At 54.9% G+C, this 56,526-nt stretch carries 57 protein-coding genes and 3 tRNA genes (1 of these 60 running past the window's edge); 33 read left to right on the top strand and 27 right to left on the bottom strand.

What is annotated here, in order from left to right; translation table 11 throughout:
* Positions 1-166: 166 nt before the first annotated feature.
* Genes yjfF through ytfQ form a run of 4 tightly spaced genes read right to left on the bottom strand, consistent with a single transcriptional unit; the run spans position 167 to position 4,692 of the window.
* On the bottom strand, positions 167-1,153 hold the full coding sequence (yjfF, locus tag IB226_RS04105; protein ID WP_101764518.1) for a galactofuranose ABC transporter, permease protein YjfF: 987 nt from the start codon (positions 1,151-1,153) through the stop codon (positions 167-169).
* On the bottom strand, positions 1,150-2,166 hold the full coding sequence (gene ytfT / locus IB226_RS04100; protein ID WP_101764519.1) for a galactofuranose ABC transporter, ATP-binding protein YtfT: 1,017 nt from the start codon (positions 2,164-2,166) through the stop codon (positions 1,150-1,152). Before ytfT ends, yjfF begins: the two co-directional genes overlap by 4 nt.
* Positions 2,159-3,679 (bottom strand): sugar ABC transporter ATP-binding protein, encoded by a 1,521-nt coding sequence (locus tag IB226_RS04095; RefSeq protein WP_192233681.1) that lies wholly within the window; start codon positions 3,677-3,679, stop codon positions 2,159-2,161. The genes ytfT and IB226_RS04095 overlap by 8 nt, the downstream gene beginning before the upstream one ends.
* 56 nt (positions 3,680-3,735) lie before the next feature.
* Positions 3,736-4,692 (bottom strand): galactofuranose ABC transporter, galactofuranose-binding protein YtfQ, encoded by a 957-nt coding sequence (gene ytfQ, locus IB226_RS04090; RefSeq protein ID WP_008110249.1) that lies wholly within the window; start codon positions 4,690-4,692, stop codon positions 3,736-3,738.
* A gap of 674 nt (positions 4,693-5,366) precedes the next feature.
* Between ytfQ and ydgT the strand changes: the two genes are divergently transcribed.
* The 9 genes from ydgT (at position 5,367) to nth (ending at position 12,636) form a co-directional block, all read left to right on the top strand.
* Entirely contained in the window at positions 5,367-5,582 is a 216-nt protein-coding gene (gene ydgT / locus IB226_RS04085; RefSeq protein WP_167391211.1) for a transcription modulator YdgT, read from the top strand.
* A 110-nt stretch (positions 5,583-5,692) separates the two neighbouring features.
* Entirely contained in the window at positions 5,693-6,136 is a 444-nt protein-coding gene (locus tag IB226_RS04080) for a DUF2569 domain-containing protein (RefSeq protein ID WP_101764523.1), read from the top strand.
* Positions 6,137-6,259: 123 nt separating this feature from the next.
* Positions 6,260-6,841 carry an electron transport complex subunit RsxA gene (gene rsxA / locus IB226_RS04075; protein WP_101764524.1) on the top strand — a complete coding sequence of 194 codons (582 nt, stop codon included), beginning with the start codon at positions 6,260-6,262 and terminating at the stop codon, positions 6,839-6,841.
* Positions 6,841-7,419 (top strand): electron transport complex subunit RsxB, encoded by a 579-nt coding sequence (gene rsxB, locus IB226_RS04070; protein WP_110866053.1) that lies wholly within the window; start codon positions 6,841-6,843, stop codon positions 7,417-7,419. The genes rsxA and rsxB overlap by 1 nt, the downstream gene beginning before the upstream one ends.
* A complete protein-coding gene (gene rsxC, locus IB226_RS04065) occupies positions 7,412-9,613 on the top strand; it encodes an electron transport complex subunit RsxC (RefSeq protein ID WP_192233679.1) in 2,202 nt (733 codons plus the stop codon). The genes rsxB and rsxC overlap by 8 nt, the downstream gene beginning before the upstream one ends.
* Positions 9,614-10,672 (top strand): electron transport complex subunit RsxD, encoded by a 1,059-nt coding sequence (gene rsxD / locus IB226_RS04060; protein ID WP_110866051.1) that lies wholly within the window; start codon positions 9,614-9,616, stop codon positions 10,670-10,672.
* A 2-nt stretch (positions 10,673-10,674) separates the two neighbouring features.
* Complete coding sequence (gene rsxG, locus IB226_RS04055) at positions 10,675-11,310, top strand: electron transport complex subunit RsxG (protein WP_101764528.1); 636 nt, start codon at positions 10,675-10,677, stop codon at positions 11,308-11,310.
* A complete protein-coding gene (locus IB226_RS04050) occupies positions 11,303-12,004 on the top strand; it encodes an electron transport complex subunit E (protein ID WP_008110261.1) in 702 nt (233 codons plus the stop codon). The genes rsxG and IB226_RS04050 overlap by 8 nt, the downstream gene beginning before the upstream one ends.
* Positions 12,001-12,636, top strand: a complete 636-nt coding sequence (gene nth / locus IB226_RS04045) for an endonuclease III (protein WP_192233677.1) — start codon at positions 12,001-12,003, stop codon at positions 12,634-12,636. Before IB226_RS04050 ends, nth begins: the two co-directional genes overlap by 4 nt.
* Before the next feature lie 142 nt (positions 12,637-12,778).
* On the opposite strand, the gene IB226_RS04040 is transcribed toward nth, so the two are convergent.
* Positions 12,779-13,468, bottom strand: a complete 690-nt coding sequence (locus IB226_RS04040; protein WP_192233675.1) for a CTP synthase — start codon at positions 13,466-13,468, stop codon at positions 12,779-12,781.
* Between the two features lie 653 nt (positions 13,469-14,121).
* Here IB226_RS04040 and dtpA point away from each other — a divergent pair.
* The 3 genes from dtpA to gstA all read left to right on the top strand — a co-directional run bounded on the left by dtpA (position 14,122) and on the right by gstA (position 17,361).
* Positions 14,122-15,627: a dipeptide/tripeptide permease DtpA gene (dtpA, locus tag IB226_RS04035; protein ID WP_192233673.1), complete on the top strand. Its 1,506-nt coding sequence runs from the start codon at positions 14,122-14,124 to the stop codon at positions 15,625-15,627.
* Positions 15,628-15,774: 147 nt separating this feature from the next.
* Positions 15,775-16,656, top strand: a complete 882-nt coding sequence (locus tag IB226_RS04030) for a LysR family transcriptional regulator (protein ID WP_110866047.1) — start codon at positions 15,775-15,777, stop codon at positions 16,654-16,656.
* Positions 16,657-16,755: 99 nt separating this feature from the next.
* Positions 16,756-17,361: a glutathione transferase GstA gene (gstA, locus tag IB226_RS04025; RefSeq protein ID WP_192234504.1), complete on the top strand. Its 606-nt coding sequence runs from the start codon at positions 16,756-16,758 to the stop codon at positions 17,359-17,361.
* 113 nt (positions 17,362-17,474) lie between these two features.
* Here gstA and pdxY read toward each other — a convergent pair whose 3' ends face one another.
* The 5 genes from pdxY to anmK all read right to left on the bottom strand — a co-directional run bounded on the left by pdxY (position 17,475) and on the right by anmK (position 21,943).
* A complete protein-coding gene (gene pdxY, locus IB226_RS04020) occupies positions 17,475-18,335 on the bottom strand; it encodes a pyridoxal kinase PdxY (protein WP_192233671.1) in 861 nt (286 codons plus the stop codon).
* Positions 18,336-18,391: 56 nt separating this feature from the next.
* On the bottom strand, positions 18,392-19,666 hold the full coding sequence (gene tyrS / locus IB226_RS04015; RefSeq protein ID WP_008110275.1) for a tyrosine--tRNA ligase: 1,275 nt from the start codon (positions 19,664-19,666) through the stop codon (positions 18,392-18,394).
* Positions 19,667-19,805: 139 nt separating this feature from the next.
* The gene (gene pdxH / locus IB226_RS04010; protein ID WP_101764536.1) at positions 19,806-20,462 is read right to left on the bottom strand and encodes a pyridoxamine 5'-phosphate oxidase; all 657 of its coding nucleotides are present in this window, start codon (positions 20,460-20,462) and stop codon (positions 19,806-19,808) included.
* Between the two features lie 20 nt (positions 20,463-20,482).
* The gene (locus tag IB226_RS04005) at positions 20,483-20,812 is read right to left on the bottom strand and encodes an MliC family protein (RefSeq protein WP_110866045.1); all 330 of its coding nucleotides are present in this window, start codon (positions 20,810-20,812) and stop codon (positions 20,483-20,485) included.
* A gap of 9 nt (positions 20,813-20,821) precedes the next feature.
* Positions 20,822-21,943: an anhydro-N-acetylmuramic acid kinase gene (gene anmK / locus IB226_RS04000; RefSeq protein ID WP_192233669.1), complete on the bottom strand. Its 1,122-nt coding sequence runs from the start codon at positions 21,941-21,943 to the stop codon at positions 20,822-20,824.
* Positions 21,944-22,218: 275 nt separating this feature from the next.
* On the opposite strand from anmK, the gene slyB reads away from it, so the two are divergent.
* Entirely contained in the window at positions 22,219-22,686 is a 468-nt protein-coding gene (gene slyB / locus IB226_RS03995; RefSeq protein ID WP_008110282.1) for an outer membrane lipoprotein SlyB, read from the top strand.
* Positions 22,687-22,726: 40 nt separating this feature from the next.
* Here the strand turns inward: slyB and slyA are convergent, their stop codons facing one another.
* Positions 22,727-23,164, bottom strand: coding sequence for a transcriptional regulator SlyA (gene slyA, locus IB226_RS03990; RefSeq protein WP_007892783.1), 438 nt, complete (start codon positions 23,162-23,164; stop codon positions 22,727-22,729).
* A 151-nt stretch (positions 23,165-23,315) separates the two neighbouring features.
* Here slyA and IB226_RS03985 point away from each other — a divergent pair, with 151 nt between their 5' ends.
* From IB226_RS03985 to IB226_RS03975, 3 genes are read left to right on the top strand one after another with little or no spacing between them, the layout of a single operon-like run.
* Positions 23,316-23,552 carry a DUF1656 domain-containing protein gene (locus IB226_RS03985; RefSeq protein WP_008110284.1) on the top strand — a complete coding sequence of 79 codons (237 nt, stop codon included), beginning with the start codon at positions 23,316-23,318 and terminating at the stop codon, positions 23,550-23,552.
* Between the two features lie 6 nt (positions 23,553-23,558).
* On the top strand, positions 23,559-24,416 hold the full coding sequence (locus tag IB226_RS03980) for an HlyD family secretion protein (RefSeq protein ID WP_192233667.1): 858 nt from the start codon (positions 23,559-23,561) through the stop codon (positions 24,414-24,416).
* 7 nt (positions 24,417-24,423) lie between these two features.
* Positions 24,424-26,424: an FUSC family protein gene (locus IB226_RS03975; protein WP_192233665.1), complete on the top strand. Its 2,001-nt coding sequence runs from the start codon at positions 24,424-24,426 to the stop codon at positions 26,422-26,424.
* Here the strand turns inward: IB226_RS03975 and IB226_RS03970 are convergent, their stop codons facing one another.
* From IB226_RS03970 to IB226_RS03955, 4 genes are all read right to left on the bottom strand, one after another.
* Positions 26,425-26,892 (bottom strand): hypothetical protein, encoded by a 468-nt coding sequence (locus IB226_RS03970; RefSeq protein ID WP_101764541.1) that lies wholly within the window; start codon positions 26,890-26,892, stop codon positions 26,425-26,427.
* Between the two features lie 130 nt (positions 26,893-27,022).
* The gene (sodC, locus tag IB226_RS03965) at positions 27,023-27,541 is read right to left on the bottom strand and encodes a superoxide dismutase family protein (RefSeq protein WP_192233662.1); all 519 of its coding nucleotides are present in this window, start codon (positions 27,539-27,541) and stop codon (positions 27,023-27,025) included.
* A gap of 80 nt (positions 27,542-27,621) precedes the next feature.
* On the bottom strand, positions 27,622-28,518 hold the full coding sequence (locus IB226_RS03960) for an aldo/keto reductase family oxidoreductase (protein ID WP_192233660.1): 897 nt from the start codon (positions 28,516-28,518) through the stop codon (positions 27,622-27,624).
* Positions 28,519-28,589: 71 nt separating this feature from the next.
* Positions 28,590-28,829, bottom strand: coding sequence for a DUF1289 domain-containing protein (locus IB226_RS03955; protein WP_008110296.1), 240 nt, complete (start codon positions 28,827-28,829; stop codon positions 28,590-28,592).
* A gap of 228 nt (positions 28,830-29,057) precedes the next feature.
* Between IB226_RS03955 and eptA the strand changes: the two genes are divergently transcribed.
* From eptA to rnt, 5 genes are all read left to right on the top strand, one after another.
* Positions 29,058-30,695 (top strand): phosphoethanolamine transferase EptA, encoded by a 1,638-nt coding sequence (gene eptA, locus IB226_RS03950; RefSeq protein WP_192233658.1) that lies wholly within the window; start codon positions 29,058-29,060, stop codon positions 30,693-30,695.
* Between the two features lie 39 nt (positions 30,696-30,734).
* Entirely contained in the window at positions 30,735-31,331 is a 597-nt protein-coding gene (locus IB226_RS03945) for a TetR/AcrR family transcriptional regulator (protein WP_101764545.1), read from the top strand.
* 50 nt (positions 31,332-31,381) lie between these two features.
* Positions 31,382-32,479: an alkene reductase gene (locus IB226_RS03940; protein WP_192233656.1), complete on the top strand. Its 1,098-nt coding sequence runs from the start codon at positions 31,382-31,384 to the stop codon at positions 32,477-32,479.
* Positions 32,480-32,580: 101 nt separating this feature from the next.
* Positions 32,581-32,988, top strand: a complete 408-nt coding sequence (gene gloA / locus IB226_RS03935; RefSeq protein WP_007892766.1) for a lactoylglutathione lyase — start codon at positions 32,581-32,583, stop codon at positions 32,986-32,988.
* A gap of 107 nt (positions 32,989-33,095) precedes the next feature.
* A complete protein-coding gene (gene rnt / locus IB226_RS03930) occupies positions 33,096-33,764 on the top strand; it encodes a ribonuclease T (RefSeq protein WP_110866034.1) in 669 nt (222 codons plus the stop codon).
* A gap of 35 nt (positions 33,765-33,799) precedes the next feature.
* Here rnt and IB226_RS03925 read toward each other — a convergent pair whose 3' ends face one another.
* A complete protein-coding gene (locus IB226_RS03925) occupies positions 33,800-34,135 on the bottom strand; it encodes a Grx4 family monothiol glutaredoxin (protein WP_192234503.1) in 336 nt (111 codons plus the stop codon).
* A 364-nt stretch (positions 34,136-34,499) separates the two neighbouring features.
* Between IB226_RS03925 and IB226_RS03920 the strand changes: the two genes are divergently transcribed.
* On the top strand, positions 34,500-35,291 hold the full coding sequence (locus IB226_RS03920) for a C40 family peptidase (protein ID WP_101764548.1): 792 nt from the start codon (positions 34,500-34,502) through the stop codon (positions 35,289-35,291).
* A gap of 55 nt (positions 35,292-35,346) precedes the next feature.
* On the opposite strand, the gene IB226_RS03915 is transcribed toward IB226_RS03920, so the two are convergent.
* Complete coding sequence (locus tag IB226_RS03915) at positions 35,347-35,436, bottom strand: YnhF family membrane protein (RefSeq protein WP_007892756.1); 90 nt, start codon at positions 35,434-35,436, stop codon at positions 35,347-35,349.
* 274 nt (positions 35,437-35,710) lie between these two features.
* Between IB226_RS03915 and purR the strand changes: the two genes are divergently transcribed.
* Positions 35,711-36,736 (top strand): HTH-type transcriptional repressor PurR, encoded by a 1,026-nt coding sequence (purR, locus tag IB226_RS03910; RefSeq protein ID WP_101764549.1) that lies wholly within the window; start codon positions 35,711-35,713, stop codon positions 36,734-36,736.
* Here purR and punR read toward each other — a convergent pair.
* A complete protein-coding gene (gene punR / locus IB226_RS03905) occupies positions 36,733-37,644 on the bottom strand; it encodes a DNA-binding transcriptional activator PunR (RefSeq protein WP_192233654.1) in 912 nt (303 codons plus the stop codon). The genes purR and punR overlap by 4 nt on opposite strands.
* A 110-nt stretch (positions 37,645-37,754) precedes the next feature.
* Between punR and punC the strand changes: the two genes are divergently transcribed.
* A complete protein-coding gene (punC, locus tag IB226_RS03900) occupies positions 37,755-38,957 on the top strand; it encodes a purine nucleoside transporter PunC (protein ID WP_192233652.1) in 1,203 nt (400 codons plus the stop codon).
* Between the two features lie 302 nt (positions 38,958-39,259).
* Positions 39,260-40,408: a cyclopropane fatty acyl phospholipid synthase gene (cfa, locus tag IB226_RS03895; protein ID WP_110866031.1), complete on the top strand. Its 1,149-nt coding sequence runs from the start codon at positions 39,260-39,262 to the stop codon at positions 40,406-40,408.
* 51 nt (positions 40,409-40,459) lie between these two features.
* On the opposite strand, the gene IB226_RS03890 is transcribed toward cfa, so the two are convergent.
* Positions 40,460-41,104, bottom strand: a complete 645-nt coding sequence (locus tag IB226_RS03890; protein WP_101764552.1) for a riboflavin synthase subunit alpha — start codon at positions 41,102-41,104, stop codon at positions 40,460-40,462.
* Between the two features lie 197 nt (positions 41,105-41,301).
* Between IB226_RS03890 and IB226_RS03885 the strand changes: the two genes are divergently transcribed.
* The 6 genes from IB226_RS03885 to IB226_RS03860 all read left to right on the top strand — a co-directional run bounded on the left by IB226_RS03885 (position 41,302) and on the right by IB226_RS03860 (position 45,359).
* Complete coding sequence (locus IB226_RS03885) at positions 41,302-42,675, top strand: MATE family efflux transporter (protein ID WP_110866029.1); 1,374 nt, start codon at positions 41,302-41,304, stop codon at positions 42,673-42,675.
* Between the two features lie 134 nt (positions 42,676-42,809).
* A tRNA-Val gene (locus IB226_RS03880) sits at positions 42,810-42,886 on the top strand.
* Between the two features lie 3 nt (positions 42,887-42,889).
* Positions 42,890-42,966: transfer RNA gene (locus IB226_RS03875), tRNA-Val, on the top strand.
* Positions 42,967-42,986: 20 nt separating this feature from the next.
* Positions 42,987-43,063 (top strand) — tRNA-Val (locus IB226_RS03870).
* Between the two features lie 342 nt (positions 43,064-43,405).
* Complete coding sequence (gene pykF, locus IB226_RS03865) at positions 43,406-44,818, top strand: pyruvate kinase PykF (RefSeq protein WP_110866028.1); 1,413 nt, start codon at positions 43,406-43,408, stop codon at positions 44,816-44,818.
* 304 nt (positions 44,819-45,122) lie between these two features.
* A complete protein-coding gene (locus IB226_RS03860) occupies positions 45,123-45,359 on the top strand; it encodes a major outer membrane lipoprotein (RefSeq protein WP_007892735.1) in 237 nt (78 codons plus the stop codon).
* A gap of 75 nt (positions 45,360-45,434) precedes the next feature.
* On the opposite strand, the gene IB226_RS03855 is transcribed toward IB226_RS03860, so the two are convergent.
* The 7 genes from IB226_RS03855 to sufA form a co-directional block, all read right to left on the bottom strand.
* Positions 45,435-46,421, bottom strand: coding sequence for a L,D-transpeptidase family protein (locus IB226_RS03855; protein WP_101764555.1), 987 nt, complete (start codon positions 46,419-46,421; stop codon positions 45,435-45,437).
* Positions 46,422-46,482: 61 nt separating this feature from the next.
* Complete coding sequence (gene sufE / locus IB226_RS03850) at positions 46,483-46,899, bottom strand: cysteine desulfuration protein SufE (protein ID WP_101764556.1); 417 nt, start codon at positions 46,897-46,899, stop codon at positions 46,483-46,485.
* Positions 46,900-46,919: 20 nt separating this feature from the next.
* Positions 46,920-48,143 (bottom strand): cysteine desulfurase SufS, encoded by a 1,224-nt coding sequence (sufS, locus tag IB226_RS03845; protein ID WP_192233650.1) that lies wholly within the window; start codon positions 48,141-48,143, stop codon positions 46,920-46,922.
* Entirely contained in the window at positions 48,140-49,417 is a 1,278-nt protein-coding gene (gene sufD, locus IB226_RS03840) for a Fe-S cluster assembly protein SufD (protein ID WP_192233648.1), read from the bottom strand. The genes sufS and sufD overlap by 4 nt, the downstream gene beginning before the upstream one ends.
* Positions 49,392-50,138: a Fe-S cluster assembly ATPase SufC gene (gene sufC, locus IB226_RS03835; protein ID WP_008102973.1), complete on the bottom strand. Its 747-nt coding sequence runs from the start codon at positions 50,136-50,138 to the stop codon at positions 49,392-49,394. The genes sufD and sufC overlap by 26 nt, the downstream gene beginning before the upstream one ends.
* Positions 50,139-50,172: 34 nt before the next feature.
* Positions 50,173-51,666 carry a Fe-S cluster assembly protein SufB gene (gene sufB, locus IB226_RS03830; protein WP_101764559.1) on the bottom strand — a complete coding sequence of 498 codons (1,494 nt, stop codon included), beginning with the start codon at positions 51,664-51,666 and terminating at the stop codon, positions 50,173-50,175.
* A 7-nt stretch (positions 51,667-51,673) separates the two neighbouring features.
* Positions 51,674-52,048, bottom strand: coding sequence for a Fe-S cluster assembly scaffold SufA (sufA, locus tag IB226_RS03825; protein ID WP_007892717.1), 375 nt, complete (start codon positions 52,046-52,048; stop codon positions 51,674-51,676).
* 389 nt (positions 52,049-52,437) lie between these two features.
* On the opposite strand from sufA, the gene IB226_RS03820 reads away from it, so the two are divergent.
* Complete coding sequence (locus IB226_RS03820) at positions 52,438-52,842, top strand: hypothetical protein (protein ID WP_101764560.1); 405 nt, start codon at positions 52,438-52,440, stop codon at positions 52,840-52,842.
* 30 nt (positions 52,843-52,872) lie between these two features.
* Here the strand turns inward: IB226_RS03820 and IB226_RS03815 are convergent, their stop codons facing one another.
* Complete coding sequence (locus IB226_RS03815) at positions 52,873-55,926, bottom strand: FAD-binding and (Fe-S)-binding domain-containing protein (RefSeq protein ID WP_192233646.1); 3,054 nt, start codon at positions 55,924-55,926, stop codon at positions 52,873-52,875.
* Between the two features lie 205 nt (positions 55,927-56,131).
* Here IB226_RS03815 and ydiK point away from each other — a divergent pair, with 205 nt between their 5' ends.
* A protein-coding gene (gene ydiK, locus IB226_RS03810) for an AI-2E family transporter YdiK (protein WP_101764562.1) crosses the window boundary here: on the top strand, positions 56,132-56,526 show its beginning. 718 nt of this gene lie beyond the right edge of the window; only the first 395 of its 1,113 coding nucleotides appear in the window; it begins with the start codon at positions 56,132-56,134; its stop codon lies off the right edge, out of view.

Here is a 56,526-nt window from a genome sequence, read left to right as displayed (position 1 = left end):
CGGCTCCCTCTCCCGCGGCGGGAGAAGGAGCCTTTTTATAAACGCTGTCACTCCGAACTCAACGTATGCTTTTGCTTCAGGAAAGAGTGCTGCTTATCGCTGCACCGTCGGCTCCCTCTCCCGCGCGCGGGAGAGGGTTGGGGTGAGGGAAAGGCGGGTGAAGAAGTTAGGAGGTCAAACGCTTAACAGGTGCGTTCTGCTGGCGATCCCACATCACGGTGAGCAGGCGTTGCAGCGCGATAAATGCAAACAGCAGAATGCCGATGGCGATCTTGGTCCACCATGAACTCAAGGTGCCGTCGAAGTTAATCCACGTCTGAATCAATCCCTGAATCAACACGCCGAACAGCGTGCCCAACACCGTGCCCACGCCGCCAGACAACAAGGTGCCGCCAATCACCACCGAGGCAATCGCGTCCAGTTCCACACCCAATCCCGCTAGCGCATAGCCTGCCGAGGTATAAATGGAGAACACAATGCCCGCTAATGTCGCCAGCGTGGTCGACAACATATAAATCCTGATGGTGGTCGCGCGCGTTGACACGCCCATCAGCTGCGCCGAAGTCAGGCTGCCGCCAATCGCATACACCTGATTACCAAAGCGCGTACGGTGCGCCAGAATAATCCCGCCGAGTACCACCACCAGCATAATCAGCGCCAGCAAACTCAGGCGTCCGCCGCCAGGGATCTTCCACGCCAGACTCGACAGCGTGGTATAGAGCGGATGATCGATAGGAATCGAATTCTCCGACACCAGATAGCTGCAGCCGCGCAGGAAAAACATCCCCGCCAGCGTAATGATAAACGCCGGGATTTTCAGCGCATCGATCAGCCAGCCCATCATCGCGCCAAACAGCGCGCCCATCGCCAGCACCAGCGCAAACGCCAGAAGCGGATCGAGATGATAATCACCAATCACCCGTGCCAGGAACACGCCGCTAAAGGCAATCACCGCGCCCACCGACAGATCAATCCCGCCGGACAAAATCACGAACGTCATCCCCACGGCGATAATGCCGAGGAAAGCGTTATCGGTGAGGATATTGCAGATCACGCGCGTTGAAGCGAAGCCGGGAAATTGGCTCAGGCAAAACAGATAACCCGCCACAAACACCAGCAGCGTGATCATCAAGGGCAGATGACGTTTCATCATTTCGGGCGTCTCCGTTTCAACATGGCAATAAAGCGTGGCGACTGCAGCAGCAATACGCACATCACCACCACCGCTTTCACCACCTGATTGAGTTCAGGCTGGAAGCCGGACAGCAAAATACCGGTATTCATCGACTGAATAATCAACGCGCCAATCAGTGACAGCACCAGATTGAAGCGCCCGCCCATCAGCGAAGCACCGCCAATCACCACCGCCAGAATGGCATCCAGCTCCAGCCACAAACCGGCATTATTAGCATCGGCACCGCGAATATCCGCAGCGACGATCATGCCCGCCACCGCCGCGCACATGCCGCTAATCACATAGGTCGACATCACCACCAGCCAGCCATTCACACCGGCATTGCGCGCCGCGCGCAGGTTGATACCGACCGCTTCGATAAACAGTCCGAGCGCGGTTTTGCGCGTCAGCAGCCACACCACGAGCGCCACCAGCAGCGTAATCCATACCGGCACCGGCAGCAGCCACAGCGAACCGCTACCAAACCACGCCAGGCTATCGCTGTTGAAGGTAACGATTTGGCCCTGTGTAATCAGCTGCGCCACGCCGCGTCCCGCCACCATCAAAATCAAAGTGGCGACAAACGGCTGAATTTTTAGTAGCGCCACCAAAATGCCATTCCATAAACCGCAGGCCAGGCCGGTACCAAGCGTCGCCAGAATGATGAACGGCAAACTATGCCCCGCCACCGTCAAGGTCGCCGCCGTTGCGCCGGCAATCGCCATCACCGCGCCCACCGACAGATCGATGCCGCCGGTGGCAATCACCAGCGTCATGCCAATCGCCAGCAGCGCCACCGGCGCGGCGCGATTGAGGATATCAATCGGGCTGCCGAACAAACGGCCATCCTGAATGTGAATGGCAAAAAAGTTATTCGCCACCAGGCTATCCACCAGCAGCACCAGAATCAGCGCCACAATCTGCGGCATGCCAGGCGGCAGCTTCGGCTTACGCCGTTCGGGTTTGTCATGTGTCATAGGGGATTCAAGCATGTTGTGCTCCTCCATCGGCGATGGCGTTGACGATCGCGGCCACCGACAGCTGCTCCAGCGGGATTTCGGCCACCTGCTTCAAATCGCGCATGATCAACACGCGATCGGCATAGCCCACCAGTTCTTCGAGTTCAGAGGAGATAACCAGTAGCGCCAATCCGTCGGCGCACAGGGTTTCAATTAAGCGAATGATTTCGGCGTGCGCACCGACATCGATGCCGCGCGTTGGCTCGTCGAGGATCAGAAATTGCGGTTTGGTCACCAGCCAGCGCGACAGCAGCACCTTCTGCTGATTGCCGCCGGACAACAGCTCAACCGGCTGTTCGGCATGCGGCGTGCGAATGCCGAGACTCTTGATAAAGCGCTCGGCGATCTCCTGCTGCTCACGACGCTTGATCGGTCGCAGCCAGCCGCGCTGCGCCTGCAGCGCCAGAATGATATTTTCGCGCACCGATGCGCCACCAATGATGCCGTCGGTTTTACGATCTTCCGGACAGAAACCCATACCGAGGCGCGAAGCCTTGGCGGGCGTGCGGATGTTCTGCACTTTGCCCTTGATGGTCGCGGTGCCGCGATCGGCCCGGCGAATGCCAAACAGCACTTCGGCGGTTTCGGTACGGCCTGAACCGAGCAGTCCGGCCAGTCCCACCACTTCACCCGGACGTACCTGCAGGTTGAACGGTTCAATGGTGCCCTTCTTGCCGTAATTTTCAAACGACACCACCGGCTGATTGCTGCGCAGCGTGCTGCCCTGACGCTGCAAAGCGGTTTCCAGCAGCTCGCGTCCCAGCATCAGCTTGATCAGTTCAATCTGCGGCAGTGTGGCGGTATCGCGCGTGGCAATAAACTGGCCGTTACGCAGCACGGTGATGCGATCGGTAATGCGGTAAACCTGGTCGAGAAAATGGGTAACAAAAATCAGGCTCATCCCTTTGGCTTTTAGCTGCGCCATCAAGGTAAACAGCATTTCGACTTCATTGGCATCGAGGCTGGCGGTCGGTTCATCAAGGATCAGCACCTGCGCGGAGAGATCGACCGCGCGGCAAATCGCAATGATCTGCTGCATCGCCACCGAGTAATGCCCCAGCGGACGCGTTACGTCGAGTACAAAGCCGTAGTTGCGCATCAGCGCATCGGCGTCGCGCACCATGCGCTTGCGATCAATCATGCCGAAGCGACGCGGCTCGCGGCCAATGTACAAATTATCCGCCACCGACATATTCGGCAGCAGATTCACTTCCTGATAAACCGTGCCAATGCCCATCTCCTGTGCATCGGCGGTGTTGTGCGGCGTAATCGCCTTGCCGTTCAGGGTTACCGTGCCGGCATCGCGGGTATACACGCCTGTCAGGACTTTAATCAGCGTGGATTTGCCCGCGCCGTTTTCGCCCAGCAACGCCATGATCTCGCCCTTGCGGATGCTGAACGAGACATTATCCAGCGCCTTCACGCCGGGAAAGCCTTTGCTGACGCCGCTAATGGTCAGCAGTGCGGTTTCATCGGAGGTGCTCATCAGGTTCTACCTCGCCTTACGTCATCAAAAACCGCCCCGAAGGGCGGTTGCGGGGATCAGTAACCCATGCCTTTTTTGGTATCGAGCTGCGCCTGTGCGGAGTCCGGCAGATACAGTTTCGATTCTGTTTTGATGATTTTCGGCGGCATCGTGCCGTCTTTCTTGAATTTCTCCAGCGCGTCGAATGCCGGACCGGCCATATTAGGCGTCAGCTCCACGTTGGCATTGGCTTCACCGGCCAGCATCGCTTTATAGATATCGGGCACGCCATCAATCGAACCGGTCAGGATATCTTTGCCTGGCTTGAGGCCAGCTTCTTTAATCGCCTGAATCGCACCGATCGCCATATCATCGTTATGCGCGTAAACCATGCAGATGTTCTTGCCGTTGTTTTCCGCCTTGATAAAGCTCTCCATTACCTCTTTACCTTTACTGCGGGTAAAGTCACCGGACTGCGAGCGAATCACTTTGATATTGTCGTGGCCGGCGATGGCTTCGGCGAAGCCTTTCTTACGGTCAATCGCCACGCTGGCGCCGACGGTACCTTGCAACTCGACGACGTTACATTTTTTGTCCGCGACCGTTTTCACCAGCCAGTCGCCAATCAACTTGCCTTCCAGCACGTTGTCCGCAGTGACCACCGCCATGTACAGCGATTTGTCTTTCACCACGATGGCGCGATCGAGTAAGAACACCGGGATTTTGGCGTCTTTGGCTTCTTCCAGCACCGGTTCCCATCCCGTTTGCACCACCGGCGCAATGAAAATGGCATCAACGCCCTGCGCGATGAACGAGCGCACCGCTTTGATTTGGTTCTCTTGTTTCTGCTGGCCATCGGCGATTTTCAGCGTGATACCGCGCTTTTGCGCTTCACTTTTTGCCACATTGGTTTCTGCTGAACGCCAGCCAGATTCCGACCCAACCTGTGAGAAGCCCACCGTCATATCAGCAGCCAACACCGACGTACTCAGTGCCGAGCTCACCATGGCGGTCAAGAGTAAACGTTTCCACATAATTTCATTCCTCTGAAGGGAGTGTGTTGTAGGGGTACAAAACGCGAATTAAGCCTGGCTGAAAAGCGCGTAAACAAGCGCGACATACTTCACAAATCAGAGTGAATTAAAGGAGTTACGTGAACAGGCAATGCTTTATAGATCGTGGCATTATGGACAAAATGCCTGCTAATTATTGCGGAGGGCGTTAAATAAATGTAATAAACAGAATCGGTTATGCTTCTCACTTCTGGAAACGATTACAGCGGGCGCGTAAAGAATGGTTATTGTCTGCAGCGACAATCAATTATTGGTTTTGTGACTGCTCGCACAGAATGTGAGTGCCGGTTTCACGGCGTGTGCATTAATTTGCCGACCAGAGCGGAATAAACAGCGGATTCATTCGCAGCACGATCGCAAATACCTATTATAGAGACGGAGAAATAACGGCTTTCCAATCATGCGTTAATAGCGTGAGATTTTCTCACAAGCCCGCTAAATACCGGCCTGAATTTGCCTTAAATCGTACTTTATATGCGCGTTTAAAACGCGTAAAAGGCAAAAAAGTGTCGTTTCATGAGCGAATTAGCGCATGTTGTCTGAATTTTGTATTTTTTTATGAGTCGCGTATGGACTCTCGCCGCGTGCTCCCTATACTTGGGCACTTCCAAGTACTTTATATTTAAATGGCAATCATGACTGCATTAGATTACCTGCTGAAATTCCGCAAAGTGAATAATCTCGATAGTCTGGAAAAACTCTACGACCATCTGAATTATTCGCTGACTGATGATAAAGAGATCATCAATATGTATCGCGCCGCCGACCATCGACGTGCTGAACTGGTCTCTGGCGGACGTCTGTTCGATATGGGCCGCGTGCCGAAAACCGTCTGGCGTTACGTGATCTAATTGATTTATCCCCTCTCTATCTGCGCTCTTGCGTTGTCCAGGTCGGGCGTGCCCCGTTTGGACATGATACGCTCTGCATCGCCCTCTTCTCTGCAAACAGGATCTTGTCGATGACCCAACTGGTGAACCCGCCACGTATTGCTGGCTGGCTACTGCTGCCGCTGGCGTGGCTGATTATGACCATGCTGACCAGTGCGCTGGTGGTGGCAATGTATCTGAGCCCGCTGTTTAAACCCGAATTACGCACGACGCTGTTCTCACACGGCGGCACTTTGCTGACGCAATGGTCGATCTCGCTGCTGACTGCTGCGGTGGTATGGGCGTATAGCATTTGGGTGTGCTGGATTTTCTGTAAACGTTCGCGTCGCTTACCGCGCCATTACATTCTGTGGCTGCTGATGACCATCTTGCTGGCGTTAAAAACCTTTGCCTTCACGCCGGTGGCCGATGGCAAAGCGATTCAGACTTTACTGCTGTCGCTGCTGGCGGCTGCGGTGTTTGTGCCCTATTTCAAACGCTCTCAGCGCGTAAAACAGACGTTTATCCAGCCATAATGACGTGAGTTTCGTCAGCAATTTAATTCTGAGTGCTCTCAATGCTCACACAAACCCGTTGAAGGTTGAGATGCACCTCTCAATTCCGGATAATAGACGCCTTTCGGCTTCCCAGGTTAAAAAATGACCGATTACTTACTTCTCTTTGTTGGCACAGTGCTGGTGAACAACTTTGTGTTGGTCAAATTCCTCGGCCTTTGCCCATTTATGGGCGTGTCAAAAAAACTGGAAACGGCCATTGGCATGGGACTTGCCACCACTTTCGTGATCACGCTGGCGGCGATCTGCGCCTGGCTGGTGAATCACCTGATTCTGGTGCCGCTTGATCTGGTCTATCTGCGCACCCTCGCCTATATCCTGGTGATTGCTGTTGTGGTGCAGTTCACCGAAATGGTGGTGCGTAAAACCAGTCCGTCGCTCTATCGCCTGCTGGGTATCTTCCTGCCGCTGATCACCACCAACTGTGCGGTGCTGGGCGTGCCATTATTGAGCGTTAACCTCAATCACACCTTCCTGCAGGCGGCGCTGTATGGCTTCAGTGCGTCACTCGGCTTCTCGCTGGTGATGGTGCTGTTCGCCGGCATGCGCGAGCGTCTGGTACTGGCGAATGTTCCCGCGCCGTTTAAAGGTAACTCGATTGCGCTGATCACCGCTGGTCTGATGGCGCTGGCCTTTATGGGCTTTACCGGGCTGGTGAAATTCTAATGACCGCGATTTGGATTGCGATTATCGCGCTGGCTGCATTGGGCCTGGTGTTTGGTGCCCTGCTGGGTTACGCCTCACGTCGCTTCGAGGTGGAAGAAGATCCGATTGTTGAGCAGATCGATGAGATTTTGCCGCAGAGCCAGTGTGGTCAGTGCGGCTATCCCGGCTGCCGCCCGTATGCCGATGCGGTGGGTAACAACGGTGAAGCGATCAATAAGTGCGCGCCCGGCGGCGAGCAGACCATGCTCAAGCTGGCCGCGCTGCTCAACGTTGAACCGCAACCGCTCGACGGCGGCGCAGACGTGCTGGAGCCGATACGTACCGTGGCCTGGATCGATGAAGAGAATTGCATCGGCTGCACCAAATGTATTCAGGCTTGCCCGGTGGACGCCATCGTGGGTGCCACGCGCGCCATGCACACCGTGCTGAGCGATGTCTGCACCGGCTGCGATCTCTGCGTTGCGCCTTGCCCGACCGATTGCATTGAGATGCGCCCGGTTGCCACCACCACGGCCAACTGGAAGTGGAATCTCGACACCATTCCTGTACGGGTGATCCCGGTAGAAACCCATGCTTAATTTGTTAAACCTGTTCCGCAAAGAGAAGCTGTGGGATTTTCAGGGCGGCATCCATCCGCCTGAGATGAAAACACAGTCCAACGGTACGCCGCTGAGCCAGTTACCCCTGCCTGAGCGCTTTATCATTCCGTTAAAACAGCATATCGGCCATGAAGGCGAGATTTGCGTGGCGCCCGGCGACAAAGTGCTGCGCGGCCAGCCGCTGACCTTTGGCGGCGGACGCATGCTGCCGGTGCACGCGCCGACGTCCGGCACCATCGAAGAGATTGCGCCACACATGACGGCGCATCCTTCTGGCCTCTCCGAGCTGTGCATTTTCCTGCGTGCCGACGGCGAAGATCGCTGGACCACGCTCGATCCGCAGCCCGATTATCGCGCCCTGTCGCGTGAAGAAGCGGTAAAACGCATTCACAATGCGGGCATCGCCGGATTAGGCGGCGCGGGCTTCCCGACCGCCACCAAACTGCGCGGCGGCCTGCGCGGCGTGAAAACCCTGATCATCAACGCCGCCGAGTGCGAGCCGTACATCACTGCCGATGACCGTTTAATGCGGGATTGTGCTGCCGAAGTGCTGGAAGGCTGCCGCATTCTGGCGTGGGTGTTGCAGGCGGAACGCGTGCTGATCGGCATAGAAGATAACAAACCGGAAGCCATTGCCGCGCTGAAACAGGCATTGGGCGGCGATCGTGAATTACAGATTCGCGTGATTCCGACCAAGTATCCGTCTGGCGGCGCGAAACAGCTGACGCAGATTCTCACCGGCCTCGAAGTGCCACACGGCGGACGTTCCACCGATATCGGTGTGCTGATGCAAAACGTCGGCACCGCGTGGGCGGTAAAACGCGCCATCGTAGACGGCGAACCGATCACCGAACGCGTGGTGACGCTGACCGGCGCAGCGCTGGCGCGCCCGCGCAACGTCTGGGGACGGCTCGGTACGCCGATCAGCCACCTGCTGCAGCATGCCGGTTTTACGCCGGGATCGCGCCAGATGGTGATCATGGGCGGTCCGCTAATGGGCTTTACCCTGCCGTCGCTGAACGTGCCGCTGGTGAAAATCTCCAACTGTATTCTGGCGCCGTCGGCCAGCGAAATGGGCCACGATCAGCAAGAGCAATCCTGTATCCGCTGCAGCGCCTGCGCGGATGCCTGCCCAGCGAAACTGCTGCCGCAGCAGCTGTTCTGGTACAGCCAGGGCGGCGATCACGAAAAAGCACGCGCGCACAATATTGATGACTGCATTGAGTGCGGCGCCTGCGCTTACGTCTGCCCGAGTAACATTCCGCTGGTGCAATATTACCGCCAGGAAAAAGCCGAACTGCGCGCCATCGATCTTGAAGCGAAACGTACCGCCGAAGCGAAAGCGCGTTTCGAAGCGCGTCTGGCACGCCTGGAACGCGAAAAACAGGCGCGTGAAGCGCGTCATGAACAGGCTAAACAGCGCGTGGCGCGTAGCGATCAGGGTGAACTCGACGCCGCCGTGGCACGCGTGAAAGCGCGTCAGGAAAAAACGCCGGAGCAGGATGCTGCGGAACGCGAAGCGCGTCATGCACAAGCCTTAGCGCATCAGGCCGAGAAGCAAGCTGAAACGCAGGCGCTGAGTCGTCAGTCCGGCGATCCGCGTAAAGCGGCGGTGGAAGCGGCAATTGCCCGTGCGAAAGCGAAGAAAGCGGGCGCACCGGCGGCTGACGTCGCGCTTGCCGAGCCGCCAGCTGATGCGCCTGCGGCAGAAGTCGATCCGCGTAAAGCGGCGGTTGAAGCGGCGATTGCGCGTGCGAAAGCGAAAAAAGCTGCCGCTGCGGCAGAACCCGCACCCGCTGAGCCGCCAGCTGTCGCGCCTGCTGCTGAAGTCGATCCGCGCAAGGCCGCCGTTGAAGCGGCGATTGCGCGCGCCAAAGCCAAAAAAGCCGCCGCTTCCGCACAACCCGCTGCACCGGCACCCGCCGAGCCGTCAGCTGATGCACCTGCTGCTGAAGTTGACCCGCGCAAGGCCGCCGTTGAAGCGGCGATTGCGCGCGCCAAAGCGAAGAAAGCCGCCGCCGCTGCCGCGCAGCAGGCTGAAGCCACATCACCTGAAGTGGAGGCTGCTGCCTCTCCTGACTCCGCCGACCCACGCAAAGCGGCGATTGCCGCTGCGGTCGCCCGTGCCAAAGCGCGTAAAGCGCAGCAGCAGCCTTCGACGACTGAGGATTAAATGGCTTTTCGTATTGCAAGTTCTCCCTATACCCACAACCGCCGCAGCACCGGCAATATCATGCTGCTGGTGGTGTTTGCCGCGCTGCCGGGCATGGCCGCACAATGGTATTTCTTTGGCGTCGGTTTCTTAATTCAGGTTTTGCTGGCCACCGCCACCGCGTGGGCCACCGAAGGGGCGATTCTGCGCCTGCGTAAAACGCCGGTGTTGCCGACTTTATCCGATAACTCTGCCCTGCTCACCGCGTTGCTGCTGGGCATCAGCCTGCCGCCGCTCGCGCCGTGGTGGTTGGTGGTGTTAGGTACCATTTTCGCCATCGTCATCGCCAAACAGCTGTACGGCGGTTTGGGGCAAAACCCGTTTAACCCAGCAATGGTCGGTTACGTGGTGCTGCTGATCTCCTTCCCGGTGCAGATGACCAGCTGGCTGCCGCCCGATAGCCTGCAGGCGATCAAACCCGGCCTGCTGGATTCGCTCAGTATGATCTTCACCCACCACACGCTGGCCGGTGAAACCATGCAGCAGCTGCAGCTCGGCGTTGATGGCGTCAGCCAGGCGACACCGCTCGATACCTTTAAAACCGGCCTGCGTGCTGGGCACAGCGCCGAACAGCTGCTTGCGGAGCCGATTTATAGTGGCGTGTTAGCCGGTGTTGGCTGGCAGTGGGTTAACCTCGGTTATCTGCTGGGCGGCGCGCTGCTGCTGGCAAAGAATGCTATCCGCTGGCACATTCCGGTCAGTTTCCTCGTCTCGCTGGCGTTCTGCGCCACGCTGGGCTGGGTGTTCTCGCCGGAGTCGCTTAACTCACCGCTGATTCACCTGTTCTCCGGTGCCACCATGCTCGGCGCGTTCTTTATTGCTACCGATCCGGTGACCGCCTCCACCACCAATCGCGGCCGCCTGGTTTATGGCGCGCTGATTGGTTTGCTGGTGTGGCTGATTCGCAGCTTTGGCGGCTATCCGGACGGCGTCGCCTTCGCGGTATTGCTGGCCAATATTTGTGTGCCGCTGATTGATTACTACACTCAGCCGCGCGTTTACGGCCATCGCAAGGATTGAAGATGATCGAAGCTATTCGTAAAAATGCGGTGACGCTGGCGGCCTTTGCGGTGATCACCACCGGCGTGACGGCGGTGGTTAACTATGTCACCAAGCCGACTGTGGAGCATCAGACAGCGCTACAACAGAAAAATCTGTTAGATCAGGTGGTACCGACCGATCTGTACGACAATCACATCCAGCAAGAGTGTTATCTGGTGACCGATGCGCTGGCGCTGGGCAATGATCGCCCGCACCATCTCTATTTAGCGCGTAAAGGCGATCAGCCGGTGGCCGCCGCGCTTGAGACCACCGCGCCAGACGGCTATTCTGGGGCGATTCAGATGCTGGTCGGTGCCGATTTCCACGGCAAAGTGCTGGGCGTGCGCGTGGTTGAGCACCATGAAACGCCGGGCCTCGGCGATAAAATCGAACTGCGTATTTCAGACTGGATTAACAGCTTCAATGGCAAAGTGATCCACGGCGCGGATGACAAAAATTTTGCGGTGAAAAAAGACGGCGGTGAATTCGACCAATTTACCGGCGCAACCATTACGCCACGCGCGGTGGTCAACGCCACCAAGCGCACCGCGCTGCTGATTGAAACACTGCCAGCGAAGCTTGCTTCGCTGCCTGAATGTGGAGATGCAAATGAGTGAAGCCAAAAATTTACTGGTCGGCGGCCTGTGGAAAAATAACTCCGCGCTGGTGCAGCTGCTCGGTCTCTGTCCGCTGCTGGCGGTGACCTCAACCGCGACCAACGCTCTCGGTTTAGGCCTGGCGACCACGCTGGTGCTGACCATCACCAACAGCGCAATTTCCGCCTCGCGTCGTTGGGTGCCGGCCGAAATCCGTATTCCGATTTACGTGATGATCATCGCTTCAGTGGTGAGCTGCGTGCAGATGCTGATCAACGCCTATGCGTACGGTTTGTATCAGTCGCTCGGCATCTTTATCCCGCTGATCGTCACCAACTGCATTGTGGTGGGTCGCGCCGAAGCGGTCGCCTCAAAGAGCAGCATTCCGCTTTCGGCGCTGGACGGTTTTGCCATCGGCATGGGCGCAACCTGCGCGATGGTGACGCTGGGATCGATTCGTGAACTGATTGGCAGCGGCACGCTGTTCAACGGGGCGGATCAGCTGCTGGGGCCGTGGGCCAAAGCGCTGCGTATTGAAGTGGTGCACTTTGATTCGCCGATGCTGCTGGCGATGCTGCCACCGGGCGCGTTTATCGGCCTTGGCATGCTGCTGGCGGCAAAATACCTGATCGATCAGAAGATGAAACAGCGTGCGGCCACCCGTGCAGCAGCGCCTGAAGCGGAGCCGCAAGGCGCAACCGGGAAAGCGGTGTGAATAAAGAGAAACGCGCGCAGATCCTGACGCGCCTGCGTGATGAGAATCCGCATCCGACCACAGAACTGAACTTCAGCACGCCGTTTGAGTTGTTGATTGCGGTATTACTCTCCGCGCAAGCCACCGACGTCAGCGTCAACAAAGCTACCGCGAAGCTCTATCCGGTGGCGAATACCCCGGCAACGATGCTGGCGCTGGGCGTGGATGGCGTGAAGGAGTACATCAAAACCATCGGCCTGTTTAACAGCAAGGCGGAGAACGTCATCAAGACCTGCCACATTCTGCTGGAACAGCACGGTGGCGAAGTGCCGGAAGATCGTGCGGCGCTGGAAGCGCTGCCGGGCGTCGGGCGTAAAACCGCCAACGTGGTATTGAATACCGCTTTCGGCTGGCCGACCATCGCTGTTGATACCCATATTTTCCGCGTCAGCAATCGCACCCGCTTTGCGCCGGGCAAGAATGTGGAAGAAGTGGAAGATAAGCTGCTGAAAGTGGTGCCGGCGGCGTTTAAAGTCGATTGCCATCACTGGCTGATTCTGCACGGTCGCTATACCTGCGTGGCGCGCAAACCGCGTTGCGGATCCTGTCTGATCGAAGATCTGTGTGAATTCGACGCCAAAACCGAACTCTGAATCGCGGGCTCTGACACATCTGCTGCGTCACGGCAAATGTGCCCTTTTCAACTGCGCGCACTAAAGCTTCATAGCGGGCCCCGGCCAGCGCACTCGCTGCTGGCTTAACTGACACGCATTACGCCATAGACAAGCTGCGTATTTAACCTGCGGCGGCCTGCAACCAGGCGACCACCAGCGGCGACAGCCGGTTTTGTAACGCCGCCCTTTCGGACTGGAACAAGGTGGCGACAAAGAACGGGTGATCGGTCAATTCAATGCCGCGCACGTCGCCTTCCAAATCCCATGACGTGATCTGCAGATTCTGCGTCGCCAGCGCTGCGCTGAACTCGGCGTTGACGCCAAAGTTGCAGTGATAACCCTCATCGCTCTGTAACGCACCGTAAGCCCGAGCAATACGTGAACCCGGCTGGAAGGTCACGCTGCCACGCTGTTCCACCAGCGAACAGGCCAGTGGCGCAATCACCCAGCGACCGCTGGGATCGGTTTCCGCATGCGCCGCATCTTCCCAGCCCAGCACATTGCGCGCGTACTCAACGATGGCGTACTGAAATCCGCCGCACGAGCCCAAAAATGGCTTACCGCTTTCCCGCGCCCAGCGAAGGGTGGCAAACACGCCCGCATCATTGAGATAAGGACTGCCCGGAACCAGCCAAATCGCCTGGTAATCATTGAGGTTGTGCTGATTGAGTTCCGGCGTGGCGATCCAGTCGGCGCTGACGTTGAGTGAAAGGGTTTTTGCAGCGAGTTTTACAGCGGGAGGAATGGCCTGATGCGCAACGGCATTAGCACGGTAATCGCCAATCAGGGCGACACGAATCGACTTCATCATGACTACGTCCTTTCAGGGAAAAAAGGAGGTTACAGCAAAGTTAACCCGCTGTCTAAACGCCTTTAAACGTCGATTTGTGCGGCTTTCGTTTCCACGCATTGCGCTTATGGACGCCTGTTTATCTGCCAAATAAGGTGTCAGACCGCGCTAATCTTCGCCAGATGTCAGCTACGCAAACGTTTTCTTCTTTTACCCTGATAATTAATTCGTGGTTTTGTGCGCAGGATCAACTAATTAGCGTTCTGGAATCTTTTGACTGCTTATTACGCTCACCAATCAAGCTGTTGTGCTTATTATGCGCACACCGGCAATAATAATCTCTGTATAAATTATGGTCTTTAGCGTTATATTCTGATAAAGCCGCCCTGAGCAGTTTATATCAGGAAAATGATCTTCCCGATCTGCATTTCACCTATTTATCCTGATATAATGCCACCCAGCGAGATTTAACACTGATTTATAACTTTGTATAACGGCATTAACCCTACCTATTGCAAGTATTTCAGCGTGCAGAAAATGCTTGCCCTGTTGGACTGATTCAGCCAAATTAGTCGCCGTTTTTCCTTTCTAATAACAATGTTGCGCGGGATTACCCAGCCCGACGCAGACTTAATTCCTGTCGCAAAACAGGCTATGTTAAAACTGAGGTATACGTGTCAACTGCAAACAAACACACTGACGGGGCGCCAAGCCTCAACGCTTTTAAGCAACCGAAAGCGTTTTATCTGATCTTCTCCATCGAGCTGTGGGAACGTTTTGGTTACTACGGCCTGCAAGCCATCATGGCGGTTTACCTGGTTAAACAGCTGGGCATGTCCGAAGCGGACTCCATTACGCTGTTCACCTCGTTTAGCGCGCTGGTGTATGGTTTAGTCGCCATCGGCGGCTGGCTCGGCGATAAAGTGCTGGGTACCAAACGCGTCATCGTGCTCGGCGTAATGGTGCTGGCGCTGGGTTATGCACTGATTGCCTTCTCCGGCCATGACACCTCGATGGTGTATATCGGCATGGCGACTATCGCGGTAGGTAGCGGTTTGTTTAAAGCTAACCCGTCTTCCCTGCTGTCGACCTGCTACGAGAAAGATGACGCGCGCCTCGACGGTGCCTTCACTATGTTCTACATGTCGATCAACATCGGTTCGCTGTTCTCGATGATGCTGACGCCGTGGCTGGCCGCGAAATATGGCTGGGGCGCCGCGTTCTCGCTGTCGGTTGTCGGTCTGGTGATCACGCTGCTGAACTTCCTGTTCTTCCAGCGTGTAGTGAAAAACTACGGATCCAAGCCGGATTTTGCCCCGCTGCAGATGGGTAAACTGCTGATGACGCTGATTGGCGTGGTAGCACTGATTGCGCTGGCGGCCTGGCTGCTGCATCACCAGAGCATCGCACGTATGACGCTGGGCGTCATCGCCGCAGGTATCGTGGTGATCTTCGCTAAAGAAGCCTTGGCGCTGAAGGGGGCAGCACGTCGTAAGATGATCGTGGCCTTCCTGCTGATGGTTGAAGCGATTGTGTTCTTCGTGCTCTACATGCAGATGCCGACCTCACTTAACTTCTTCGCTATCCGCAACGTTGAGCACGCGATTCTCGGCATCACCTTTGAGCCGGAGCAGTTCCAGGCGCTGAACCCGTTCTGGATTATGCTGGCAAGCCCGATTCTGGCCGCGGTGTACAACAAGCTTGGCGATAAAATGCCGATGCCACACAAATTCGCCTTCGGTATGGTGCTGTGTTCAGCGGCCTTCCTGGTGCTGCCGTTTGGTGCCAAATTTGCCAACGAAGCCGGTATCGTCTCAGTGAACTGGCTGATCCTTAGCTATGCGCTGCAGAGCATTGGTGAGCTGATGATTTCCGGTCTGGGCCTGGCAATGGTGGCACAGCTGGTACCACAGCGTTTAATGGGCTTCATCATGGGTTCGTGGTTCCTGACCACCGCGGGTGCAGCAATGATTGCCGGTAAAGTCGCGAACCTGATGGCGGTGCCGAATGATGTGACCGATCCACACACGTCACTGGCGGTCTACAGCCATGTGTTCCAGCAGATTGGTATCGCCACCGGCGTGATCGCCCTGCTGATGTTAATCACCGCGCCACTGCTGAACCGCATGACGCAGGATGATAGTCAAACTGAACTGAAACGCGCCAGCGCCAATCAGTAAGCAGAAAGCCGGGCATGTCCCGGCTTTTTTCTACCGACTATTTCGCCGCCATTCACATTTCCTTTAACGATTTCTGCTACCCACACTTCGCTTTTTGCTCGCTTAACTTCATGATGTCGGCTCACTGTTAATCTGAGTGGAATAAGCATGGACAGGTTTGATGAGCTTGAGGTATTTGTCGCGGTTATCCAGCAAGGCAGTTTGGCCGGTGCCGCACGTTTGTTACAGCGATCGCCACCGGTGATCACGCGCACCCTCAACACCCTTGAAGCCCGCCTCGCCACCACTTTGATTGAACGCACCACGCGCCAGCTGGCACCCACCGAAGCTGGCTGGCAGCTGTTTGAGCAGGCACAGCGCGTGCTGAGCGATTATCAGCGCGCCATCGACAGCGCTCACCACAGCGGCCTGCATGGCTTGCTGCGTTTAACCGCGCCGGTGCAGTTTGGTCGTCGCCACGTCATGCCCCTGGTGAATGCCTTCCTGCAACAGCATGCGGAGATGCAGATTGAAGTGGTGCTCAGCGACAGCTATCAGGACCTGATCGAAAACGGCCTCGATATCGCGCTCCGCATTGGTGCACTGCAGGACTCTTCGATGGTGGCGCGTCAGGTTGGCACTGTGCGTTCAACGCTGGTTGCCAGCCCCGACTATCTGCAACAGGCTGGCACGCCTGTTCATCCCACTGAACTGACTCAACATGCTTTAGTGACGAGCTTGCGCCATACGCGCGAGTGGCGCTTCGCTCACGACCTGCGCGTGCGCATCACGCCGCGTCTGAGGGTTAATGACGTGGAGAGCCAGCTGGAAGCGCTACGCAGCGCACACGGCATCGGACGGCTGCTGTCGTATCAGGTTCTTGACGATATCCACAGCGGGAAACTGCTGCGCTTGCTGCCAGAATGGGAACCCGCGCCGCTTCCGGTGCAGTTAGTGACCCAGCGTGTGAAGAATATGACGCCTAAAGTGCGGCAATTTTGGGATTTTGCGCTCGAAAAGCTGCCGTTACTGCCATGCTTTGCTGAATAAACCTGAACGGTGACCGCAATTCCTGATCGCAGTCACGGGTAAATATCCCTGGCAGACTTATGCTGCTTTGATCACCACAACATTCAAGGAGAAGCCATGATGAAACTCTATTGTAAGCCCGGTGCCTGTTCGCTATCACCGCATATTGTCGCGCTGGAATGCGGGCTCGACTTCACCCAGGTGAACGTGGACCTGCAGAAGAAAGTGACCGAGCAGGGAGAAGATTATTGGCAGATTAACCCGAAAGGACAAGTGCCGGCGCTGCAGTTTGACGATGGCAGCATCCTGACCGAAGGCGTGGCGATTGTACAATATCTGGCGGATCTTAAGCCGGATCGCCACCTGCTGGCACCGACCGGCAGCCTGACGCGCTATCACACGCTGGAGTGGTTGAGTTTTGTCAGCAGCGAACTGCACAAAAGTTTTAGCCCGCTGTTCCGTCCGGATACGCCGGAAGAGTACAAAACCATTGCCCGTGCGCAGCTGGAGAAAAAGTATCAGCAGGTGAATGAGGCGTTGCAGGATAAACAGTGGCTGCTGGGATTACGCTTTACCGTTGCCGATGTGTATCTGTTCGTGGTGACGCGCTGGGCTAAAGCCATCAAGCTGGATTTAGCGGGGCTGGATGCGCTGGAAGCCTGGTTTAATCGGGTTGCAGAGCGCCCAGCGGTGCAAGCGGCATTGAAGGCGGAAGGTTTGGTTTGATCCGGCGCTATTCTTCGTCGGGTCGCTATCAGTGCGTACGCCCCAGATCGTTGGATCGTCATTCATGGTGAGCTGAATGGCAGGTGCGCAGGACTGCGCACCTCACGGGGAATTTACAGCTTTTCAGCGGCGAAATGCTGTGTCGGCTTGGCAATCGCATCCTGCGCGGCCACCAACTGCAATTCGTACTCGCCCATTTCGTGGGTTTTCAGCATCACTTCATAAACCGCCGCGGTGATGTGCTCGAGCGCATCCTGCAGCGACTTGCCTTGCAGCAGATCGACCAGCAGCAGACCGCTGGTGAGATCGCCCACGCCAACCGGCTGACGCACGCCAAAGTCCACCAGCGGACGGCTGATGTGCCAGCACTCATCGGCGGTCACCAGCAGCATCTCAAAACGATCGCTACGACGTCCGGCACGCGCCAGATGTTTCACCAGCACCACTTTCGGGCCTTTGCTAATCAGTTCTCGTGCCGCAACCACCGCTTGCTCGACGTTGGCCACTTCATGGCCGCTGAGCATCTCCAGCTCCAGCAGGTTTGGGGCGATGATGTCACTGGCGGGCAACGCCATTTTACAGTGAAACTCCGCCACGCCCGGCGCCACGATGCAGCCTTTCTCCGGATGGCCCATCACCGGATCGCAGAAGAACCACGCATGCGGATTGGCTTCCTTCACCAGACGCACGATCTCCAGAATCTGTTCGCCCTGCTCCGCCGATCCCAAATAGCCACTTAGCACCGCATCACAGGTTTTCAGGCGGTCAACTGCCGCAATGCCTTTAACGATGTCGGTCAAATGCGTGGCGGGCATTACGGTGCCGGTCCAGTGTCCATATTGGGTGTGATTAGAAAATTGCACGGTATTCAGCGGCCAAACGTTTGCGCCCATGCGGCGCATCGGGAATTCGGCAGCGCTGTTACCGGCGTGTCCGTAAACAACGTGAGATTGAATTGCGAGAATATTTTTCATTTTGCCCTGTACTGCTGTCTTGCCATAAAAAAGGGCCGGAAGCCGGCCCTGAACGCTTACTGCCAGTTAATCAGGCAGTAATGTTTTTTACCGCGACGCAACAACGTGAAACGTCCAAACAGTTTATCGCTGTCGCTGAAACGGTACTCCGCATCTGACTGTTTTTCGCCATTCAGCGATACCGCGTTAGAACCGATCATGGTGCGCGCCTGGCCGCGTGATGGCACCAGCTCAGCCGCCACCAGCGCCTGCTGCAAATCGTCTTCTGCCGTCAGCGTGATGGTTGGCATGCCGTCCTGCGCTAGTTGCTCGAAGTCCGCTTCGGTCATCGCGCTCAGGCTGCCGGAGAACAGGCTCTCGGTGATGCGTTTTGCCGCAGTTAAGCCGCTTTCGCCGTGCACCAGACGCGTCACCTGCTCAGCCAGCACGTATTGCGCGCGTGGCGCTGTGCCGCTGTTTTTGTCTTCTTCTTCCAGCGCATTGATCTCTTCAATGCTCATGAAGGTGAAGAACTTCAGGAAGCGATATACGTCGGCATCCGCAGTGTTGATCCAGAACTGGTAGAACTTGTATGGACTGGTTTTCTTCGCATCCAGCCACACTGCGCCACCTTCGGTTTTACCGAACTTGGTACCGTCAGACTTGGTGATCAGCGGTACGGTCAAGCCCCACGCCTGCTGCTGATGCAGACGACGCGTCAGATCGATACCGGAGGTGATGTTGCCCCACTGATCGGAACCGCCAATCTGTAGCACCACATCGTGACGCTTGTTCAGCTCCGCAAAGTCATAACCCTGCAGCAGGTTGTAGGAGAACTCGGTGTAAGAGATGCCCTGATCTTCGCGGTTCAGACGCTGTTTCACCGCTTCGCGGTTGATCATCTGATTCACTGAGAAGTGCTTACCGATGTCGCGCAGGAAGGTCAGCACGTTCATGCCGCCAAACCAGTCGTAGTTGTTCGCGGCAATCGCGCTGTTGTCGCCGCAATCGAAGCTGAGGAAAGGCGCGACCTGGTTGCGGATCTTATCCACCCACTCGCCAACGGTTTCAGCGGTGTTAAGTTTACGTTCTGCTGCTTTAAAGCTGGGATCGCCAATCAGACCGGTGGCACCACCCACCAGCGCGACCGGCTTGTGTCCGGCATCCTGAAAACGTTTCAGGCAGAGCAGCGGCACCAGATGGCCCAAATGCAAGCTATCAGCGGTAGGATCGAAGCCGCAATAGAGTGCAATTGGCCCTTGCGCCAGTCGCTCTGCTAACGCTTCTTCATCCGTTACCTGGGCGACTAAGCCCCTTTCTTGCAATTGTTGTATCAGGTTACTGCTGGTCATCACTGACTCCAAATTGATCAGACTGCACCTAGGCTGGTACACAGCTTTCCGCTGACGTGCGGAGACGAAAAAAAAGAGGGCTATAGCATAAAGCGCTGACGCCAACTGCGCCAGCGTTGAAAGGGGATAAAACGCAGTTTTACGGGGCTAAACGGTCAATCGACCAGCCATTGTCATTACGCTGGTAGAGGAAGCGATCGTGCAGACGATGTTCGCCGCCCTGCCAGAACTCCACGGTGTGGAATCTGACACGGTAGCCGCCCCAGAAACTCGGCAGCGGCACGTCGCCCTGCTGGAATTTCTGTTTGAGTTCGAGGAACTTGCCTTCCAGCACGCCGCGCGCCGAGATGCGGCTTGATTGCTTCGACACCCATGCGCCAATCTGGCTATCACGCGGGCGGCTGCTGAAGTACTTCAGCACCTCCAGCGGCGACAGTTTTTCCACTTCGCCCAGCACCATCACCTGACGCTCAAGGAAGTGCCATGGAAAGTGCAGCGAAATACGCGGATTCTCTGCCAGCTGCAGCGCCTTGCGGCTGCCGAGATTGGTATAGAACACCATGCCTTGCTCATCGTAATGCTTCAGCAGCACAATGCGCTGATAAGGTTGGCCGCTGCTGTCAACGGTGGCGACCGTCATTGCCGTCGGATCCGGCAACTGCGCGGTGCAGGCCTGCTGCAGCCACTGCTCAAACAGCGCCAAAGGGTTATCGGGCAGATCTTTACGTCGCAGCCCGCCGCGGGTGTATTCACGACGCAGATGGGCAATATGTTGCAAGCTGTCACTGTCGCTCATGCTGTTTCTCTTTCTCACGTTTACTGAACGGAGGTATCCGCGTTCTGCAATTCACAATCATTAATCACGATTTTGTTATTACGTTCAACAAAAGCGCCATTGCCTTTTGACCAGAAGACGTAAGTGCCGTCGCTGTAGCGCGCGCCAGAGGCCGACACCGTTTGTGCCAGCGTCAGGGGCTTACCATCCAGAATAAAGCTCACCTGCTGCTTCGCGTTATCCTGAGTAACCGTCAGCGGCAAAGTGCCGCACTGATAGCGCAGCTGTTGCGGTGCCTCTTCCTGCTTATGCATCATGCCGCAGCCACTTAATAGCGCCACGCTGCTCAGTATCATCATTATGTTTTTCATTTTTACCTCTTAACGACCAAGTCGGGGATTGGCGGGGTAAATTGCGCCCAATACGCTCATGTCCCGCGCGCCCGTTACCGCCGGCAGGTTGCCCGGTAACCCATTTAATGTGCGAAACGCCAGCCACGCAAAGGCCAGCGCTTCCATATCATCACCGCTGATGCCCGCTTCGTCGGTGGTACCGACTTCCGTTCCCGACAGATGCGTGGCCAGCCGCGCCATCAGCAGTGGATTTCGGCTGCCTCCGCCGCAGACCAACAGACGATCGCAACCGTCGTTGAGCTGCACCTGCTGCGCAATGGTTAACGCCGTCAGCTCAGTCAGCGTAGCCTGTACATCCTGTGGTGCCAGCGCCGGGAAACGCTGCAGCTGCTGCTCGATCCAGCTGAGATTGAAATATTCGCGCCCGGTGCTTTTTGGCGGCGGCAGTGCAAACCACGGATCGCTGAGCATCAACTCCAGCAGCGCTGGAACCACCTGTCCGCTGCGCGCCCAGGCGGCATCTTTGTCGTAAGGCAAACCTTTGTTGCGCCAAATCCACGCATCGATCAGCATATTGCCCGGCCCGGTATCAAAACCGCGTACCGGCTGGCCGGGGATCAGCAGTGACAGATTAGCGATGCCGCCGATGTTCAGCACCATGCGGCGCTCAGCGCTGTCCATTAACAGCGCCTGATGGAAAGCCGGCACCAGCGGCGCGCCCTGCCCGCCGAGCGCCATGTCGCGGCGACGAAAATCCCCAATCACCGTGACGCCGGTTGCCGCCGCGATCTGGTTGTTATCGCCAATTTGCAGTGTATTCGGCGCATCACTTTGCGGCTCATGCCACACCGTTTGTCCGTGGCAGCCAATCGCCATAATGTCGCTGGCCTCCAGCGACTGCTGGTGCATCAAGGTTAAAACTGCCTCGGCGAACAGCTTGCCCAGCCGCGTATCCAGCTGCCCGAGCTGCGACAGCGTCAAGGTTTGCCCCTGACAAATGGCCAGCACCTGCTGGCGCAATTCCTGCGGGATGGGATGACAATAGCTGGCCTGCTGCGCCACCATTTGACCATCAATGGCCGCCAGTACCACGTCCACGCCATCAAGGCTGGTGCCGGACATCACGCCAATATAGCGTCCTGATTTCATAGCGGTTCACTCCCTTAACATCGTCTGGCTTAAGCCTGGCAAATTACCGGGTCTAATTCTATGATAAAATTCCGCTTTTCAGCGTCACTGCACAGTGCATTCCAGCTCAGCAATATTTTCGTTGGGTAATTGAATTTTTGTTGAGGGACGATGGTCTATGCTTCGCCCCAGCCGCGTTTTATACGGACTTAGCGTCATTTGCCAGTTTTCTGTCTTATACTCTGTGCAGTACAGGATGAGAAACATGGCGTTTTTTTGCATTAAGGAGCGTTCTGATGATTAAGCGTTTTGTAGCCGTGGCGTTGACCGGCTTAACTCTGGCAGGTTGTGCCAACGACAGCACCCTTTCCGGTGACGTTTACAGCGCCAGCGAAGCTAAACAAGTACAAAGTGTTTCCTATGGCACGCTGGTTTCTGTTCGTCCGGTGAAAATCCAGGGCGGCGATGAAAACAACGTGATTGGCGCAATTGGTGGTGCAGTACTGGGCGGTTTCCTCGGTAACACCATTGGCGGCGGCAGCGGTCGCAGTCTGGCAACCGCTGGCGGTGCGGTACTCGGTGGCGTAGCCGGTCAGGGCGTTCAGGGTGCGGTCAACAAATCTGACGGTGTCGAGCTGGAAATCCGCAAGGATGATGGCAACACCATCATGGTGGTGCAGAAGCAAGCTGCCACCCGTTACTCGGTTGGCCAGCGCGTCGTGATGGCGTCAAACGGCAGCCAGGTTACCGTTTCGCCACGTTAAGCGAACAGATAAAAAAAACCGACGCCTGGCGTCGGTTTTTTTATTTCTCGCGGTTATGAAACTCAAGAATGTTTTTTTCCAGCCGCGCAATCAGCGTCACCATCTGATTGATCTCCTCCAGGCTGATGCCGGAAAGAATGTCATCGCGCGTGGCATCAATCACATTCTCAACCTGCTCGATAATCGGCTCAGCCTGCTTGGTCAACTTGATGCGCTTGGCGCGACGATCGTTGGCGCAGGTCGCGCGGGTGATCAATCCTTTCTCTTCCAGCTGATCCAGCGTGCGCACCAGTGAAGGCTGCTCAATGCCGATCGCTTTGGCCAGCTGAATTTGAGACTGCTCTGGCGGGAGTTGATGAATATTGTGTAGCGTCACCCAGTGTGTTTGTGTCAACTCAAGCGGTTTTAAACGCTGATCGATTAACGCGCGCCAAATGCGCACCAGACGAGACAGATCGGTTCCCAAGGGCGTATCCATTGCATCTCCTTATAATTAGCTTGCTAGCTATTAAGCCAGATTTTACACTATTCTGCGAGTTTACCTGGCAAATTACAAATACCAGGCCTGCATATACGCTTGCCGTCTACGCGCTATTTAGATGATTCCCGGTCAAAAAGGATGATGACACGTGTCCCTAACCGCCTTTTCCCCCAGCGCCCCGCTTACCGACCTGGTGTTCGGTGCGTCGCTGTTTTTTCCGCCGCTGTTTAAAGCGGTGTTACTCGGTTTCTTTTTCTGGTTGTTGATTCACCCGCTGATACGCGGCTGGATCTACTCTGGCGATGTCTGGCATCCCACCTTGATGGACCTTTCCCTGTTTGTACTGTGCGTCGCTGGCGCATTGTGGTTACTGAGCCTCGGATAAATCACTATGAAATTCAACCCTTTTAAGTATTTTTCAACCCTGGTGATTTTTGCGCTGGCCCTGCTTGCCGGATGGTGGATGTGGAATTACTACATGCAATCGCCATGGACGCGTGACGGCAAAGTGCGCGCCGAGCTGGTGGATATCACGCCGGAAGTGTCCGGTCGCATCATCGCTCTGGAAGTGCGCGACAATCAGTTTGTGCATAAAGGCGACGTGCTGCTGAAGCTCGATCCGGTGCCGTGGCAAATTGCGCAGGCCAATGCCGAAGCCCAACTGGCTAAAGCGCAGGCCGATCTGGCCAAAGCGCAGCATGAAGCCAATCGCCGCGCCAGCCTGCCGCGCAACGTCATTTCAGCGGAAGATATGGATGCCGCCCGCTTAACCGCCAATGCTGCCGCAGCGACGGCAAAAGCGGCGCAGGCTAGCCTCGATCAGGCACGCTGGAATCTTGATCAAACCACCATTACTGCGCCCACCGATGGCTGGATCAGCAACCTGACGCTGCGCACCGGCAACTATGCCAGCGCCGGTACGCCGCTGTTTGCGCTGGTCGACAGCCACTCTTACTACGTGATGGGCTATTTCGAAGAGACCAAGCTGCGCCATATTCAGCCCGGCGCTGCCGCGCAAATTGTGTTGTACAGCAACGGCGCGCGCTTGCAGGGTTCAGTGGAAAGTATCGGACGCGCCATTTATGACCAAAGCGTCGCCAGCGATGGCGGGCTGGTGCCCGATATCAAGCCTAATGTGCCCTGGGTGCGCCTGGCGCAGCGCGTGCCGGTACGTATTCGCTTTGACGCGTTGCCGGAAGGTGTGCCGCTGGTGGCAGGCACCACCTGCACCATCTCCATTGCCGACTGAGGTTGTGATGAATTTTCAGTGGCTGGCCTGGCAAAATCTGCCGTGGATAAAAGCAAGTTGGGGCGAGTGGCGCTACGCGCTGCGTAATGGCATCGCGATGTGTCTCGCCTTGACCATCGCCTATGCGCTGCAACTCGATCAACCTTACTGGGCCATGACCTCGGCGGCGGTGGTGAGTTTTCCCACCGTCGGCGGCGCCATCAGTAAAAGTCTGGGGCGCATCGTTGGCAGTTTGCTCGGTGCCAGCGCCGCGCTGCTGATCGCCGGACACACGCTGAACGAACCCTGGCTGTTTGCCTTTTTCATGGCCGGGTGGCTGGCGTTCTGTACCTGGATCGCCAATCACTACCAAAATAACGTGGCCTACGCGTTTTCGCTGGCGGGTTATACCGCCGCCATCATCGCTTTTAGCAGTGTCAACATCACCGATGTCACTCAGCTGTGGGATATCGCTCAGGCGCGCGTGTGCGAAGTGATCTCCGGCATCCTGTGTGCCGGATTGATGATGATGATTCTGCCCAGCACCTCAGATGGCAACGCACTGATGAGTTCACTGCGTCAGATGCACGCGCGTTTGCTGGATCATGCGGTGTTATTACTGCAGCAAAGCAGCACTGATAACGTGCGCACCGCCCATGAGAATGTCATTAGCCAGATTCTCACCATGAACCTGCTGCGCATTCAGGCGTTCTGGAGCCACTATCGCTTCCGCCGCCAGAATAACGTGCTGAACTATGTGCTGCACCAGCAGCTGCGTCTCACCAGTGTACTCTCAAGCCTGCGCCGCATGTTGCTGAACTGGCCCGATGCGCCACCCGAACTTTACGACGCCATGGCCAAACTGTTGCAGGAACTGGCGCAGCCGCAGTGCGACAAATACCGTTTGGCGCTGATTCTGCGTGGCATCACGCCATCAGCAACCGGTGATTACCGTCAACGCGCCTTCGTCCAGCGACTGCGTTATTTCTGCTGGGTGTATCTCAATGTGAATCGCTGGATTCGCCTGATTGAACGCGCCGATGCCGATACCCGTTTTCAGCCGCCGTATGCGCCCTCGCTGGCGCGCGAAAGCGACAGTGCTGAAGCCGGCTGGAGCGCGCTGCGAACCTTCAGCGTCATCATGCTGGGAAGCGCCTTTTGGATCACCACGCAATGGGATTCCGGTGCCGCCGCCCTGACGCTTACCGCCATCGCCTGCGTGCTTTACTCCTCCGCGCCCTCGCCCAGTGGCAGCGTCTCGCTGTTGCTGAAAACCTTGCTGTGGCTGTCGCTGTTTAGTTTTGTGCTGCAGTTTGGTTTGATGGTGCAAATCAGCGCGCTGTGGCAGTTTTTACTGGTGCTATTCCCGCTGCTGCTCACCTTGCAGTTGTTCAAACTGCAGCAGAAGAAACGCGCCGGGATGTGGGGGCAATTCATTGTTTTTATGGGATCCTTTATCGCCGTCACCAATCCGCCGGACTGGGATTATCAAAGCTTCCTCAATGACAATATCGCCAAGGTGTGCGGCGTAATGCTGGCGTGGCTGGCGTTTCAGGTGCTGCGTCCCAGTTCCGATGCGCGTCGCAGTCGTCGGCATATTCGTGCCCTGCGCCATGCGTTTCTCGATCAGCTTCGCCGCCATCCGCGCCTGAGCGAAAGCCACTTCGAATCACAGATTTATCATCATATTAGCCAGCTCAGTAACAGTCGGGACGAGCAGGCGCGCGTCTGGCTGCTGCGCTGGGGCGTGGTGTTACTGAACTGTTCCCACATTGTCTGGCAGCTGCGCCAATGGCAGCCGACGTCGGCTACGCTCAGGCAAATGCGTGATAGCAGCCTGCAGGATCTGCAACGAATTATAAGTCTGCGCGGCGTGCATCACACCGCGCTGCAGGCCACGCTGGATGAGCTGGAAACCCTGATTGAGCAACTGCAGCAGCAACAGGAGAGCGAAGCCAATACGCTGGCGGGCATTTTGTGGCGCCTGCGCTGCTCACTGGCCCAGTTAGCGCAGGCGGTACCGGATTGATTACTGACAATATTGCGTGGTCTGACGATTAAAATCATCCTGCAACTGCTGCAGCGATTTCTGTCCTTCAAAGCGGGTTTTATCCTGATCGGACATCGGTTCAATTACCAGCGCCTTCTCTTCTGAAGAGTAGATAAAGCGGCGATACAAAGTGGTGCCGGTGAAACTTTTGCCCTGAATACCGCCGCACACCACTGTCATCGCATGACGATAAGTTTCGCTGTGGGTGAAGTTGGTTTCGGTGGCGCTGCGCAAGACATTTTCGCAGCCATTGGCTTCGAGCCGATGAAGGGTGTGCTGGGTTAGCCATTCACGGCCACGCGCAATTTTCTCACAGCCGACGCGCAGCGGATTGGTATCAATGGTGCGTTGCAGTTGTCGACTGGCATCTAAACGCAGCTGTGTGTCGTTGGGTTGATCGCATCCCACCAGCAATAAACATAACAACATCATCCCACGCGCTTTCATTCCTGCCCCTGAAGGTTTTATTCCTGAATCAATATCATAGGATGGAAAAACCGCGGAGAGTAGCAAGAAAATGGGTCAACTTTTTTCAGCGTGAGGAAATGGGGGCGACAAGCTGCTGCCGCCCAAAGCATTAAATTACGCCGCAGGCAAAACGCGCCCCGCCGCCGCCAAGCGGTTGCGGATGGTCGGCATGATTATCGCCGCCCACATGCACCATCAAGGCTTTACCTTTGATTTCACTCAGGGATTTGATGCGTGGCGCAACGACCGGGTACGTCGCCTTGCCATCATCTGTGACAAACAGCGCGGGTAAGTCGCCAAGGTGACCATCGGCATACGGACCAAGATGCTTGCCGGATTTTTGCGGATCGAGATGTCCGCCCGCCGCACCGGCCGCCACCGTTTTACCGTCCGACTCGCCCGGTTCACAGCTGCCTTTAGCATGGACGTGGAAACCATGAATGCCGGGTTTCAGGCCGCTTAACGCTGGGGTAAATTGCACACCGTATGGCGTTTCGCTAAGCGTGACGGTGCCAATCGCTGCCCCGATGCCTTGCGCCGTGGTTTCATGCAGCGTGACTTCTTCTGACGCCGCCTGCGCACCCGCGGCGCAGGCCAGAGCCAGCATAACAATGAGGGTTTTCTTCATAACGTCTCCTTACGGTTAGATTCCCTCTAAGCCTGGACTGCTTTCATCCAGGCTGCCGTAATTTGACGCAGCTTTACGCTTTAGGGCACATCGTAGCCGATGGCGGCTTTACGGATGCGGAACCATTGCTGGCGATCCAGCGTCAATTGGCACGCGCCAACCGCCTCTTTTACACGTTCGATTTTACCTGATCCAATAATCGGCAGCGGACGGCTTGGCAGTTTCATCACCCATGCATACACCACCTGCTCGATATTGCTGGCGCCGATCTCCTGCTTAACCTGCTCCAGCTCATCGCGCAGCGGCTGATAATGCGGATCGTTAAACAGGCGACCGCCGCCGAGGCATGACCACGCCATCGGGCGAATGCGATTTTGCTGGCACTGGTCAAGCGAGCCATCCAGCAGCGACGTTTGTTCCAGTGGAGAGATCTCCAGTTGATTGGTGACCAGACTGAACGGCAAACGCGATTGCAGCAGCGTGAACTGCGAGGCGGTGAAGTTGGAGACGCCAAAATGGCGTACTTTGCCGCTCTGATGCAGCGCCGTAAAGGCTTCGGCAATCTCATCAGCGTCCATCAACGGATCCGGGCGATGAATCAATAGCAAATCGAGGTAATCGGTATGGAAATGGCGCAGCGAATTTTCGGCGCTGTGCAGAATGTGGCTGGCTTCGGTGATGTAGTGACCAATACGGTGTTCAGGCTTTGCGCGCGTCGCAATGCCGCATTTGGTGACGATTTGCAGCTTCTCACGCAACCCTGGCGCGAGGCGCAGCGCGGCACCAAAGGCGGCTTCACATTGGTAATCGCCGTAGATGTCGGCGTGATCGACGGTGGTGATGCCCAGCGCTAAATGGTGCTCAATAAACTGCACCACATGCTGCGGCGTCATGCCCCACTCCATTAAACGCCAGTAACCGGCGATCAGCGGTGAAAATGAGGGTCCCTGCGGTGCAATAGCCTGCGCTTGTAACATGGTTAAACTCCCAAAACACGGTTCCAGATGACGAAAGCGGGAGTATAACGGAAAGGCAAATCATCGTTTTCTTAAAACAGTTCCGGTTGTTGTGGATCATGATCTTCATCCACTTTTTGCTGCCGCTGCAGGCGCAAAAAGCGTTGCCGGCACAAGCGCAGCACATCGCGCTTTTGCGCATCGCTGAATTTCATCCAGTTAAAGCGCTCTTCCCGGCTGCGTAAACAGCCACGACAATAGCCACGCGCGTCACTCTGGCAAATACCTCGACACGGGCTGGGAACAGGGAAGAACTCGAGTTGCTCGGCCACATCCACTCCGCAATTAACATCTCATATCACATTGATAACAGCTTAATGACATTGTGCAAAGCGTAGACGCCCATTGCGCATAATCAAGCCATTACGCTGTCTGGTTACGCCTGTTTACCAAATAGCCAGCATTTATCGGATTTGGATGGTTTATGTTTACTCTTGGTTAAGGTTTTCCTCAGCTTGTCTTCATACGATTGTCACACGACTTCTTACCGTTGAGTTTTCATGAGATTCCCGACCACCCTGCAGTGCGGCACCAGCGGATTTAACCTTATCGCAGCGCTGTTCTTCGCATTAGTTTTGAATGCCCTGTTCTTGCTGCGTGCCTGGGAAATGATTCCTTACGATCATCCCCACGATTATCTGTTCGCCGCCAGTATTCCGCTGGTACTGGCCTCGGCTTTCTATTTTATTTTCTCACTTGCTGCATGGCCTTATCTGCGCAAGCCATTGCTGATTGTGCTGGTGTTCGTCAGCGCCGCCGCCAATTACTTCATGCACAGTTTTGGCACGGTGATCGACACCAATATGATGCAAAATGTCTTTGAATCCGACCCGCAGGAAGCCTCAGCGTTGTTCAGCAGCCGCTATCTACTCTGGATGTTATTGATGGGGATGGTGCCGGTGGCGTTGATTTGCGGCGTGCGTATTCGTCGTGGACCACGCTGGTGGTGGAATCTGCTGCAACGCCTGACGGGCGCACTGGGCGCAATATTGGTGATACTGCTGATGGCGGCGCTGTTTTACAAAGATTACGCCTCGCTAATCCGCAATAATAAAAATCTGATCAAGATGATTACCCCGGCCAATATCGTCAGCGGCACCGGCCACTATGTCGATCAACGCTATCTGCAAGGTAGCCAGGCGCTGGTGAAAATCGGTGAAGATGCACATAAAGGTGCGTTAATCTCCGCCGCAACCCGTAAAACGCTGGTGGTGTTAGTGGTAGGCGAAACGGCGCGCGCCGAGAACTTCTCGTTGGGTGGTTACGCGCGAGATACCAATCCAGAACTGAAAAAACAGCAGGTGATTTACTATCCCAACGCCAGTTCCTGTGGCACAGAAACCGCCATCTCGGTGCCCTGTATGTTCTCGAATATGCCTCGCATGCATTACGACGCCAATCTGGCGCACCACCAGGAAGGCGTACTCGACATCCTCGCCCATGCGGGCGTAAGCGTACTGTGGCGCGAAAATGATGGTGGCTGTAAAGGCGCCTGTGACCGCGTGCCGCACACCGATATGACGCAGTGGAAACTGCCGCAATATTGTCACGATGGTTTTTGCCAGGATGAGGTGTTGCTGCATCGTCTTGATAACTATGTTGCCAGCCTGCACAACGACGGCATTATCGTGCTGCATCAGATGGGCAGCCACGGCCCAGCCTATTATCAGCGTTATCCGGCTGAGTTCCGCCGTTTCACGCCCACCTGCGACAGCAAGCAGATTCAGGATTGCGATCATCAGGCGCTGGTGAATACTTACGATAACTCGCTGCTGTATAGCGACGACATGCTGAGCCGCACCATCGATAAGCTTAAAGGCCTAAGCGATCACTTCAATGTTGCGCTGGTTTATCTCTCCGATCACGGCGAATCGCTTGGCGAGCGCGGGATGTATCTGCACGGCGCGCCTTACCTGTTTGCGCCTGCGCAGCAAACACACATTCCTCTGCTGATGTGGATGTCACCGGGATACGCGGCGGCGTACCACATCAATGATACCTGTTTACGCCAGCAAGCGGCTGACGCCAAGGTTTCGCAAGATAATCTTTTCCATACGGTTTTAGGCATGTTCAATATCCAGACGCAGCAGTATCAGCCGCAGCTAGACATGATCAGATCGTGCCAAACTGCCGCCTGAGGGTTGCGTTAGACTGACTGGTCTAATAACCTGCCCCCCATGAATAAGACTCTGCAACGCAACGATACCCGTGAACACCTGCTCGCTATTGGCGAGCAGGTTTGTTTACAGCGCGGCTTTACCGGCATGGGTTTGATCGAGATGCTGGCGCTGGCGGAAGTCACGAAAGGCTCGTTCTACCACTATTTCGGTTCGAAAGAGGCCTTTGGCGTGGCGCTGATTGAGCGCTACTTCAGCCATTTCCAGCAGCAGATTGATCAGCAGTTGAGTCTGCCCGATTTAACGCCGACCGAGCGGTTGTTAGCGCATTTCCGCTATGGCGAACGGCTGTTTATCGAGCAAGGTCATATTGTTGGCTGTCTTGGCGTAAAATTGTCAGCCGAAGTGTGCGATCTCTCTGAGCCGATGCGCGATGCACTGCAACAGGGTGCCAACGCCATTATCGCTGCCTACACGCGCTGTTTGACTGAGGTGGCAGCTGAGCAGCCGCTGCCGTTTGGGCAAACGCCGCAGCAGCTGGCGCAGCGCTGCTACTTGCTGTGGCTTGGAGCCAGTTTGCAGAGCAAGATTTCCCGAGAGCCGGGCCCGATTAGCCTGGCACTCGACACCATCGAACAGTGGCTGATAAGTCACTGATTTTTAAAAACCCCATTTACTAGACGACCGGTCTTCCTGGAGCAATAAATATGGCGAGTAAGCAGCTGTTCTCCCCACTTAAAGTGGGCGCGATTACCGTACCGAACCGCATTTTCATGGCCCCGTTGACGCGTCTGCGCAGCATTGAGCCGGGCGATATCCCTACGCCGCTGATGGCAGAATATTATCAACAGCGCGCCAGTGCCGGTTTGATCATCACCGAAGCCACCCAGATCTCTTTCCAGGCGAAAGGCTATGCCGGTGCGCCGGGTCTGCACACACAGCAGCAAATTGCCGCGTGGAAAGTGATTAACGAAGGCATTCATGCCGCCAACGGTCACAGCGCCGTGCAGCTGTGGCACACCGGCCGCATTTCTCATAACAGCGTGCAGCCCGAAGGCAAAGCGCCGGTCGCCCCATCCCCACTAGCGGCAGGTACGCGCACGTCCCTGCGCACCGCGGATGGTTCTGTTTATCGTGAAGACACCTCCGTGCCACGCGAGTTGTCAGTGGCTGAAATTCAGCAAATCGTACAAGATTTTGGTCAGGCCGCCGCCAATGCGCGCGAAGCCGATTTCGACCTGCTGGAGCTGCACTCCGCGCACGGCTATCTGATGCACCAGTTCCTCGCACCAGGCTCAAACCAGCGTACCGATGAGTACGGCGGTTCGATTGAAAAGCGTGGCCGTTTCGCGCTGGAAGTGGTGGATGCGGCGATTGCTAACTGGTCTGCCGATCGTATCGGTATCCGCGTTTCGCCAATCGGTGCTTTCCAGAATCTGGACAATGGCCCGGAAGAAGAAAAAGCGGCGCTGTGGTATATCGCCGAGCTGGGCAAACGCGGCATCGCCTATCTGCACCTTTCTGAGCCAGACTGGGCGGGCGGACAGCCTTACAGCGATGCATTCCGTGAAAAAGTGCGTGCCCTGTTCCCAGGCGTGATCATCGGTGCCGGTGCTTACACCGTTGAGAAAGCCGACGATCTGATTGCGCGTGGCCTGATTGACGCCGTGGCCTTTGGTCGCGACTTTATCGCCAACCCGGATCTGGTTGCCCGTCTGCAGCAGGATGCGCCACTCAATCCGCAGCGTCCTGAGAGTTTTTACGGTGGCGGCGCGGAAGGTTATACCGATTATCCAACCCTGTAAGAAAATGGCTGCCGCGGCGGATAGGCGGCAGCGTTATTTCATCAGTGTGTATACTAAGTTGCTTGTCATGCACTGATGACGTTTTAAAAAAAGAGGATGTTATGCGTTTACTTCACACCATGTTACGCGTTGGCGATTTACAACGTTCAATCGATTTCTACACCCGCGTGCTCGGCATGCGCGTACTGCGTCAAAGCGAAAACACCGAGTATAAATACACTCTGGCATTCGTTGGCTACACCGAAGAGAGCGAGGGCGCGGTGATTGAGCTGACTTACAACTGGGGCGTGGATAAATACGATCTCGGCAACGCTTACGGCCATATCGCGCTGGGCGTGGACAATGTGGCTGACACCTGCGAACGCATTCGCAGCGCGGGCGGCAACGTAACGCGTGAAGCGGGCCCGGTAAAAGGCGGTTCGACTATTATTGCGTTTGTTGAAGATCCAGACGGCTACAAAATCGAGCTGATTGAAAACAAACATGCCGGTCACGGCTTAGGCAACTAAGGTTGCTCGTCAGCCTGCTATTTGCAGGCTGACTTCCCTCTCCTGCTGCACCCTCCTGCGATTTTTGCCATAATGCGCGCTGCCCTATTTATTGCCATGAGATCCTGATGTCTGAATCGAACGCTTTAAACGCTCTCCACCAACGCTTCCGCGGTTTTTATCCTGTTGTGATCGACGTTGAAACTGCGGGTTTCAATGCTCAAACCGATGCACTGCTGGAAATTGCAGCCACCACGCTGAAAATGGATGAAGACGGCTGGTTGCACCGCGATGAAACGCTGCACTTCCATGTGGAACCGTTTGAAGGCGCCATTCTGAATCCTGCGGCGCTGGCGTTTACCGGCATCGATCCCACCAATCCGCTGCGCGGTGCGGTAAGCGAATATGAAGCCCTGCATGCGATTTTTAAAATGGTGCGCAAAGGCACCAAAGATAGCGGCTGCAATCGCGCCATTATCGTGGCGCACAATGCCACTTTCGATCTCAACTTCGTGATGGCGGCCGCCGAGCGCGCCAGCCTGAAGCGCAATCCGTTCCACCCGTTTGCCACTTTTGATACCGCGGCACTGAGCGGTTTAGTGCTGGGGCAAACCGTGTTGGCGAAAGCCTGTAAAGCGGCGGGAATGGAGTTTGATAGCACGCAGGCGCATTCGGCGCTGTATGACACCGAGCAAACCGCGACGCTGTTCTGTGAGTTGGTAAACCGCTGGAAACGCCTGGGCGGCTGGCCGCTGGCTTTTAGTGAAGAATCCGCAGACGAGGCGTCTGCCGGGTAACTAAAGAAAAGGCCGACATGTGTCGGCCTTCTGCATTATTCCGCTTCTTTATACTTCTCAGCGGTATCTTTCAGCAGTGGCTGAAGTTCACCGCGCTGGAACATCTCAACGATGATGTCGCAGCCGCCGACCAGTTCACCATCGACCCACAGCTGCGGGAAGGTTGGCCAGTTAGCGTATTTTGGCATTTCAGCGCGAATATCCGGGTTCTGCAGAATGTCCACGTAAGCGAAACGCTCGCCACACGCAGAAAGCGCCTGCACGGCTTGCGCCGAAAAACCACAGCTTGGCAGCTTTGGCGAACCTTTCATGTACAGCAGAATCGGGTTTTCTGCGATCTGACGCTGAATTTTTTCAACAGTACTCATTATTGCCTTCCTTAATCTTCTACTTCGTGTTTGTTTATTGTAGCGATTTCGCTCCCGGACTGAAAACGGGATTTTGCGTTTGCACTGGCTAATCGCCATGTTTGTTAAGTTAACGCATGACAAATAACATTTTCATATCATTAATTGGCATTAATAAATTAATAATTAGCAATAATTTCGCTGTGTTAACCAGCTGAAATCGCTCATTTTTGCTACAGAATCAATCTGGTAACATATTAATAGAAAAAGGCCTTACCTTTTGTAAAAAAAGTGGATTAGAATTGCCTCGGCGCTGGTCACTTGATCAGATTTCTCTCACTTTTACGCAGTCTGCTATGATTCAGCCTGCTTAACCTGTAACCGGATTATGCGTCTACTAATTACGCTTTTCATACTGGCTTTCGCCCAACTGTTCTTTAATGTGGCCGCTGCATCTCCGCATGCGCCCGTTAACGCCAGTTCGCTTAAAGCAGAGAAAAAGAGCGCACGTGAAGACGAGCGCCGCAAACGACGTCCGGTAAAAACCACCACCAAAAAATCGCGTCTGACCGCTGTTCAAAAATTCAAACTCAAAAAACAGACCAAAACAGACATCGCGCTGCACAAAACCACCAGCAAAAAATCCCCGCTGAAACTCTCTGCTAAGAAATACGGTCATCAACGTTTAGCGAAGAAAACGCCCGAGATCGCCGTCGATGATGAAGCGTTAGCGCTGACCGGCATCAAAATGAGTAAAGCGCACCGCCAGCGTTATCAAAAAGCGCGTGAAACGGCGATGACCAAATTAATGGGTCAACTCGGCAAACCTTATCAGTGGGGCGGCGCTTCGCCACACACTGGTTTCGATTGCAGCGGCCTGGTATGGTACGCCTATAAAGATCTGGTGAAATTCAAACTGCCACGCACCGCCAATGAGATGTATCACCTGCGTGATGCGGCACCGATTAAGCGTGAAATGCTGGAGAAAGGCGATCTGGTGTTCTTCCGCATCAACAATCGCGGTACCGCCGACCATGTGGGCGTTTATCTTGGCAATGGCAAATTCATTCAGTCGCCGCGTACCGGCAAAGATATTCAGATTAGCGCATTGGGTGAGGATTACTGGCAGAAGCACTATGTGGGCGCGCGTCGTATGATGACGCCAAAAACCATTCGCTAGTTGTTGCGCAACAGACATAAAAAGCCGGATGCTGTTCTCAGCTCCGGCTTTTTTGTTAGTGCATGATCGCGGTAAAGCTGAAGGCGATAATCATCAACAGTGCGCCAACAGTGGTCATTAGCGCCAGCTTCAGGTCGGTATTCATCACAACTCCTTAGTCACACAATTATTAGGGTTAAGGCGATTTTCGCATAGCAATAGGCAAAAATCTCGTGTTATCCGCGCCAGCTTGCTAGAATCGCCGCCTTTCGTTGCGCAACAGATTTTGCGCAGGCTGTATTTACAGCGTGATGAAGTGATTTTACCTGCTTGAACATGCCGTTTTGCCCGCTTTTTTGGGCTGTAAAAGCATTAGCAGACGCAAACGTTTAACAATATACTTATCAGTAAGTTGCGATAAGCCCAGGAGCACCATTTTCATGGCAACAATTAAAGATGTCGCAAAACGCGCGGGTGTCTCAACCACCACGGTTTCGCATGTCATCAACAAAACGCGTTTCGTTGCGGAAGAGACGCGTAACGCCGTATGGGAAGCGATCAAAGAATTACACTACTCGCCGAGTGCCGTGGCGCGTAGTCTTAAAGTCAATCACACCAAAACTTTGGGTCTGCTGGCGACCTCCAGCGAAGCGCCCTACTTCGCTGAAATTATCGAAGCGGTGGAGAACCGCTGCTTCGAACGCGGCTATACGCTGATTCTCGGCAATGCGCACAACGATCTGCAAAAGCAGCGCGCTTACCTGTCGATGATGGCGCAAAAGCGCGTCGATGGCTTGCTGGTGATGTGTTCGGAATATCCAGACGATTTGCTGCAGATGCTGGAAGAGAACCGCAATATCCCCATGGTGGTAATGGACTGGGGCGCGTCACGCGGTGATTTCACCGATACTGTGCAGGACAATGCATTTCAGGGCGGCTATCTCGCCGGGCGTTATCTGATTGAACGTGGCCATCGCGATATCGGTGCCATTCCTGGCCAAATGGAGCGCAACACCGGCGGTGGACGTCATGCTGGCTTCCTGCAGGCAATGAACGAAGCGGGCATTACGGTGCGTCCCGAGTGGGTGGTTCAGGGCGACTTTGAGCCTGAATCGGGCTATCTGGCGATGCAACAGATCTTAAATCAGAAACAGCGTCCAACCGCGGTGTTCTGCGGTGGCGATATCATGGCGATGGGCGCGATTTGCGCTGCTGATGAGATGGGTTTGCGCGTACCGCAGGATATCTCGGTGATTGGCTACGATAACGTGCGCAACGCGCGCTATTTCACACCAGCGCTCACCACCGTGCACCAGCCAAAAGCTGAACTGGGCGAAAAAGCGCTGGAAATGCTGCTGGATCGCATCACCAGCAAGCGCGAAGATCCGCAAACTATCGAAGTCCAGCCAACGCTGATTGAACGCCGTTCGGTGGCGTACGGTCCGTTCCGCGACTACCGCCGCTAAGCCAACACTTCGCTGAGCCATTCGTGGTTCAGCGTTTCCGCATCCCCGAGATAAGCCAGTAACCACGCCAGCGCCGGTGACGCGCGCTGTTCTGACCAGCTGACGCAGCACGGACTGTCCGGAAACGCCTGCGGTAGCGCCAGCTCGACCAGTTTTTGGCTGTCCAGCAGTGGACGCGCCAAATGGCCAGGCACCATACCGACGCACAATCCTGCCAGCAAACAATCCATCCCGGTTTCCCACTCTGGCACCACCAACCGCCGCTGATTATCCAGCGTCCATGTCATACGGCGCGGCAACGCACGCGAGGTATCTTCCAGCACCAGCGATGGCCACGCCCGCAAGGTTTCATCATCCAGCTCCTTGCTGTTAACCAGCGGATGATCGGGACTCACCACACAACGCCAGTTCAGCGCGCCCATATCCTGAAAAGCAAAACGTCCGCCCACCGGGATGGCCTGAGTTGCGCCAATCGCCACATCCACCCGACCATCAGCCAACGCATCCCACACGCCGTTGAACACTTCGTAGCTGATAATCAGCTCCATGTCGGGAAAATGGCGGTAGAAGTCTTTCACTAACTGTCGCGTACGCTGCGGTTTTACTATGCAGTCAACCGCGATGCTCAACTCGCCGCGCCAGCCATTTGCCAGTTGCTGACACTGTCGGCGAGTTGCCAGCATTTTTTTGATAACAGAACGGCCTTCCCGCACAAAATGCTCGCCCGCCGCTGTCATCACCACTTCCCGATGCTGGCGCTCAAACAGCGGCACCGCCAGCCAGTTTTCCAGCTGGCGCACAGTGTAACTGACGGCAGAGGGCACGCGATGCAGCTCCTGCGCTGCCGCGCTAAAACTGCCGGTGCGCGCTACTGCATCCACCACTTCAAGCGCATATTCTGACCACATAATTTTGCCTTCAAAAATTTTAACAGCACCATGCAAATATTAGCGTTTCACAAAGCGTGCTGCATCCTTTTACACTCCCCGGCGTTTACCCTGCCCAAAAGAGAATCAACATGTTGTCGTCTAAAGCATTTATGCCTTATCTCGCCGTGCTCAGCATGCTCGGCTTTCTTGCCACGGATATGTATTTACCCGCCTTTGGCGATATGCAGCGTGATTTTGCTAGCGCACCCGGCACCATCAGCGCCAGCCTGAGTCTGTTTCTCGGCGGTTTTGCCTGTGCCCAGGTATTTTGGGGACCGCTATCAGATCGTTATGGACGTAAGCCGATTTTGCTGGCGGGCCTGGCCATCTTCGCCCTCGGTTGTCTGGGAATGCTGTGGGTGACCGATGTCCGCCTGATGCTGGCGCTGCGTTTTGTGCAGGCGATTGGCGTGTGTGCGGCTGCCGTGAGCTGGCAGGCGCTGGTGGTGGATCACTATCCAAAAGCGAAAGCCAATAAAGTGTTTGCAACGATTATGCCGCTGGTTGCGCTGTCTCCGGCGCTGGCACCGCTGCTCGGCGCCTGGCTGATCGGCCACTTCCACTGGCGCAGCATCTTTATCACGCTGACGCTGGTTGCCGTGGTGTTGCTGATCGGTACGATGCAGTTAACCTCGCCTAAGCGCGAGAAAGTCGCCTCAGGTAAACAACCCGGCTGGTTGACTTTGCTAGGTACCCGCGTCTACAGCGGTAACGTCTTAATCTATTCGGCATGTTCGGCGAGCTTTTTCGCGTGGCTGACGGGCTCACCTTTCATTCTCGCCGCAGCTGGCCTGACGCCGGGCGATATTGGCCTGAGCTATATTCCGCAGACCATTGCGTTTCTGATTGGCGGCTTTGGCTGCCGCGCGCTGTTAAATCGTTATCAGGGCGCGCAACTGCTGCCGTGGTTGCTGGTGCTGTACAGCCTGAGTATTTTGAGTCTGTTTGTCATCGCTCTAATGCCTTCAGCGCCGCTGTTTGTGCTGCTGATGCCCTTCTGCGGCATGGCGCTGGCCAATGGCGCGATCTATCCGATTGTGGTTGCCAGCGCATTAGCGCCCTTCCCGCATGCCACCGGTAAAGCGGCGGGATTACAGAACTTATTCCAGTTGGGATTGTGCTTTGTCGCCAGCCTGCTGGTCTCCGCCGGCCTTGAGCAGGCGCTGTTCAACACCACATTAGTGATGGTGGCCACCGTGGTACTGGCGTGGGCGGGCTTTGTCTGCCAGCGATCGGCAAACGCACAAAGTGATATTGCCCACACTTCCCGTCCCTGCGAAGATAATCTCTAAGCCAACGCTTTTCGTTAGCAAACTAACGATAACCCGTTGAATATTGACCCACGTGAGCATATACTCAGTGGGTCAGTAATTCTGTATTAAATCAATAATATAAATGTAATACCTTTAGCGACTCTGTCGCGGGATGGCGTCTGCACGATACTCCAGTGCGGCGTCCAACTTTTCTATTCAAATTCATGCCTCTGTAAAACGTCGGATTTCTGGCGCACGGATTTTCCGTGAGTTCTCTCACAGGTCTTGGGAAATTGGCTATTCTTTTTCTCAGGTTCAGATCGGAAGGTGATGGAGAAGCTATGAGTTCATCTGTTATAGAAGAAGTGAGCCTTGAAGAAAACCACTGGTTTCGGATCGTCAATGAACTGCTAGAGCGTGCTGATATTGCAGTTAATGGCACTCGTCCCTGGGATATTCAGGTAAAGCATCCAGATTTTTTTAAACGCGTGCTCGAGGAAGGATCGCTCGGATTAGGTGAAAGTTACATGGATGGTTGGTGGGAGTGCGAACAGCTTGATATGTTCTTCCATCGCGTTTTAAAACACCATCTGGATAAACAATTACCGCGGCATTTTAAAGATACGTTGCGCATCGCCGCCGCGCGTCTTACTAATTTGCAATCGAAAAAACGCGCCTGGATTGTGGGTAAAGAGCATTACGACCTGGGTAATGATCTTTTCTCACTGATGCTTGACCCCTATATGCAATATTCCTGCGGCTACTGGAAAGATGCTGATACGTTGGAAAACGCGCAGCAGGCCAAACTGGATATGATTTGCCGCAAGTTACAACTTGAACCGGGCATGACGCTGTTGGATATCGGTTGTGGCTGGGGCGGACTGGCGGAATATGCCGCACGCCATTATGGCGTCACGGTGCATGGCGTCACTATTTCTGCAGAGCAACAAAAACTGGCACAACAACGCTGTGAAGGACTGGATGTCACTATTTTACTGCAGGACTATCGCGACCTGAATAATCAATATGATCGCATTGTTTCTGTCGGAATGTTTGAACATGTCGGGCCGAAAAACTATGCCACTTATTTTGATGTTGCTGACCGCAATCTCAAACCAGACGGCATATTTTTACTGCACACCATTGGTGCCCTCACAACGGATATGAATGTCGATCCGTGGATTGATAAATATATCTTCCCGAACGGTTGTCTGCCGTCGGTACGTCAAATCGCTGATGCCAGTGAGCCACATTTCGTCATGGAAGATTGGCATAACTTTGGCGCAGATTACGATACGACGTTAATGGCATGGTATGAACGTTTTCAGGCGGCGTGGCCGCAGCTGGCTGAGAAATATGGCGAACGTTTTAAACGAATGTTCGACTATTATCTCAACGCCTGCGCCGGTGCGTTTCGTGCCCGTGATATTCAGCTGTGGCAGGTGGTATTCAGTCGTGGCAAGGATGGCGGATTACGCGTAGCGCGTTAATGAGCTTGCAGAAATAAATCAAGGCGCCGCAGGGCGCCTTTTTTAGCGCCATTATTCTGCGCTGGCAATCTGCGCCAGTGCAGCAGCTTCACGCTGCGCTAATACGCGTTCAACGGTTTCCACAATGGCCTGCGTATGAGGATCAATCTCAATATTGACCTTCTGACCAAACTTCTTCGCGCCTAACGTGGTGCGCTCGAGGGTTTCCGGAATCAGATGCACACAGAACTTGCTTTTGGTAACGTCGCCAACGGTCAAACTAATTCCGTCGATACCCACAAAACCTTTATGCAGAATATATTTGATCTGCGTGGCGTCCTGTAATTTAAACCAGATTTCGCGGTTGTTTTCTGACTGGATGATTTTGCAAATTTCCGCCGTGGTCATAATATGGCCAGACATTAAATGGCCGCCAATTTCATCACTGAACTTCGCTGCACGCTCAATATTCACTACATCCCCGACCTGTAATTCACCCAGGTTGGTAATGCGCAATGTTTCTTTAATCAGATCGAAGCTAACCCGATCGCCATTAATCTCGGTCACAGTTAGGCAGCAGCCGTTGTGGGCTACCGATGCGCCCAGCGCCAGTCCCGGTAACAGGTCATCCGGTAAGCGCACAATATGGGTACGAAACAGATCTTTCTCTTCAATGCCGACAATTTCTGCCGTGCCTTGCACAATTCCAGTAAACATAATCTTAGCCTCTGCAAAGTTTGCGTCAGTTTATCACAGCTTGTCGGCGGCAGCTTAATTTGGCGGAGTTCAAACTTTACACAAATTGCTAAACAAAATGCGATCAACGTTTGGCGGAAGCCAGCGCTGCCGCTACACTGTGCGCGCATTCTTTGGGGATTTCGCCCCGCTCTCTTCATTAATTAAGCAGGTGTAACGTGCAGAAGTATTTTACCGAAGCGCGTCAATTGCTGGCCCTCGCGATCCCGGTCATCCTTGCTCAGGTGGCCCAGACTGCGATGGGATTTGTAGATACTGTTATGGCCGGTGCGGTAAGCGCCACGGATATGGCCGCCGTCGCTGTCGGCACCTCTATCTGGCTTCCCGCCATTCTGTTTGGTCATGGTCTTCTACTGGCTTTGACGCCTACCGTTGCGCAACTCAACGGTTCAGGACGACGCGAACGTATCGCGGAACAAGTACGCCAGGGATACTGGATGGCAATCGGTGTTGCACTCCTGATTATGGTGGTGCTGTGGAACGCCGGTTATCTGATTAACACCATGCATGATATCGATCCTGAATTGGCCGCCAAAGCCGAAGGATACCTGCATGCGTTGCTGTGGGGCGCACCAGGTTACCTGCTGTTCCAGGTGATGCGCAACCAATGCGAAGGTTTGTCGAAAACCAAACCGGCGATGCTGCTCGGCTTCCTCGGCCTAATGGTGAACATTCCGCTCAACTATGTGTTCATTTACGGCCATTTTGGTATGCCGGCCTTAGGCGGCGTCGGCTGCGGCGTGGCGACGGCATCGGTCTATTGGGTGATGTTCCTGGTGATGCGCTTCTGGGTGAAACGCATGGCAAGCATGCGCGACATCCGTATGAAAATGCGCTGGTCTGCACCGTCACGTGCGATTTTGTCACGCCTGTTCACGCTGGGTTTGCCGGTGGCATTGGCGCTGTTCTTTGAGGTGACGCTGTTTGCCGTGGTGGCGCTGTTGGTATCACCGCTCGGTATCGTGAAAGTGGCCGGACACCAGATTGCACTCAACTTCAGCTCGCTGATGTTCGTGTTGCCGCTGTCGCTCGGCGTCGCCACTACCATTCGCGTTGGCTATCGGCTGGGACAAGGTTCGGCCGAACAAGCGCGCGTTGCTGCGTGGACCGGGCAAGGCGTCGGCATCAGCATGGCGGCCATCACCGCACTGTTTACCGTGATTTTCCGTCACGATATCGCTGGCCTGTACACGGCAAATCCAGAAGTCATTACCCTTGCGGCACAGCTGATGTTGCTGGCGGCGATTTATCAGTTCTCAGATTCAATTCAGGTGATTGGCAGCGGTATCTTGCGCGGTTATAAAGACACGCGCTCGATCTTCTTCATCACCTTTATCGCCTACTGGGTGCTGGGTTTGCCGGTGGGTTATGTACTGGCGATGACGGATTGGGTATTGCCGAAGTTGGGTCCCGCCGGCTTCTGGTGTGGCTTTATTATCGGCCTGACCTCCGCAGCAGTGATGATGATTTGGCGCATCCGTCGTTTGCAGCGCCTGCCTGCGCAGGTCATCCTGGCGCGCGCCGCGCGCTAAGTGGCTGGTAACGGCGAAAAAAACGACGCATAGCACAGTTGCTGGTCAGTCGTAGGGGAAAAACACTTTTTCCCCTTGCCAGCATCACGGCCTGCCGTTAATATTCGTCCCCGCTGTCGCCCTGACAGCGTGTTGCGCTCTTAGCTCAGTTGGTTAGAGCACCACCTTGACATGGTGGGGGTCGATGGTTCGAGTCCATTAGAGCGCACCAAGTGCGTCCGTAGCTCAGTTGGTTAGAGCACCACCTTGACATGGTGGGGGTCGGTGGTTCGAGTCCACTCGGACGCACCAATTTTGTGAATTTCCTCAATGCGCTCTTAGCTCAGTTGGTTAGAGCACCACCTTGACATGGTGGGGGTCGATGGTTCGAGTCCATTAGAGCGCACCACTCTGGTTTTATCTCCTTGCGCAACACCTTTTTCTTGATCTGCATCGTCTATATCGCGCCGCTTTTATATTGGTTTTCGCATACTTAGCGACTATACTATGCCGCGTTGTTCCACCTGAAAGGTTTCAGCGCTAACGTGCCTATGCAAACAACTCCAATGATTTGCGCAACACTGATCACTCAGTTGCCTCGCGTACTGCATAACTTCTCTGCACGCTTTGCTTTCGTCTCCTATTCTTATTTCTGTGAAATCCGATCCAACACCATAAATATTCTCACTTCGGTGCCGTGCGCATCGAATCCCGACCTTTATCATCCATCACAACTTATAGAAAACCTGACATGAAAAAGACCAAAATCGTTTGTACTATCGGTCCAAAAACCGAATCCGAAGAAATGCTGACCCAACTGCTGGAAGCGGGCATGAACGTGATGCGCCTTAACTTCTCGCACGGGGATTACGCTGAACATGGCCAACGCATTACCAACATGCGTGCCGTTATGGAAAAAACCGGTCGTCAGGCCGCTATTCTGCTGGACACCAAAGGTCCGGAAATTCGTACCATGAAACTGGAAGGCGGCAACGATGTGTCGTTGAAAGCCGGCCAGACCTTCACCTTCACCACCGATCAGTCAGTCATTGGTAACAGCGAACGTGTTGCCGTGACCTACGCCGGCTTCACTGAAGACCTGAAAATTGGTAACACCGTTCTGGTCGACGATGGTTTGATCGGTATGCAGGTCACAGAAGTGACTGAGAATTCAGTAATCTGTAATGTCCTAAACAATGGCGATCTGGGTGAGAACAAGGGCGTTAACCTGCCAGGTGTCTCCATTCAGCTGCCTGCATTGGCGGAAAAAGATAAACGCGACCTGATCTTTGGTTGCGAGCAGAACGTTGATTTCGTCGCCGCTTCGTTTATCCGTAAGCGTTCTGACGTGCTGGAAATCCGTGAGCACCTGAAAGCGCATGGCGGCGAGCATATCCAGATCATATCGAAAATCGAGAACCAGGAAGGCCTGAACAACTTCGATGAGATCCTCGAAGCCTCAGACGGCATCATGGTTGCTCGTGGCGACCTCGGCGTTGAGATCCCGGTTGAGGAAGTAATCTTCGCGCAGAAGATGATGATTAAGAAATGTAATAAAGCACGCAAAGTGGTCATCACCGCGACGCAGATGCTGGATTCCATGATCAAGAACCCTCGCCCTACCCGCGCGGAAGCCGGCGACGTGGCGAACGCCATCCTCGATGGTACCGATGCGGTCATGCTGTCTGGTGAGAGTGCTAAAGGTCGTTATCCACTGGAGTCGGTCACCATCATGGCGACCATCTGTGAGCGTACCGACCGCGTGATGAAATCGCGCATTGACTCGCTGCAGGACTCACGCAAGCTGCGCATCACCGAAGCGGTATGCCGCGGTGCCGTTGAGACTGCAGAGAAGCTGGAAGCACCACTGATTGTTGTAGCCACCGAAGGTGGTAAATCTGCTAAAGCTATCCGTAAGTATTTCCCGGATGCCACCATTCTGGCGCTCACCACCAACGAAACCACCGCTCGTCAGCTGATTCTGAGCAAAGGTATCGAAACTCATCTGGTGAGAGAAATTGCCTCAACTGATGATTTCTACCGCATTGGTAAAGAAATGGCGCTGGAAAGCGGATATGCGCAGAAAGGCGATGTGGTGGTAATGGTTTCAGGTGCATTAGTACCAAGCGGAACGACAAACACCGCGTCTGTACATGTAATCTGATTAGCAACTGAATTTTTATTTAAAAGCGCCTTTTAAAGGCGCTTTTTTTATTGCCGAGGTAATACAAAAGCCAGAAATTTCCAATCGAAATTAACTATTCAAAATCTCGTATGATTAAGGTTAGTCCGATTAAATCTCTCTGTTTTAGCTAATTATTTTCATCATCTTCTGTTAAATGCTGTTTCTTTGAGCGAACGATCAAATTTAAGCATGTTCTCATCAAAAATTTATTCTCAACTCAAAAAGCTTTGTGTAATACTTGTAACGCTACATGGAGATTAACTCAATCTAGAGGGTATAAAGAATGAATCGCACTAAACTGGTACTGGGCGCTGTAATCCTGGCTTCAACTATGCTGGCTGGTTGCTCAAGCAACGCTAAAATCGACCAACTGTCTTCAGACGTTCAGACTCTGAACGCTAAAGTTGATCAGCTGAGCAACGACGTGAACGCAATCCGTTCTGACGTTCAGGCTGCTAAAGATGACGCAGCTCGTGCTAACCAGCGTCTGGACAACCAGGCTCACTCTTACCGTAAGTAAGAGTTCTGGTTTGAAAAATGGTGCCCATGTGGCACCATTTTTTTTGTCCTGATTCTGCGATTCTCTGGTCCGAATTCAGGGCTGCGCCACGGCCTCACCACGCTGCTCCATTGGTACTGCGCTTTCATCTGTCACCGGCTCACCGCTGCTCACTAATACCGGCATTCCGGAACGTCGGGCTATCGCTTCCTTGATCAACGCCGTATCACTCTTCTCGCTCTTCGAGAAGGCTTTCAGCTGCGCTGACTGCGCAATCGGCATGGTTTGCGGATCGTCCTTATCATTACGTGATAACGGCTGATGCACTTCAACGTAGCGCTTACCGTCGGGCTCAATCGCATATTTGATGGGCTGATTGATCACCTGCACCCGCGTCCCTTTCGGCACGCTATTGAACAGCGCTTCAATATCATCCGGTCGCAGGCGAATGCAGCCGGAACTCACGCGCATGCCAATACCAAAGTCAGCATTGGTGCCGTGAATCAAATACTGACCGGTCCCACGCGCCAGACGCATCGCAAACAGCCCCATTGGGTTATCAGGCCCGGCTGGCACCACGCCCGGCAAAGTAATGCCCTCTTTGGCGTAGCGCTTGCGGATATTGGTGGTTGGCGTCCAGGTAGGATTCGGGATTTTCTGGCTGATGCTGGTGACCATGGTTGGCGTCATAGCGCCTAACTGACCAATCCCGATCGGATAGACGACCACACGATCTTCACCTTTCGGATAATAGTAAAGTCGCAGTTCCGCGAGGTTAATCACGATACCTTCCCGTGGTGCATCGGGTAGCAGCATCTGCAGTGGCACGGTTAATTGTGTGCCAGCCTTGGGTAGCCAGGGATCAACGCCTGGATTAGCTTCAAGCATGCCGAGCATGCCTATCTTATAACGTGCGGCAATGCTCTCCAGCGGCCGCTTGTCATCCGGCACGGTGGTCAGGGTGTTTTCGCCAATCAAACGGCTGTTATCGGCTGGTAGGGGATATTCCGTAGCAAATGCAGGTGCAGAGAGTCCGCAACAGGACAACAGCAATGCACCGGCTAAACGTAAGGCTGGTTTCATGCAATTTTCTCTTTGTCGGATAGAACAGACCCCGGTCAAGCCGGGGTCTGGAGAGTGTAACTTAGCTGAGGGTCTGAGCGTTATGCCGGATCGCGCGAATCATCGCTTCCAGCCCCTGCGAACGCGAGGGAGTGAGATGTGAGGTCAGCGCCAATTCGCCGAACCAGTGGCGCACATCGAGATCGAGAATCTCTGACGCCTTAAGCCCTTGATACAGACTAAATACCACTGCAATCAACCCCTTAACGATGGCGGCATCGCTATCGCCTTCGAGGGCGATGGTGCCATCGGCCTGCGGGGTCATGCGTATCCACACCTGGCTCTGACAACCTGAAATCACGTGCTCCGGCTGCTGTAAGCTTTCGGAGGATTCTGGTAATTTCCCACCGAGTTCAATGATGTAGAGGTACTTCTCTTCCCAGTTTGCGCAACGATTGAAGTTACGCACTAATCTCTCTTTATCTGGCAAATTCGCCATGAATCACTCCTGAAGTCTGCTCAACCGCCCAGCAGACGATGAATACGGGTCAAACCTGCGGCCAGACGATCGGCTTCTTCTTCGGTGTTGTACAGCGCGAAGGAGGCACGACACATGGCCGGCACCGCATAATGACGCATCAGCGGCATCGCACAGTGATGGCCGGTGCGGATCGCAATACCGTATTGATCAAGGAAACTACCGACATCAAAGGCGTGATGGTTGCCGAGGTTGAAGGCCACCACGCCGCTGCGACTTTCCGGACCGTAAATCACCAGATCCGGCACCGAAGCCAGTTTGTCCAGCGCATAACGCATCAGCATCGATTCGCGCTGATGAATCACGTCCAGGCCCAGTTCGCTGATCCACGTTAACGCCGCACCCAAACCAATGATGCCGCCGGTATTCGGCGTGCCCGCTTCGAAACGCCATGGCGTAGTGTTAAAGGTGGTGCCGGTTGGCAGCACAACCTCCGAAATCATCGAACCGCCGCCTTCCCAGGGTGGCATGATCTCCTGCAACGCTTTACGCGCATACAGCACACCAATGCCAGTTGGACCATAAATTTTATGGCCGGAGAAAGCGTAGAAGTCGCAGTCAATATCCTGCACATCCACCGTGTGATGCATCACCGCCTGCGCGCCATCCACCAACGTAATCACACCAGCGGCTTTCGCTTGTGCCACGATAGTTTTTACGGGATTGACGGTGCCGAGCACGTTAGAAACGTGGGTGACCGCCAGCAAACGGGTGCGGCTATCAATCAAGCCGCTCAGCTGTTCCAGCGCCAGCTCGCCCTGCGCATTCAGCGGCAAAACGCGAATTTCTGCGCCGGTACGCTGCGCCACCATTTGCCACGGCACGATGTTAGCGTGATGCTCCATCACGGTGACGATGATGTTGTCGCCCGGCTGCAACTGACTGCCGCCCCAACTGTTCGCCACCAGATTGATGGCTTCCGTGGTGCCTTTGACGAAAATAATCTCTTCTGGCGAAGCGGCGTTAAGAAAACGCGCGGCCTGATGACGTACGTTCTCCATGTCGGTGGTCGCCTGCGCGCTCAACGAATGGATACCACGGTGCACGGCCGCATAGCCGTGCTGGTAGAAATAACTTTCCGCATTGATGACCGCGAGCGGGCGCTGTGCACTGGCCGCGCTATCAAGGTAGGCCAGCGGATGTCCGTTGACCTCACGTTTCAGAATCGGAAATTCCGCTCTGATGCGTTCGAGATCGAAACTCATGACTCAACTCCCGGGATACGCGCGGCAATGCGCTGCAGCACCACCTGACGCAATACCGGATTCTCCAGCGTTTCGGTGAGTTCAGCGGCAAAGGCATGGATGATCATACGCTGTGCGGCAGTCTCATCGATGCCGCGCGAGCGCAGGTAGAACATCTGCTCTTCATCAATACGACCAATGGTCGCACCGTGGCTGCACTTCACGTCATCCGCATAGATTTCCAGCTGCGGCTTGGTGTCCACTTCAGCCAGACGGCCCAGCAACAGGTTGTTGTTAGTCATCTGTCCATCGGTTTTCAGCGCGTGCTGCGCCACTTTGATCATGCCGTTGAACACCGCACGACCTTTATCGCGCGCGATGACTTTATGCATCTGACGGCTGGTGCAGTAGCCTTTGTTGTGTTCCAGATAGCTGCGGGTATCGCACACTTCCTGATTCACCGGCAACGACAAGCTGTTGATCGCCAGATTGGTATTTTCGCCATTCAGCTGCGCGCTGGTGTTGTGACGCGATAAGCCCGCACCCAGCAGGAAGCTGGTAGTGGCCACATTCGCATCGCGGCCCATCACCACATCATTGTGCGCGAAGTGGTAAGCCTTCTCGCTCTCAAATGACAGTTTGATGTGCTGCAGTTTGGCATTGTCGGCCACGTCGAAAGTGAAACGCGCGCCGGTAAAGTGCGCCACGTCATTCAGCGTGACATAGTGCTCAATCACTTCCGCTTCTGCGCTGGCTTCCAGCTGCAGATGGTGGCGATGGTGCACGGTGTTGGTGCCCGCGTCCTGACCGCTGGTGATGTGCAACAGATAAAGCGGTTTAGCCGCTGATTTGCCACGCGCCAGACGAATTGTCGTGGCTTCTTCTGCCAGACTTTCAGTAAGATGCAGGAACACTTCTGGCTGAATCGGTGCCGGCAGCGGACGACGATCAGAAGCCTGCGCATGCTGAATTTCAAACAGGCCGGTATCGCGGCTGCTCAATTCAGCCTGAAAACGGCCGTCAACAAACACCAGACGCACCGCATCAATCGGCAGCGCCAGCGCTTCAACTTGTTCCGCGCTCACTTGCTGCGGCTGCGGCAGCACAAACTGCTGCGCCAATAGGCCATCAAGCGGCGTGTATTTCCAGTTTTCATGCTTACGCGTCGGCAGGCCGACACGCATCAGTTGCTGCCAGTGCTGCTGCGCCTGCAAAGAACGTTCGTCACCGCGCGATTCAAACAGATGATGCCACTGCTGCATGGCGTTATCACTCCTGGTCGGTAAGCCAGCCATAGCCTTGCTCCTCCAACTGTTTCACCAGCGAGAAGTCGCCAGATTTAACGATCTTGCCCTGATACAGCACGTGTACGTGGTCCGGCTTGATGTAATCCAGAATACGCTGGTAGTGCGTCACGATGATGAATGAACGCTTACCGTCGCGCAGGCTGTTTACGCCTTCTGCCACGATTTTCAGCGCATCGATATCCAGACCGGAGTCGGTTTCATCAAGGATACACAGCTCAGGTTCCAGTGCCGCCATCTGCAGGATGTCGTTACGCTTCTTCTCACCACCGGAGAAGCCCACGTTCACTGAACGGGTCAGCAAATCTTCTGGCATCTTCAGCAGCTGGATTTTATCTTCGATGAAATCCTGGAAGTCGAAACGGTCCAGCGGCTCCTGCTCACGGTATTTACGTACCGCGTTGACCGAGGTCTGCAGGAAAAACTGGTTGCTGACGCCCGGAATTTCTACCGGATACTGGAACGCCATGAAGATGCCTTCACCGGCACGCTCTTCTGGCTCAAGTTCCAGCAGGTCTTTGCCCTTGAAGGTGACAGAACCGCCAGTGACTTCGTAATCTTCACGGCCAGCCAGCGTTGCAGACAGGGTACTTTTACCTGAACCGTTCGGTCCCATGATGGCGTGGACTTCGCCCGGTTTCACTTCGAGGTTCAGACCGCGCAAAATCTCTTTGTCTTCAACGCTAACCTGCAAATCTTTAATGCTTAACATACTCTTTCCTTCACATTGCTTCCGGCAACGGGCATCAGCCCACACTGTGCTCAAGGCTGATAGCTAACAATTTTTGCGCTTCCACGGCGAATTCCAGTGGCAGCTCGGAGAAAACGTCTTTGCAGAAGCCGTTGACGATCATTGAGATCGCATCTTCTTCGCTGATGCCACGCTGCAGGCAGTAGAACATCTGATCTTCACCGATGCGCGAGGTGGTGGCTTCGTGCTCCAGATGGGCGGTGTTGTTGCGCGTTTCCACATACGGGAAGGTGTGCGCACCGCACTCGGCACCAATCAGCATCGAGTCACACTGGGTGAAGTTACGCGCGTTGGTCGCGGTTGGCATAATTTTCACCAGGCCACGATAGGTGTTCTGACTCTTACCGGCAGAGATACCTTTGGAGATGATGGTCGACTTGGTGTTTTTACCAATGTGAATCATCTTGGTACCGGTATCCGCCTGCTGGCGGCCTGCGGTCAGTGCGACCGAGTAGAACTCACCGATCGAGTAATCACCGCGCAGAATGCAGCTTGGATATTTCCAGGTGATCGCCGAACCGGTCTCAGACTGTGTCCAGGACATCTTGCTGTGATCGCCTTCGCACAGAGCACGTTTGGTCACGAAGTTGAGGATACCGCCCTCGCCTTCGCCGCCTGGGAACCAGTTCTGTACGGTGGAGTATTTCACTTCAGCGTTTTTATGGATGATCACTTCTACCACTGCGGCGTGCAGCTGATAGGTGTCACGCACAGGCGCAGAGCAACCTTCGATGTAGCTGACGTAGCTGTCTTCATCGGCGATCAAAATGGTGCGCTCGAACTGACCGGTTTTTGCCGCGTTGATGCGGAAATAGGTCGACAGCTCCATCGGGCAACGTACGCCTTTCGGGATATAAACGAAGGTACCGTCAGAGGCCACAGCGGAGTTCAGCGCAGCGAAGAAGTTATCGTTTGGCGGCACGACGGTGCCGAGATACTTCTGCACCAGCTCAGGGTGATCGTGAATCGCTTCGCCGAACGAGCAGAAGATGATGCCCTGCTCCGCCAGCTTGCCGCGATAGGTGGTTGAAACGGAGACGGAGTCGAAAATCGCATCCACCGCCACTTCACGACCTTCACGCACCGGAACGCCTAACTGGTTGAACGCGTCTTCCACTTCCTTCGTCAGGTAGTCGCTGGACGCGACGCTGCCGGAGGTTTGCGTGGCACCGGGTTCAGAAGCACAGCTGTCATCGCAGTTGCCGCAGGACGGCGCGGAATAATAGCTGTAATCCTGATAATCCAGTTTCTCGTAGTGCGCTTTCAGCCAGTGCGGCTCTTCCATTTGCTCCCAGGCGCGGAACGCCTTGAGACGGAATTCAAGCATCCATTCAGGTTCGTTACGTTTAGCCGAAATGGCGCGCACCACATCTTCATTGATGCCGTGGGCAAATTCTTCAGTTTGTAACTGGGTAAAGAAGCCCTCTTTATAGTTGAGCTTACCTTCCCACATTTGTACATCGTCAGATGCTTCGCTGTGTCGTGACATATTTCACTTACTCGACGCCAAAGCTTTCACCGCACCCGCAGGCGTGTTGAGCTTTAGGGTTGTTGAATTTAAAAATCTGGTTAAGACCTTCGCGGACATAATCCAGCTCGGTACCGTCAACAAACGGCATCGCCTGAAGTGGCACAAACAGTTTTGCGCCGAATTGCTCAAACTGCAGGTCGTCATCGGCAGGATCTTTCACCAGGTCCATAACGTACCCAAAACCGGCACAACCGGACGTTTTCACACCCAGTTTCAAGCCCTTGACTTCAGGGTCTTGTTCTACCAGGTTAAGAATCTGTTTCGCTGCCGATTCGGTCAGCGTGAGCCCTTTCCAGACGAAATCTTCGGGTGAAAAAGAGTCGGCATTTACTGATGACATTGTGCTACCTCGTATGTCTGGGCCTTTTCAGGCTATCCCCCTATGGTAGTGATATCAGATATCACTTCAACCTCTTGTTTTGCAGGGATAATCATCTCGTGCTGTTTTTTGCTGCTGCTTTATTAAGCATAGTCGCTTAAAAGCAGATTGACGGCAGCATTCCCGTGCGCGCCTGACCAACGTAACCCGTTAAATTGTCGTAAAATTTCCAAAATCAATTTTACGTTTCCATCCTGATTGATAGGTTACGCCTTTCCACTATGTAAAGAAATTGTTATTACCGATTTTAGTAACAGGCAGAGGAAATCAATAAAATTTCACAGCGGGAATTGCATTCCTGACGCGGTTTAATATGATAATGATTATCATTAACCTAAAAAGGTGGCGATATGACGCTTACCGTCTCAGCCTGGTTACAACATAAAATCGACGAATATAAGTTTTCGGTGCGTGATATCACCGTTGACTTCTACATGGCTCAGGCAAAGCTCAACCGCACTGATTGCACGCTCGACCAACTGCGTCGCTTTAACGACACCTGTCTTGATATGGCAGAAATCTGCGAAATCAACGGCGACGATCACAGCTTTCTGCATGCCATGGGCAAGCTCCATCACCGCTTAGTGCAGGAGATGGGCAATGCCGATCGTGACCGTTTGTTCCGGATTCAGGCCTATCAACTGGCGCGCCTGTCATTAACACGCTTGTGTCATCAACTGGCGCTCAGCGGCGAGTGGGATCAAGCCACCCGCCTGCAGAGTGATTTTGTTCGCCACGCAGGCTGGATATTCTAATCCAGCTTTGTGACGTCTCCTACAATTTGTTTACATCATTTCCAGTAATGCTTGCAGTGGATGACGCATGCCGTTGCCTTCTGCGCGTTTTACCTGGCTACGACACGAAAAACCGGTTGCCAGACAGCGCTGACGCGGCAGCTTTTGCAATTGCGGATGCCAGGACAGCTCATAAATCCCCAGCGAATTCTCCAGGTTTACGCTTTCATGGCCATAGGTTCCCGCCATTCCGCAGCAGCCCACATTGACGTTTTCCAGCTTCGCACCAAAGCGCGCAAAAATGCTCTGCCACTGATTCGGCGTGGACGGTAGCGCGGTCACTTCGGTGCAGTGCGCAAACAGATACCAGGCTTCGCCGCTGGCGGTTTGCTCCGCACGTGCCGACAAGGCGGTTTGCAGCCACTCATGCACCAGCTGCACGTTAAACTCGCCGCGCTGCTCGCCCAGCACCTGATGGTACTCATCGCGGTAACAGAGCACTGTCGCCGGATCGACACCGACCATCGGCATGCCCAGTTTTGCCACGCGATTGAGAAAATCAGCGGTTTTGCTGGCGGTGCGCGCAAAGCGCTGCAGGAAGCCTTTCACATGTTGCGCCTTGCCATTCGGTGAGAACGGCAGCAGCACCGGACGATAACCGAGTTTCTCAATCAGCTTGACGAAATCGGTGACCAGCTGTGCCTCGTAATAGCTGGTAAAGGGATCTTGTACCACCAGCACGCAGTTTTCGCGTTGCGCCGCATCCAGCGCTTCTAACTGCTCCAGCGTCAGGTTCATCGCCGGATGGCCGCCTAACTGCTGCTTGAGGCTCGGCGATGACAGCAGCGGCAAATCCACCATGCCGATATGCTTTTTGCTCAGCTCGCGCATCCACGGCTGCTTGAGGAAAAAGTTGAACACCTTAGGCGCTTTGGCCATCAGCGGCGCGTAACTCTCCACGGTGGCTACCAGATGATCGCTCATCGGGCGCAGATAGCGGGTGTGATACAGCTGCAGGAAGCGTGAACGGAAGTTCGGCACATCGATCTTGATTGGGCACTGCGTCGAGCAGGCTTTACACGCCAGGCAGCCCGACATCGCCTCTTTCACTTCGTGCGAGAAGTCATATTCGCCCTGATTTGCGTGCCAGGTATTACGCGTGCGCTGAATCAGCGTACGCAAGCTGGCGCCCTGTTTCGGCAGCGCCTGCTCAAGTTGGGTAGGATCCACGCCCTGCTCGGAGAGCAAACGCAGCCATTCACGCGTGAGTGTGGCGCGCCCTTTCGGCGAGTGAATGCGGTTGCGGGTAATTTTCATCGACGGGCACATTGGGCTACGTGCATCGAAGTTGAAGCACAAACCGTTGCCATTACACTCCATCGCACCGCGCCACTCGTTGCGCACCGTAACCGGAATCTGCCGATCGTAGGTGCCGCGTTTCACCGCATCTACCTGCATCATCGGCTCATCACTGCCGAGCGGTGTACAGATTTTGCCGGGATTCATGCGGTTGTCAGGATCGAACGCGGCTTTGATGCGGCGCAGTTCATTGAATAACGTTTCGCCAAAGAATTCAGGGCTGTACTGCGCGCGGAAACCTTTGCCGTGCTCGCCCCACAATAAACCGCCGTAGCGCGCGGTCAGCGCCACCACTTCATCAGAGATCTGCTTCATCAGCAGCTCCTGCTGCGGATCGCACATATCCAGAGCCGGACGCACATGTAGCACGCCAGCATCCACATGCCCAAACATGCCGTAGCTCAGGCCGTGGCTGTCAAGCAGCGCGCGAAAATCGACGATGTAATCCGCCAGCTGTTCTGGTGGCACCGCGGTATCTTCCACAAACGGAATCGGCTTGGCGCGCCCTTTGGCGTTCCCCAACAGGCCAACCGCTTTTTTGCGCATATTATAGATGCGCTCAATGCCGCCTAAATCGTCACACAGTTGATAGCCGATGACGCCGCCCATCTGCTGCTGCATCAGCTCATCTAAGCGCTGACATAGCGTGCTGATCTGCTGCTCAATCAGTTCGCCATCATCACCGGCAAACTCCACGATGTTGAGCCCCAGCAACTGTTTATCTGGCACATCGGTAATTAATTCATTTACCGAATGCCAGACGATATCTTCTCGCGCCAGATTCAGGACTTTTGAGTCAACGGTTTCCACCGACAGCGCTTTGGCTTCCACCATTATAGGGGCGTTACGCAGGGCCGAGTCGAACGAATCGTATTTGATGTTGACCAGACGGCGCACTTTAGGGATGGGGGTGATGTCGAGGCGCGCTTCGGTAATAAAGGCCAATGTGCCTTCCGCGCCGCACAGCAAACGCGTCAAATCAAACGTCTGCAAATCGTCGCTGAACACATGACGCAGATCGTAGCCGGTCAGGAAGCGATTGAGCCTGGGGAATTTCTCCAGAATCAGATCGCGCTGTTCGCGGCAGCGACTCAACACCTGCTGGTAAATGCGCCCTTCCGCGGTCGGCGTGCTGGCCAGCTGTTCCGCCAGTTCAGTCGGCATGGCGCGCGTATCAAGGATGTCGCCACCCAGCAGCACCGCGCGCAGGCCTTCCACGTGATCGGAGGTTTTGCCATACATCAGCGAACCCTGGCCTGAAGCATCGGTGTTGATCATGCCGCCGAGCGTGGCGCGGTTGCTGGTGGAGAGCTCCGGCGAGAAGAAGAAGCCATACGGCTTGAGCCACGCATTGAGCTGATCTTTCACCACGCCCGCTTCAACCCGCACCCAACCTTGCTCGGTGTTGATTTCCAGGATGCGGTTCATGTAGCGCGACAGATCTACCACGATGCCCTGATTCAGCGACTGTCCGTTGGTGCCGGTGCCGCCACCGCGTGGCGTAAACACCAGGCTGGTAAAACGGGTTTCACCGGCAAGGCGCGCAATCAACGCCACATCCGCCGTCGAGCGCGGAAACAGCGCCGCATCAGGCAGCAGCTGATAAATACTGTTGTCGGTGGCAAGCGAGAGGCGATCGGCATAGCTGGTGGCGGTATCGCCGGTAAAGCCTTGCTCTTTCAAGGACTGCAGGAATGTCAGCACCAGTTGAACGAGGCCCGGTGCCTGAGAAATCTGTGGGATCATTATTGAGTGACCGAGATGTTGTAAACGTTTGCGTCGTGATTTTTTTCAGCCCTTGGTTTTATCATACTTTTCTGCTGGCTGCTGTTTTTTCAGGAAAGCGCGCCGCCGTCGCTGCTTTTCCTGTTTAATTTTCAGGAAATAGATCATCATTAATCAGGGCTGTTCAGCCCCACTCTGAAGGATTCAATCGAGGTTAACCGTTGTGATGAAAGACCTGCAACGCGGTATGGATTTACCGCAAATGCTGTTTTCACTGATGTTCATTCTAATCATGATCATCGCCAGTCTGTGGGTGGTGCAGCCCTTTATTCTTGGCTTCGCCTGGGCCAGCATGGTGGTGATCGCCACCTGGCCGTTGATGATTCGTCTACAGCACATGTTGTGGGGACGCCGCTCGCTGGCGGTGATCGCCATGACCATATTGCTATTACTGCTGTTTATTATTCCTATCGCCCTGCTGGTCAGCAGCCTGATTGATAACAGTGCGCCGGTGATCGCCTGGGCAACGCAGCGCCATCTGGTAATGCCTGACTTCGATTGGTTGCGACAGATTCCCTACGTCGGCAGGAAACTCTACTCGAGCTACCACAAATTAGTGGA

Source organism: Pantoea sp. PNT03, from assembly GCF_014852515.1.
In the GTDB taxonomy this organism is placed as follows: Bacteria; Pseudomonadota; Gammaproteobacteria; order Enterobacterales; family Enterobacteriaceae; genus Pantoea; species Pantoea leporis.
This window is presented reverse-complemented; position numbering and strand designations above follow the sequence as displayed.

What these genes read in the sequence shown, in the direction of transcription:
- ytfT (WP_101764519.1), bottom strand. Translation starts at nt 2,166, where the DNA reads ATGCTTGAATCCCCTATGACACATGACAAACCCGAACGGCGTAAGCCG.
- IB226_RS03915 (WP_007892756.1), bottom strand. Translation starts at nt 35,436, where the DNA reads ATGAATACCGACCTGAAGCTGGCGCTAATGACCACTGTTGGCGCACTG.
- sufB (WP_101764559.1), bottom strand. Translation starts at nt 51,666, where the DNA reads ATGTCACGACACAGCGAAGCATCTGACGATGTACAAATGTGGGAAGGT.
- IB226_RS04095 (WP_192233681.1), bottom strand. Translation starts at nt 3,679, where the DNA reads ATGAGCACCTCCGATGAAACCGCACTGCTGACCATTAGCGGCGTCAGC.
- pykF (WP_110866028.1), top strand. Translation starts at nt 43,406, where the DNA reads ATGAAAAAGACCAAAATCGTTTGTACTATCGGTCCAAAAACCGAATCC.
- IB226_RS04050 (WP_008110261.1), top strand. Translation starts at nt 11,303, where the DNA reads ATGAGTGAAGCCAAAAATTTACTGGTCGGCGGCCTGTGGAAAAATAAC.
- sufD (WP_192233648.1), bottom strand. Translation starts at nt 49,417, where the DNA reads ATGGCTGGCTTACCGACCAGGAGTGATAACGCCATGCAGCAGTGGCAT.
- IB226_RS04080 (WP_101764523.1), top strand. Translation starts at nt 5,693, where the DNA reads ATGACCCAACTGGTGAACCCGCCACGTATTGCTGGCTGGCTACTGCTG.
- IB226_RS03890 (WP_101764552.1), bottom strand. Translation starts at nt 41,104, where the DNA reads ATGTTTACTGGAATTGTGCAAGGCACGGCAGAAATTGTCGGCATTGAA.
- IB226_RS04030 (WP_110866047.1), top strand. Translation starts at nt 15,775, where the DNA reads ATGGACAGGTTTGATGAGCTTGAGGTATTTGTCGCGGTTATCCAGCAA.
- IB226_RS03970 (WP_101764541.1), bottom strand. Translation starts at nt 26,892, where the DNA reads ATGAAAGCGCGTGGGATGATGTTGTTATGTTTATTGCTGGTGGGATGC.
- tyrS (WP_008110275.1), bottom strand. Translation starts at nt 19,666, where the DNA reads ATGACCAGCAGTAACCTGATACAACAATTGCAAGAAAGGGGCTTAGTC.
- cfa (WP_110866031.1), top strand. Translation starts at nt 39,260, where the DNA reads ATGAGTTCATCTGTTATAGAAGAAGTGAGCCTTGAAGAAAACCACTGG.
- pdxY (WP_192233671.1), bottom strand. Translation starts at nt 18,335, where the DNA reads ATGAAAAATATTCTCGCAATTCAATCTCACGTTGTTTACGGACACGCC.
- IB226_RS03860 (WP_007892735.1), top strand. Translation starts at nt 45,123, where the DNA reads ATGAATCGCACTAAACTGGTACTGGGCGCTGTAATCCTGGCTTCAACT.
- IB226_RS03960 (WP_192233660.1), bottom strand. Translation starts at nt 28,518, where the DNA reads ATGTTACAAGCGCAGGCTATTGCACCGCAGGGACCCTCATTTTCACCG.
- sufA (WP_007892717.1), bottom strand. Translation starts at nt 52,048, where the DNA reads ATGTCATCAGTAAATGCCGACTCTTTTTCACCCGAAGATTTCGTCTGG.
- rsxB (WP_110866053.1), top strand. Translation starts at nt 6,841, where the DNA reads ATGACCGCGATTTGGATTGCGATTATCGCGCTGGCTGCATTGGGCCTG.
- slyB (WP_008110282.1), top strand. Translation starts at nt 22,219, where the DNA reads ATGATTAAGCGTTTTGTAGCCGTGGCGTTGACCGGCTTAACTCTGGCA.
- ytfQ (WP_008110249.1), bottom strand. Translation starts at nt 4,692, where the DNA reads ATGTGGAAACGTTTACTCTTGACCGCCATGGTGAGCTCGGCACTGAGT.
- IB226_RS03940 (WP_192233656.1), top strand. Translation starts at nt 31,382, where the DNA reads ATGGCGAGTAAGCAGCTGTTCTCCCCACTTAAAGTGGGCGCGATTACC.
- rsxG (WP_101764528.1), top strand. Translation starts at nt 10,675, where the DNA reads ATGATCGAAGCTATTCGTAAAAATGCGGTGACGCTGGCGGCCTTTGCG.
- sufC (WP_008102973.1), bottom strand. Translation starts at nt 50,138, where the DNA reads ATGTTAAGCATTAAAGATTTGCAGGTTAGCGTTGAAGACAAAGAGATT.
- IB226_RS04005 (WP_110866045.1), bottom strand. Translation starts at nt 20,812, where the DNA reads ATGAAAAACATAATGATGATACTGAGCAGCGTGGCGCTATTAAGTGGC.
- punR (WP_192233654.1), bottom strand. Translation starts at nt 37,644, where the DNA reads ATGTGGTCAGAATATGCGCTTGAAGTGGTGGATGCAGTAGCGCGCACC.
- sufE (WP_101764556.1), bottom strand. Translation starts at nt 46,899, where the DNA reads ATGGCGAATTTGCCAGATAAAGAGAGATTAGTGCGTAACTTCAATCGT.
- gstA (WP_192234504.1), top strand. Translation starts at nt 16,756, where the DNA reads ATGAAACTCTATTGTAAGCCCGGTGCCTGTTCGCTATCACCGCATATT.
- IB226_RS03980 (WP_192233667.1), top strand. Translation starts at nt 23,559, where the DNA reads ATGAAATTCAACCCTTTTAAGTATTTTTCAACCCTGGTGATTTTTGCG.
- IB226_RS04040 (WP_192233675.1), bottom strand. Translation starts at nt 13,468, where the DNA reads ATGATGAAGTCGATTCGTGTCGCCCTGATTGGCGATTACCGTGCTAAT.
- yjfF (WP_101764518.1), bottom strand. Translation starts at nt 1,153, where the DNA reads ATGATGAAACGTCATCTGCCCTTGATGATCACGCTGCTGGTGTTTGTG.
- sodC (WP_192233662.1), bottom strand. Translation starts at nt 27,541, where the DNA reads ATGAAGAAAACCCTCATTGTTATGCTGGCTCTGGCCTGCGCCGCGGGT.
- rsxA (WP_101764524.1), top strand. Translation starts at nt 6,260, where the DNA reads ATGACCGATTACTTACTTCTCTTTGTTGGCACAGTGCTGGTGAACAAC.
- IB226_RS03820 (WP_101764560.1), top strand. Translation starts at nt 52,438, where the DNA reads ATGACGCTTACCGTCTCAGCCTGGTTACAACATAAAATCGACGAATAT.
- slyA (WP_007892783.1), bottom strand. Translation starts at nt 23,164, where the DNA reads ATGGATACGCCCTTGGGAACCGATCTGTCTCGTCTGGTGCGCATTTGG.
- gloA (WP_007892766.1), top strand. Translation starts at nt 32,581, where the DNA reads ATGCGTTTACTTCACACCATGTTACGCGTTGGCGATTTACAACGTTCA.
- punC (WP_192233652.1), top strand. Translation starts at nt 37,755, where the DNA reads ATGTTGTCGTCTAAAGCATTTATGCCTTATCTCGCCGTGCTCAGCATG.
- IB226_RS03975 (WP_192233665.1), top strand. Translation starts at nt 24,424, where the DNA reads ATGAATTTTCAGTGGCTGGCCTGGCAAAATCTGCCGTGGATAAAAGCA.
- rsxC (WP_192233679.1), top strand. Translation starts at nt 7,412, where the DNA reads ATGCTTAATTTGTTAAACCTGTTCCGCAAAGAGAAGCTGTGGGATTTT.
- IB226_RS03920 (WP_101764548.1), top strand. Translation starts at nt 34,500, where the DNA reads ATGCGTCTACTAATTACGCTTTTCATACTGGCTTTCGCCCAACTGTTC.
- sufS (WP_192233650.1), bottom strand. Translation starts at nt 48,143, where the DNA reads ATGAGTTTCGATCTCGAACGCATCAGAGCGGAATTTCCGATTCTGAAA.
- purR (WP_101764549.1), top strand. Translation starts at nt 35,711, where the DNA reads ATGGCAACAATTAAAGATGTCGCAAAACGCGCGGGTGTCTCAACCACC.
- anmK (WP_192233669.1), bottom strand. Translation starts at nt 21,943, where the DNA reads ATGAAATCAGGACGCTATATTGGCGTGATGTCCGGCACCAGCCTTGAT.
- pdxH (WP_101764536.1), bottom strand. Translation starts at nt 20,462, where the DNA reads ATGAGCGACAGTGACAGCTTGCAACATATTGCCCATCTGCGTCGTGAA.
- rsxD (WP_110866051.1), top strand. Translation starts at nt 9,614, where the DNA reads ATGGCTTTTCGTATTGCAAGTTCTCCCTATACCCACAACCGCCGCAGC.
- IB226_RS03815 (WP_192233646.1), bottom strand. Translation starts at nt 55,926, where the DNA reads ATGATCCCACAGATTTCTCAGGCACCGGGCCTCGTTCAACTGGTGCTG.
- IB226_RS03945 (WP_101764545.1), top strand. Translation starts at nt 30,735, where the DNA reads ATGAATAAGACTCTGCAACGCAACGATACCCGTGAACACCTGCTCGCT.
- eptA (WP_192233658.1), top strand. Translation starts at nt 29,058, where the DNA reads ATGAGATTCCCGACCACCCTGCAGTGCGGCACCAGCGGATTTAACCTT.
- ydgT (WP_167391211.1), top strand. Translation starts at nt 5,367, where the DNA reads ATGACTGCATTAGATTACCTGCTGAAATTCCGCAAAGTGAATAATCTC.
- IB226_RS03855 (WP_101764555.1), bottom strand. Translation starts at nt 46,421, where the DNA reads ATGAAACCAGCCTTACGTTTAGCCGGTGCATTGCTGTTGTCCTGTTGC.
- rnt (WP_110866034.1), top strand. Translation starts at nt 33,096, where the DNA reads ATGTCTGAATCGAACGCTTTAAACGCTCTCCACCAACGCTTCCGCGGT.